General features: G+C 60.6%; 44 protein-coding genes and 3 tRNA genes (1 of these 47 running past the window's edge). 31 read left to right on the forward strand and 16 right to left on the reverse strand.

What is annotated here, in order from left to right:
- Positions 1 to 50: 50 nt before the first annotated feature.
- Together ACOWVD_RS20910 and mutH are read right to left on the reverse strand one after the other, a co-directional pair.
- Positions 51 to 767, reverse strand: coding sequence for a TerC family protein (locus tag ACOWVD_RS20910; protein ID WP_049240056.1), 717 nt, complete (start codon positions 765 to 767; stop codon positions 51 to 53).
- A gap of 100 nt (positions 768 to 867) precedes the next feature.
- Entirely contained in the window at positions 868 to 1,554 is a 687-nt protein-coding gene (mutH, locus tag ACOWVD_RS20915; RefSeq protein ID WP_004931848.1) for a DNA mismatch repair endonuclease MutH, read from the reverse strand.
- Between the two features lie 696 nt (positions 1,555 to 2,250).
- Between mutH and rppH the strand changes: the two genes are divergently transcribed.
- From rppH to recD, 12 genes are all read left to right on the forward strand, one after another.
- Positions 2,251 to 2,778 (forward strand): RNA pyrophosphohydrolase, encoded by a 528-nt coding sequence (gene rppH, locus ACOWVD_RS20920; RefSeq protein ID WP_004931849.1) that lies wholly within the window; start codon positions 2,251 to 2,253, stop codon positions 2,776 to 2,778.
- A gap of 12 nt (positions 2,779 to 2,790) precedes the next feature.
- Positions 2,791 to 5,037 carry a phosphoenolpyruvate--protein phosphotransferase gene (ptsP, locus tag ACOWVD_RS20925; protein WP_421105766.1) on the forward strand — a complete coding sequence of 749 codons (2,247 nt, stop codon included), beginning with the start codon at positions 2,791 to 2,793 and terminating at the stop codon, positions 5,035 to 5,037.
- A gap of 222 nt (positions 5,038 to 5,259) precedes the next feature.
- On the forward strand, positions 5,260 to 6,132 hold the full coding sequence (gene lgt / locus ACOWVD_RS20930; protein WP_019455719.1) for a prolipoprotein diacylglyceryl transferase: 873 nt from the start codon (positions 5,260 to 5,262) through the stop codon (positions 6,130 to 6,132).
- 7 nt (positions 6,133 to 6,139) lie between these two features.
- Positions 6,140 to 6,934: a thymidylate synthase gene (gene thyA / locus ACOWVD_RS20935; protein WP_016929918.1), complete on the forward strand. Its 795-nt coding sequence runs from the start codon at positions 6,140 to 6,142 to the stop codon at positions 6,932 to 6,934.
- Positions 6,935 to 7,108: 174 nt separating this feature from the next.
- Positions 7,109 to 7,612: a prepilin peptidase-dependent protein gene (locus ACOWVD_RS20940; RefSeq protein ID WP_049240054.1), complete on the forward strand. Its 504-nt coding sequence runs from the start codon at positions 7,109 to 7,111 to the stop codon at positions 7,610 to 7,612.
- Positions 7,606 to 8,184 (forward strand): prepilin peptidase-dependent protein, encoded by a 579-nt coding sequence (locus ACOWVD_RS20945; RefSeq protein WP_049240053.1) that lies wholly within the window; start codon positions 7,606 to 7,608, stop codon positions 8,182 to 8,184. The genes ACOWVD_RS20940 and ACOWVD_RS20945 overlap by 7 nt, the downstream gene beginning before the upstream one ends.
- A complete protein-coding gene (locus ACOWVD_RS20950; RefSeq protein ID WP_049240052.1) occupies positions 8,181 to 8,627 on the forward strand; it encodes a YgdB family protein in 447 nt (148 codons plus the stop codon). Before ACOWVD_RS20945 ends, ACOWVD_RS20950 begins: the two co-directional genes overlap by 4 nt.
- Entirely contained in the window at positions 8,617 to 8,973 is a 357-nt protein-coding gene (locus tag ACOWVD_RS20955; protein ID WP_152903395.1) for a prepilin-type N-terminal cleavage/methylation domain-containing protein, read from the forward strand. The genes ACOWVD_RS20950 and ACOWVD_RS20955 overlap by 11 nt, the downstream gene beginning before the upstream one ends.
- 31 nt (positions 8,974 to 9,004) lie before the next feature.
- The gene (gene recC, locus ACOWVD_RS20960) at positions 9,005 to 12,376 is read left to right on the forward strand and encodes an exodeoxyribonuclease V subunit gamma (RefSeq protein ID WP_421105767.1); all 3,372 of its coding nucleotides are present in this window, start codon (positions 9,005 to 9,007) and stop codon (positions 12,374 to 12,376) included.
- Between the two features lie 232 nt (positions 12,377 to 12,608).
- Positions 12,609 to 15,497, forward strand: a complete 2,889-nt coding sequence (ptrA, locus tag ACOWVD_RS20965) for a pitrilysin (protein ID WP_049240101.1) — start codon at positions 12,609 to 12,611, stop codon at positions 15,495 to 15,497.
- On the forward strand, positions 15,494 to 19,045 hold the full coding sequence (recB, locus tag ACOWVD_RS20970; RefSeq protein WP_342135089.1) for an exodeoxyribonuclease V subunit beta: 3,552 nt from the start codon (positions 15,494 to 15,496) through the stop codon (positions 19,043 to 19,045). The genes ptrA and recB overlap by 4 nt, the downstream gene beginning before the upstream one ends.
- The gene (gene recD / locus ACOWVD_RS20975) at positions 19,042 to 20,892 is read left to right on the forward strand and encodes an exodeoxyribonuclease V subunit alpha (RefSeq protein WP_049240049.1); all 1,851 of its coding nucleotides are present in this window, start codon (positions 19,042 to 19,044) and stop codon (positions 20,890 to 20,892) included. Before recB ends, recD begins: the two co-directional genes overlap by 4 nt.
- A 38-nt stretch (positions 20,893 to 20,930) precedes the next feature.
- On the opposite strand, the gene argA is transcribed toward recD, so the two are convergent.
- Complete coding sequence (gene argA / locus ACOWVD_RS20980; protein ID WP_004931881.1) at positions 20,931 to 22,256, reverse strand: amino-acid N-acetyltransferase; 1,326 nt, start codon at positions 22,254 to 22,256, stop codon at positions 20,931 to 20,933.
- A gap of 239 nt (positions 22,257 to 22,495) precedes the next feature.
- Between argA and amiC the strand changes: the two genes are divergently transcribed.
- Positions 22,496 to 23,749, forward strand: coding sequence for an N-acetylmuramoyl-L-alanine amidase AmiC (gene amiC, locus ACOWVD_RS20985; RefSeq protein ID WP_004931882.1), 1,254 nt, complete (start codon positions 22,496 to 22,498; stop codon positions 23,747 to 23,749).
- A gap of 90 nt (positions 23,750 to 23,839) precedes the next feature.
- On the opposite strand, the gene ACOWVD_RS20990 is transcribed toward amiC, so the two are convergent.
- The 3 genes from ACOWVD_RS20990 to ACOWVD_RS21000 form a co-directional block, all read right to left on the reverse strand.
- Positions 23,840 to 23,916: transfer RNA gene (locus ACOWVD_RS20990), tRNA-Met, on the reverse strand.
- A gap of 65 nt (positions 23,917 to 23,981) precedes the next feature.
- Positions 23,982 to 24,058: transfer RNA gene (locus tag ACOWVD_RS20995), tRNA-Met, on the reverse strand.
- 58 nt (positions 24,059 to 24,116) lie between these two features.
- A tRNA-Met gene (locus ACOWVD_RS21000) sits at positions 24,117 to 24,193 on the reverse strand.
- A 216-nt stretch (positions 24,194 to 24,409) separates the two neighbouring features.
- Between ACOWVD_RS21000 and mltA the strand changes: the two genes are divergently transcribed.
- On the forward strand, positions 24,410 to 25,546 hold the full coding sequence (gene mltA / locus ACOWVD_RS21005; protein WP_004931884.1) for a murein transglycosylase A: 1,137 nt from the start codon (positions 24,410 to 24,412) through the stop codon (positions 25,544 to 25,546).
- An 84-nt stretch (positions 25,547 to 25,630) separates the two neighbouring features.
- Positions 25,631 to 26,437, forward strand: coding sequence for a tRNA cyclic N6-threonylcarbamoyladenosine(37) synthase TcdA (tcdA, locus tag ACOWVD_RS21010; protein WP_004931886.1), 807 nt, complete (start codon positions 25,631 to 25,633; stop codon positions 26,435 to 26,437).
- Here tcdA and csdE read toward each other — a convergent pair.
- Both csdE and csdA read right to left on the reverse strand, forming a co-directional pair.
- Positions 26,428 to 26,862 (reverse strand): cysteine desulfurase sulfur acceptor subunit CsdE, encoded by a 435-nt coding sequence (gene csdE / locus ACOWVD_RS21015; protein ID WP_044030600.1) that lies wholly within the window; start codon positions 26,860 to 26,862, stop codon positions 26,428 to 26,430. The genes tcdA and csdE overlap by 10 nt on opposite strands.
- A 19-nt stretch (positions 26,863 to 26,881) precedes the next feature.
- Complete coding sequence (gene csdA, locus ACOWVD_RS21020) at positions 26,882 to 28,087, reverse strand: cysteine desulfurase CsdA (RefSeq protein WP_049241674.1); 1,206 nt, start codon at positions 28,085 to 28,087, stop codon at positions 26,882 to 26,884.
- A 196-nt stretch (positions 28,088 to 28,283) separates the two neighbouring features.
- Between csdA and ACOWVD_RS21025 the strand changes: the two genes are divergently transcribed.
- The 4 genes from ACOWVD_RS21025 (at position 28,284) to rlmM (ending at position 31,354) form a co-directional block, all read left to right on the forward strand.
- Positions 28,284 to 28,508 (forward strand): YgdI/YgdR family lipoprotein, encoded by a 225-nt coding sequence (locus tag ACOWVD_RS21025; protein ID WP_028127531.1) that lies wholly within the window; start codon positions 28,284 to 28,286, stop codon positions 28,506 to 28,508.
- A 385-nt stretch (positions 28,509 to 28,893) separates the two neighbouring features.
- Positions 28,894 to 29,811 (forward strand): transcriptional regulator GcvA, encoded by a 918-nt coding sequence (locus tag ACOWVD_RS21030; protein WP_421105768.1) that lies wholly within the window; start codon positions 28,894 to 28,896, stop codon positions 29,809 to 29,811.
- A gap of 51 nt (positions 29,812 to 29,862) precedes the next feature.
- Positions 29,863 to 30,258, forward strand: coding sequence for a DUF423 domain-containing protein (locus ACOWVD_RS21035; protein WP_004931896.1), 396 nt, complete (start codon positions 29,863 to 29,865; stop codon positions 30,256 to 30,258).
- Positions 30,251 to 31,354 carry a 23S rRNA (cytidine(2498)-2'-O)-methyltransferase RlmM gene (gene rlmM, locus ACOWVD_RS21040; RefSeq protein ID WP_004931897.1) on the forward strand — a complete coding sequence of 368 codons (1,104 nt, stop codon included), beginning with the start codon at positions 30,251 to 30,253 and terminating at the stop codon, positions 31,352 to 31,354. The genes ACOWVD_RS21035 and rlmM overlap by 8 nt, the downstream gene beginning before the upstream one ends.
- A 40-nt stretch (positions 31,355 to 31,394) precedes the next feature.
- Here rlmM and xni read toward each other — a convergent pair whose 3' ends face one another.
- From xni to queF, 3 genes are all read right to left on the reverse strand, one after another.
- Positions 31,395 to 32,153, reverse strand: a complete 759-nt coding sequence (gene xni / locus ACOWVD_RS21045) for a flap endonuclease Xni (protein ID WP_049241677.1) — start codon at positions 32,151 to 32,153, stop codon at positions 31,395 to 31,397.
- Positions 32,154 to 32,207: 54 nt separating this feature from the next.
- Positions 32,208 to 33,572 (reverse strand): nucleotide 5'-monophosphate nucleosidase PpnN, encoded by a 1,365-nt coding sequence (ppnN, locus tag ACOWVD_RS21050; protein WP_021505658.1) that lies wholly within the window; start codon positions 33,570 to 33,572, stop codon positions 32,208 to 32,210.
- Between the two features lie 192 nt (positions 33,573 to 33,764).
- On the reverse strand, positions 33,765 to 34,610 hold the full coding sequence (gene queF / locus ACOWVD_RS21055) for an NADPH-dependent 7-cyano-7-deazaguanine reductase QueF (RefSeq protein WP_004931905.1): 846 nt from the start codon (positions 34,608 to 34,610) through the stop codon (positions 33,765 to 33,767).
- A gap of 63 nt (positions 34,611 to 34,673) precedes the next feature.
- Here queF and syd point away from each other — a divergent pair, with 63 nt between their 5' ends.
- Positions 34,674 to 35,222: a SecY-interacting protein gene (syd, locus tag ACOWVD_RS21060; RefSeq protein WP_004931906.1), complete on the forward strand. Its 549-nt coding sequence runs from the start codon at positions 34,674 to 34,676 to the stop codon at positions 35,220 to 35,222.
- A gap of 609 nt (positions 35,223 to 35,831) precedes the next feature.
- Here syd and ACOWVD_RS21065 read toward each other — a convergent pair.
- Complete coding sequence (locus ACOWVD_RS21065) at positions 35,832 to 37,070, reverse strand: MFS transporter (RefSeq protein WP_015378900.1); 1,239 nt, start codon at positions 37,068 to 37,070, stop codon at positions 35,832 to 35,834.
- A 178-nt stretch (positions 37,071 to 37,248) separates the two neighbouring features.
- Here ACOWVD_RS21065 and ACOWVD_RS21070 point away from each other — a divergent pair, with 178 nt between their 5' ends.
- The 5 genes from ACOWVD_RS21070 to ACOWVD_RS21090 all read left to right on the forward strand — a co-directional run bounded on the left by ACOWVD_RS21070 (position 37,249) and on the right by ACOWVD_RS21090 (position 47,412).
- Positions 37,249 to 37,575, forward strand: coding sequence for a YqcC family protein (locus tag ACOWVD_RS21070; RefSeq protein WP_028127529.1), 327 nt, complete (start codon positions 37,249 to 37,251; stop codon positions 37,573 to 37,575).
- A 146-nt stretch (positions 37,576 to 37,721) separates the two neighbouring features.
- On the forward strand, positions 37,722 to 43,697 hold the full coding sequence (locus ACOWVD_RS21075) for an alpha-2-macroglobulin family protein (RefSeq protein ID WP_049241681.1): 5,976 nt from the start codon (positions 37,722 to 37,724) through the stop codon (positions 43,695 to 43,697).
- A 49-nt stretch (positions 43,698 to 43,746) separates the two neighbouring features.
- Positions 43,747 to 46,095, forward strand: a complete 2,349-nt coding sequence (pbpC, locus tag ACOWVD_RS21080; RefSeq protein ID WP_421105771.1) for a penicillin-binding protein 1C — start codon at positions 43,747 to 43,749, stop codon at positions 46,093 to 46,095.
- Positions 46,096 to 46,155: 60 nt separating this feature from the next.
- The gene (gene truC, locus ACOWVD_RS21085) at positions 46,156 to 46,926 is read left to right on the forward strand and encodes a tRNA pseudouridine(65) synthase TruC (protein WP_015378897.1); all 771 of its coding nucleotides are present in this window, start codon (positions 46,156 to 46,158) and stop codon (positions 46,924 to 46,926) included.
- Positions 46,927 to 46,959: 33 nt separating this feature from the next.
- Positions 46,960 to 47,412: a flavodoxin gene (locus ACOWVD_RS21090; RefSeq protein ID WP_197764040.1), complete on the forward strand. Its 453-nt coding sequence runs from the start codon at positions 46,960 to 46,962 to the stop codon at positions 47,410 to 47,412.
- Between the two features lie 57 nt (positions 47,413 to 47,469).
- On the opposite strand, the gene ACOWVD_RS21095 is transcribed toward ACOWVD_RS21090, so the two are convergent.
- The 4 genes from ACOWVD_RS21095 to map form a co-directional block, all read right to left on the reverse strand.
- Positions 47,470 to 47,859, reverse strand: a complete 390-nt coding sequence (locus ACOWVD_RS21095; RefSeq protein WP_004931929.1) for a DUF3461 family protein — start codon at positions 47,857 to 47,859, stop codon at positions 47,470 to 47,472.
- 129 nt (positions 47,860 to 47,988) lie between these two features.
- Entirely contained in the window at positions 47,989 to 48,813 is an 825-nt protein-coding gene (gene dapD / locus ACOWVD_RS21100) for a 2,3,4,5-tetrahydropyridine-2,6-dicarboxylate N-succinyltransferase (protein WP_004931932.1), read from the reverse strand.
- Positions 48,814 to 48,855: 42 nt separating this feature from the next.
- A complete protein-coding gene (glnD, locus tag ACOWVD_RS21105; RefSeq protein WP_164095969.1) occupies positions 48,856 to 51,510 on the reverse strand; it encodes a bifunctional uridylyltransferase/uridylyl-removing protein GlnD in 2,655 nt (884 codons plus the stop codon).
- Positions 51,511 to 51,583: 73 nt separating this feature from the next.
- A complete protein-coding gene (gene map, locus ACOWVD_RS21110) occupies positions 51,584 to 52,378 on the reverse strand; it encodes a type I methionyl aminopeptidase (protein ID WP_004931936.1) in 795 nt (264 codons plus the stop codon).
- Between the two features lie 345 nt (positions 52,379 to 52,723).
- On the opposite strand from map, the gene rpsB reads away from it, so the two are divergent.
- The 6 genes from rpsB to ispU form a co-directional block, all read left to right on the forward strand.
- Positions 52,724 to 53,449 (forward strand): 30S ribosomal protein S2, encoded by a 726-nt coding sequence (gene rpsB, locus ACOWVD_RS21115; RefSeq protein WP_004931937.1) that lies wholly within the window; start codon positions 52,724 to 52,726, stop codon positions 53,447 to 53,449.
- 129 nt (positions 53,450 to 53,578) lie between these two features.
- Positions 53,579 to 54,430, forward strand: coding sequence for a translation elongation factor Ts (tsf, locus tag ACOWVD_RS21120; protein WP_004931939.1), 852 nt, complete (start codon positions 53,579 to 53,581; stop codon positions 54,428 to 54,430).
- A gap of 148 nt (positions 54,431 to 54,578) precedes the next feature.
- Positions 54,579 to 55,304 carry a UMP kinase gene (gene pyrH, locus ACOWVD_RS21125; protein WP_004931940.1) on the forward strand — a complete coding sequence of 242 codons (726 nt, stop codon included), beginning with the start codon at positions 54,579 to 54,581 and terminating at the stop codon, positions 55,302 to 55,304.
- A 119-nt stretch (positions 55,305 to 55,423) separates the two neighbouring features.
- A complete protein-coding gene (frr, locus tag ACOWVD_RS21130; protein WP_004931943.1) occupies positions 55,424 to 55,981 on the forward strand; it encodes a ribosome recycling factor in 558 nt (185 codons plus the stop codon).
- Between the two features lie 157 nt (positions 55,982 to 56,138).
- Positions 56,139 to 57,335: a 1-deoxy-D-xylulose-5-phosphate reductoisomerase gene (ispC, locus tag ACOWVD_RS21135; RefSeq protein ID WP_049241690.1), complete on the forward strand. Its 1,197-nt coding sequence runs from the start codon at positions 56,139 to 56,141 to the stop codon at positions 57,333 to 57,335.
- A gap of 277 nt (positions 57,336 to 57,612) precedes the next feature.
- Positions 57,613 to 57,671 carry the start of a (2E,6E)-farnesyl-diphosphate-specific ditrans,polycis-undecaprenyl-diphosphate synthase gene (ispU, locus tag ACOWVD_RS21140; RefSeq protein ID WP_049241692.1) on the forward strand. The gene runs 700 nt beyond the window's last position, so the window shows 59 of its 759 coding nt (coding positions 1-59); it begins with the start codon at positions 57,613 to 57,615; the stop codon falls past the right edge of the window.

Consider the following 57,671-nt stretch of genomic DNA (forward strand, 5'->3'; position numbering starts at 1 on the left):
GAGAGGTCAACGAAGCGATGGAAGCCGCCGATGGCGGCTTCCGTATCGCGTTATTCCGGCGCGTGATTTTTTTTGCTGCGCATCAGATTGAGCGCTTCTACCGACATGGAGAAGAACATGGCGAAGTAGATGTAGCCTTTCGGCACGTGCACCTGGAAACTTTCCAGCATCAGCGTGAAGCCCACCAGGATCAGGAACGCCAGCGCCAGCATTTTCACCGACGGATGGCGGTTGACGAATTCGCCGATCGGCCGTGCGGCGAACATCATCACACCGACGGCGATCACCACCGCCGCCATCATGATGAACAGGTGATCGGAAAGGCCCACGGCGGTAATCACCGAATCCAGACTGAAGATGATATCCAACAGCATGATCTGTACGATCGCGCCGAAGAAGCTGTGCACCTTGGTGTGGTGCTCTTCTTCCGACCCTTCGATGGTTTCGTGGATCTCTTTGCTGGCTTTCCAGATCAGGAACAGTCCCCCCAGCAGCAGGATCAGATCGCGGGCGGAAATGGCGTGATCCAGCACGGTGAACAGCGGGTGCGTCAAGCGGATCACCCAGGCGATGGAGGCCAGCAGCGCCAGGCGCATCAGCATGGCGGCGGCCAAGCCCATTCGGCGAGCTTTGTTCTGTTGCGCTTTGGGCAGCTTCGCCACCACCAGCGACAGAAAAATGATGTTATCAATACCCAGTACGATCTCAAGAATGGTTAGCGTACCTAACGCTAACCAGGCATTGGGATCCATAATCCATTCGAACATTGCCCGACACACCTTAATACTTAATAAATGCAAAGCGTGAATTATACGCGTTTATCGTGGCGCTGACAGGTTTAGCTAAACCAGAGTTAAACGAAATCGCTTAGATTGAGAAATGTCTTGCCAGCAGCGCGCCGGTAAAACCCTTTTTCAGATAGAAACCGCGCGGCAGCGTCATGATAGGTTGCCCCTGTTCGCCGATGGCTTCGGTGAGCGCCTTGTTGTTGGCCGCTTTGGGGCGCAGTTGCAGCACTTCGCCGTGGCGTGCGGTGATGCGTTCTACGTGACCGAGCACAATCAGATCCATCAGCTCTTCCCAATCGCGGCGCAGCATCTCTTCTTCAGCAAGGCTTGGGCTCCATAGCAGCGGCGAACCGACGCGGCGCTGCGCCAGCGGGATTTGCCGTTCGCCTTCTACCGGTATCCACAACACGCGCGCCAGCTTGTGGCGAACGTGGCTGCTGGCCCAGGTGACGCCGCTGTTGCCGGTGAGCGGGGCGACGCAGACGAAAGTGGTCTCCAGCGGTTTGCCGGCGGCGTCGACAGGAATGGTTTTCAGCTCAATGCCCAGCTCAGGAAAATCCTGTTCCGGTTTGCTGCCGGCCATGGCGCCGAGATACAGCTCCAGCAGCATGCCCACCCAGCCTTTATCGCGTTTCAGATCCTTGGGGATCGGCAATTGCGCACGGGCGGCCAGTTCGCCAAAGCTGAAGCCGGCCAGCGCCTGAGCGCGCTCGAACAGCTGCCGTTCATTTTCCGGCGGGGGCGGCAAAGGGGATAAAAATGCCATAAATCAAGCCTGTCGAATTTGGTTGAAAAACGTACTGCAATTATACACGGCGAGCGATAACCGCTATCGCCTGGGGAAAAGAATAATAGTAGCATGATTTTACATGACTTTTTTTCTTTCCTTACGCGGGCGACAATGCACTTGCGGGGCTTGTTCACCTGAAGCCACCGACAATAAACAGGATCTTACACCTATTTATCCACAGATTTATGGGATAACCCAAATTTTTACCGATCACTGGTTCAATTTACAGCCTTGACTCAGGCGGATTTTTACGAATTTGTCCGTTTTGTGCGTAACTTGCCCGGATAATCTGTGGATAAAAACGGCGTTGGTGGATCTTTCGCCAGGGTAAGATCCTTACCGTGCATAGATCACATTTTTGCCCTATGCGTCACTGTGAGATATTGGTTAACTATATGTTTTTAAGTTTAATATTTGTTTTTAGGTATGAGGGGGGATTTTAGGGGGCTAGAGTTTTACCGGCTTATCCCTCGAGTTCTGCACACACCTATCCACAGAAAAAGTGAATAAAACTGGTCTGAAAGGCTGGGGTATGTTTATAACTTTGCCTATATCTGTGAGTTATCCCAATGTTATCCGGCCCGCAGCGCCGTAAAGCAGTGGTTTACCGCCTGTAGCTTGTGTGAAACAATCAGGACATCTATGCGAATTTAAGCTTATCGAGGTAGTCCGGTGATCGATGATGATGGCTACCGCCCGAATGTTGGTATCGTAATCTGTAATCGTCAGGGGCAGGTCTTATGGGCCCGCCGTTACGGTCAGCACTCCTGGCAGTTTCCCCAAGGTGGGATTAACCCTGGCGAAACTGCGGAGCAGGCGATGTACCGTGAGCTGTTCGAAGAAGTGGGGCTGAGTAAAAAGGATGTGCGCATCCTGGCTTCGACCCGCAACTGGTTGCGCTATAAATTGCCGAAACGTTTGGTGCGTTGGGACACAAAGCCGGTTTGTATCGGCCAAAAGCAAAAATGGTTTTTGTTGCAGCTACTGTGCAATGACGCTGATATCAATATGCAGCGCAGCAGCACGCCGGAGTTCGACGGTTGGCGCTGGGTGAGCTTCTGGTATCCGGTGCGCCAGGTGGTGTCGTTCAAACGCGACGTCTACCGCCGGGTGATGAAAGAATTCGCCGTGACCGTGATGCCGATGCAAGAGCAGGCGGCGCCGCGGCAGGCCCCCGCTTATCGCCGAAAGAGAGGTTAAGTTAAGCCGACTATGCTCACGCGCTTGCGAGAAATTGTAGAGAAGGTGGCCGCGGCGGCCAGTCTGACGGATGCGCTGGATCTGCTGGTCAATGAAACCTGTCTGGCGATGGACACCGAAGTGTGTTCCATCTACCTGGCGGACAACGATCGCCGCTGTTACTACCTGATGGCCACGCGCGGGCTGAAAAAGCCGCGTGGGCGCACTATCGCATTGGCGTTTGACGAGGGCGTCGTCGGGTTGGTCGGCCGCCGAGCCGAGCCTATCAACCTGGCCGATGCCCAAAGCCACCCCAGTTTTAAATACGTTCCGCAGGTGAAAGAGGATCGTTTCCGATCCTTCCTCGGGGTGCCGATCATTCATCGGCGCCAGCTGCTGGGGGTGCTGGTGGTGCAGCAGCGCGAGCTGCGCCAGTTCGATGAAAGCGAAGAGTCTTTCATGGTCACCCTGGCCACGCAGATGGCCGGGATCCTGTCACAGTCGCAGCTCAACGCCATTTTCGGCCAGTATCGCCAAACGCGCGTGCGCGCGCTGGCGGCCTCGCCCGGCGTGGCGGTGGCGGAAGGGTGGCTGGACAGTAGCCAACCTTCGCTCGATCAGGTTTACCGCGCGTCGACGCTGGACACCGCCAGCGAGCGCGAGCGCCTGACGCTGGCGCTGGAAGAGGCCGGCGCGGAGTTTCGCCGCTTCAGCAAGCGTTTTGCCGCCAGCTCGCAAAAAGAGAGCGCGGCGATCTTCGATCTTTATTCTCACCTGTTAAACGACGCCCGCCTCAAGCGCGAACTGTTCGCCGAAATCGACAACGGCTCGGTGGCGGAGTGGGCGGTGAAACAGGTGATAGAAGCCTTTGCCGAACAGTTCGCCAAACTGCAGGACACCTATATGCGCGAGCGCGGCAGCGACCTGCGCGCGCTGGGCCAACGCCTGCTGTTCCACCTCGACGACACCACCCAGGGCGCCACCCAGTGGCCGGCGCGTTTTGTGCTGGTGGCGGATGAGCTGACCGCGACATTGCTGGCTGAAGTGCCGCAGGATCGCCTGGTCGGCGTGGTGGTGCGCGACGGCGCCGCCAACTCGCATGCGGCGATTTTGGTGCGTGCGATGGGCGTGCCGACGGTGATGGGCGCCGACATCCAACCTTCTCTGCTCAGCCAGCGGTTGCTGATCGTCGACGGTTATCGCGGTGAACTGTTGGTCGATCCTGAGCCGGTGTTGGTGCAGGAATATCAACGGCTGATCAGCGAAGAGCTGGAGCTGAGCAAGCTGGCGGAAGACGACGTCGAGCAGCCGGCGCAGTTGAAAAGCGGCGAGCGTATCCAGGTGATGCTGAACGCCGGCCTCAGCCCGGAACATGAACAGCTGTTGGGCGGCCGAGTGGATGGCGTGGGGTTGTACCGCACCGAAATCCCGTTCATGTTGCAAAGCGGTTTCCCGTCCGAAGAAGAACAGGTCGCGCAGTATCAAGGCATGCTGCAGCTTTATCCGAGCAAGCCGGTGACGCTGCGCACCCTGGATATCGGCGCCGACAAGCAACTGCCCTATATGCCGATCAGCGAAGAGAACCCTTGCCTGGGGTGGCGCGGCATCCGCATCACTCTGGATCAGCCGGAGATCTTTTTGATTCAGGTGCGCGCCATGCTGCGCGCCAATGCCGGCACCGGCAACCTGGGTATTTTGCTGCCGATGATCACCAGCCTTGAAGAGGTCGACGAAGCTAAACGCCTGATTGACCGAGCCGGGCGCGAGGTGGAAGAGGTGCTCGGCTACGCGATCCCGAAACCTAAAATCGGCGTGATGCTGGAAGTGCCATCGATGATTTTCCTGATCCCGCATTTGGCAGGGCGCGTTGATTTCATCTCGGTCGGCACCAACGACTTGACCCAGTACCTGCTGGCGGTGGATCGCAACAACACTCGGGTTGCCGCGCTGTATGACAGTTTGCATCCCGCGATGTTGCAGGTGCTGCACTTGATCGCCGAGCAGGGGAACGCGGCCGGGCTGCAGCTTAGCCTCTGCGGTGAGTTGGCCGGCGATCCCATGGGCGCGCTGTTGTTGGTAGGAATGGGCTATCGCAATCTGAGCATGAATGGCCGCAGCGTGGCGCGCATCAAATACCTGCTGCGACATATCGACCTGGCCGACGCCGAAATGCTGGCTCACCGGGTGTTGAACACCCAGATGACCACCGAAGTGCGCCATTTGGTGGCGGCGTTTATGGAGCGGCGCGGCATGGGGGGGCTGATCCGCGGGGGCCGCTAACCGCCGCGCGGTGTGATTTTTTTACAGAACTTTTCCCACCCTGCCGGACCGGACCGCGCTAAGCCTATGTTATGATGCGCAACCTCAGCGCGGCGCATGCTCGTCGCCTTGCAGACCGCAGCGGCCAATGCTGTCGCTTGCAAGGCGCGGGATAATCTCCGTCGCCGCTTGGCACCTGCCGCCCCCGCATGGGGAAAAATAACAGACATGTTGTGGTGATAGATGAGCAATAGCTATCTGGCGTTTCCTAAATTTGATCCGGTCATTTTCTCCATTGGCCCGGTTTCTCTGCATTGGTACGGCCTGATGTACCTGGTCGGCTTCGTTTTTGCCATGTGGCTGGCGGTGCGTCGCGCCAACAAGCCGGGCAGCGGCTGGACCAAAGACGAAGTGGAAAACCTGCTCTACGCCGGCTTCCTGGGCGTATTCGTCGGCGGCCGCGTAGGCTATGTGCTGTTCTACAACCTGCCGCTGTTCCTGGATAACCCGCTCTATCTGTTCAAGGTCTGGGATGGCGGCATGTCGTTCCACGGCGGCTTGATGGGGGTGATTCTGGTGATGTTCTGGTTCGCTCGCCGCACCAAACGCACCTTCTTCCAGGTTTCCGATTTTATCGCGCCATTGATCCCATTCGGCCTGGGCGCCGGCCGCCTCGGCAACTTTATCAACGGCGAACTGTGGGGCCGCGTCACCACCGATACCCCTTGGGCGATGTTGTTCCCAAGTTCGCGCAGCGAAGACGTGGCCCTCGCCGCCGCCGATCCCTCTCTGTTGCCGCTGCTGAATCAGTACGGCGTGCTGCCGCGCCACCCGTCGCAGCTGTATGAACTGCTGCTGGAAGGCGTGGTGCTGTTTATCATTCTGAACCTGTTTATTCGCAAGCCGCGGCCGATGGGCGCCGTATCCGGCCTGTTCCTGATCGGGTATGGCGCATTCCGCATCATCGTTGAAGCGTTCCGCCAGCCGGATGCTCAGCTCGGCCTGTTCGACGGCGTGATCAGCATGGGGCAGATCCTGTCCATCCCAATGGTGGTGGCCGGTGTTATTATGATGATTTGGGCGTACCGTCGTCGCCCGCAGCAACAAGTGTCGTGAGGGACAAATGAAACAGTATCTGGATTTGATGAACAAGGTGCTCGCCGAGGGCACCCCTAAAGCCGACCGTACCGGCACTGGCACATTGTCGATTTTCGGCCACCAGATGCGTTTCAACTTGCAGGAAGGTTTCCCGTTGGTGACCACCAAGAAATGTCATCTGCGTTCGATCATTCATGAGCTGTTATGGTTCCTGAACGGCGATACCAACATCGCCTACCTGCGTGACAACAAGGTCACCATTTGGGACGAGTGGGCCGATGAAAACGGCGATCTCGGCCCGGTGTACGGCAAACAGTGGCGCGCCTGGGGCGCGGCGGACGGCCGTCAGATCGATCAGCTGAGCAACGTGCTCCAACAGCTGAAGCAAGATCCGGATTCGCGTCGCATCATTGTTTCCGCCTGGAACGTCGGCGAGCTGGATCAGATGGCGTTGGCGCCGTGCCACGCGTTCTTCCAGTTCTACGTGGCGGATGGCAAGCTCTCTTGCCAGCTGTACCAGCGTTCCTGCGACGTCTTCCTCGGCCTGCCGTTCAACATCGCCAGCTACGCGCTGTTGGTGCACATGATGGCGCAGCAGTGCGATCTGGAAGTGGGCGATTTCGTCTGGACCGGCGGCGATACCCACCTGTACAGCAATCACATGGAACAGACTCAGCTGCAGCTGACGCGTGAACCGCGTCCGTTGCCGAAACTGGTGATCAAACGCAAACCGGCTTCACTGTTCGATTACCGTTTCGAAGACTTCGAGATCGAAGGTTACGATCCGCATCCGGCCATCAAGGCGCCGGTCGCGATCTAACCTTAACCGCATCACACCAGGGGCGCAGCGATTGCGCCCCTTTTTTTATCCGCATTGCGTACCGCGCCGCATTTTTTTGTCGCGGTCTGCCGTCGTAGAGAAAACATTGCGCAGCTTGCCGCAGCGCTTGCGCATGTGGCTTTACCGCGTTGTTACGGCCCTTACACTGGCGGCATGAACGACAATACTCTCTCGAACATCGATGATCGCCAACGGGGCATGACGCTAATTGAGCTATTGGCGGCGATCCTGATAGCCGGCATGCTCTCCGGCTGGGGCGTCGGCCAATGGCGCTATCATCAGCAAGCGCTGCGGCTGGAACACACGGCCCAACAGCTGCTGGCGTTTTTGCTGCGACTGCAGGCGGACGCCAACTGGCGTAACCGCACGACGCTGCTGTGGTTCAAGAATGGCACGCCCTGGTGTCTGGGCGGCGGTGTGCCACCGACGGATTGCGCTTCCGCCGAAGGCTCCGTTTTCTTGCCGCCTTATCGTGACGTTGCGCTGAGCGGCTACTCCGGCAAAGAGATTGGGTTTTATGGTTTGCGCAATACTGCGCAGGCGGGGCACATCCTTCTCAGCAACGACGCAGGCAGCCTGCGGCTGGTGCTGTCCGGCCGTGGGCGGCTGCGTTTGTGCAGCGAAGGGCAGTGGGTCAGGGGCATTGCGCTATGTTGAATTTAGCACGCGGTTTTACCTTGCCGGAAGTGATGTTGGCGTTGCTCTTCGGCAGCGTGATCGCGCTCGGCGCGGCAAAAACTTACCCGCTGTTACGTCAACAGAACGTGGCCGTCGGTCAGCACTTTCGGCTGGAGTCAACGCTGCGACAGCTGGCGTTCGGCATTGAGAAAGATCTGCGCCGCGCCGGTTTTTGCGCCGGACAGTGCGCTGGCCGGCCGCTGCTGATAGGCCAGGCATCGGGAGAGGCGGCGGGCAGCTGCGTTATCGTTGCCTACGACATTGCTCGCAGCGGGCAATGGCTCACTTCGGGTGAGGATGCGGGCTATTTCGGTTATCGGCTACGCAATGGCGGCCTGGAAGGGCAGCGCGGCGTGAGCCAATGCGATGGCGGCGGCTGGGAGCGGCTGCTCGATCAGGACGAAGTGCGCATTGAGCGGTTTCATGTGGCGATAGAGCGGGGCGATCACGGCGCGGCGTTGGCTCGCCTGACGCTGACGGGGCGCTCCGCCAGCGATACGCGTATCAGGCGTAGTCTGAGCGGGAGCGTCGAAATGGCGGCGCTGCCATGAACCGGCGAACTCAGCGAGGCGGTAGCACCCTGGCGGCGGTGATGTTGCTGTTGGCGCTGGGGCTGATGTTGCTCAATGCTCAGCATCGGCAATTGGATAACGCGCTGTTACTGGCCGCCGATCAGCAGCGTTACCTCCAGGCTTACAATCAGGCCGCTTCGGCGCTGAGTTGGGGCATGAGCCAGCGTTGGCCGCGCGCCGAGCTGAGTGCAGCGGCCTGGTTATGCAGGCAGCGCGTGGAACTGACGGCTTGCGCTCGGCTGTCAGCCAGAGCGGGCGTGGTGACGGTACGCGGCCTTGGTGAGATGCGCGGCGGTGAACCGGTATGGCTGTATCAATGGGGCACCTTTGACGGCGCGGAGGCTGCTGGTAAGTTGCAAGCACAGCCGGGCGGTCGGCTGGATTTTTGCCCCGAGAAAAGGTTGGCCGACTGTGACGGCTAACGCTCGGGCAGCGCGGATATCCCGCAACGGCTTCAGCCTGCCGGAAGTGTTGGTGGCGGCCTTGCTGTTCTCGGTGTCGCTGCTTGGCTTGTTACAGTATCATCAGGTGCTGTTGCAGTCGTTCCAGCGCCAGTGGCACTACCGGCAAGCCTGGGGGCTGGCGCACCAGCAGTTGGAGGCGTTCGCCGTCACCGGCCGGCTCGAGGCTGAACCGCTGCCGGAAGGGTGGCGGCGCGAGACGGCACTTGACGATGCGGGGAGTGATTGCCGCCGATTGGTGGTCAGGATCCAAACGCCGCAGCGGCAGTGGGCAACGCTGAGCCGCTGGTATTGCGCCCGTTTTTGAGCCGTATGTCTTTTGTTTTAAAGGAGTCATCATGTTCACGGTTTATCATTCCAATCAGCTGGATTTGTTGAAAACGCTGACCAGCGCGCTGATAGCCAGAGATCCGTTGACCGATCCTTTTCAACAGGAGGTGGTGCTGGTGCAAAGCCCCGGCATGGCGCAATGGCTGCAGATGCAGCTGGCGGAACAGTTCGGTATCGCAGCCAATGTCGCGTTTCCGCTGCCGGCGACCTTCATTTGGGACATGTTCACCCGGGTGTTGCCGGATATTCCGAAAGAGAGCGCCTTCAGCAAAGATGCCATGACCTGGAAGCTGATGTGGTTGTTGCCGGAGATGCTGACTCAGCCGGCGTTTGCGCCACTGCAGCACTATCTGACCGATGATGGCGACAAGCGCAAAATCCACCAGTTGGCCGGCCGGGTCGCCGACCTGTTCGACCAATATTTGGTTTATCGCCCGCAGTGGCTGGAGAGCTGGCAGCGCGGCGAGCGCATCGACGGTCTGGCGGAGGCTCAGCAATGGCAGGCGCCGCTCTGGGCGCGACTGGTGGAATACACGCGCGAACTGGGGCAGCCGGAATGGCACCGCGCCAATCTGTACAGCCGCTTTATCCACGCGCTGGAGCAGGCAAAAACATGCCCGCCCGGTTTGCCGCCGCGGGTGTTTATCTGCGGTATCTCGGCATTGCCGCCGATCTACCTGGAAGCACTGCAGGCGCTGGGGCGGCATATCGACATCCACCTGATGTTCACCAACCCCTGTCGCTACTATTGGGGTGATATTCAGGATTACGCCTTTCTGGCCCGCTTGCAGAGCCGCAAGCGTCGTCACTACCACCAGGCTCGCGAGCAAGGGCTGTTCCGCGAGCCGGATGACGCGGCGCGCCTGTTTGACGCCGAAGGGCAGCAGCAACTCAGCAACCCGCTGCTGGCCTCCTGGGGCAAGCTGGGGCGCGATCACCTTTACCTGCTGTCGCAGATGGAAGGGGCGCAAGAGGTCGACGCCTTTGTCGATATCCCGGCCGATACCATGCTGCACGCCGTTCAGCGCGATATGCTGGAACTGGAAGACCATGCGGTAATCGGTATTACCGCGGAAACGCTGGAAAGCAGCTTCAGCAAACGTCCGCTTGATGAGAACGACCGCTCCCTCAGCCTGCACGCCTGTCACAGCCCGCAGCGGGAAGTGGAGGTTTTGCACGATCGGTTGCTGAGCATGCTGGCGCAGGATCCGTCGTTGACGCCGCGCGACATCATCGTGATGGTGGCGGATATCGACAGCTACACGCCTTACATTCAGGCGGTGTTCGGCAATGCCCCCGCCGAGCGCTACCTGCCGTTTGCCATTTCCGACCGTAAAGCGCGCCAGGCGCATCCGGCGCTGCAGGCGTTCATTTCACTGCTCGATCTGCCGCAAAGCCGCTTTACCTCGGAACAGGTACTGGCGCTGCTGGAGGTGCCGGCCCTGGCCGCCCGTTTCGCCATTGGCGAAGAGGGGCTGCGCCTGCTGCGTCATTGGGTCGGTGAATCCGGCGTGCGCTGGGGCCTGGACGATGATAACGTGCGCGAACTGGATCTGCCCGCCACCGGCCAACATACCTGGCGCTTCGGCATTACGCGCATGCTGCTTGGCTATGCGATGGACAGCAATGCCGGCGATTGGCAGGGCATTTTGCCTTACGACGAATCGAGCGGGTTGGTCGCCGAACTGGCGGGGCAACTGGCAGACCTGCTGGCGCAGCTCAACCACTGGCGGCAAATCTTGAGCGAAGCGCGCCCGCTCGAGGCGTGGTTGCCGCTGTGTCGGCAACTGCTGGATGCCTTCTTCGCAGCGGACAGCGACACCGAAGTGGTGCTGGCGCTGATCGAACAGCAGTGGCAGCAGGCCATCAATTTTGGCCTGGCGGCGCGCTATCCCAATGAGGTGCCGTTGACCATTCTGCGCGACGATCTGGCGGCGCGCCTCGATCAGGAGCGCATCAGCCAGCGCTTCCTCGCCGGGCAAATCAACTTCTGCACGCTGATGCCGATGCGTTCCATTCCGTTCAAGGTGGTGTGTCTGCTGGGCATGAACGACGGCGTGTATCCGCGCACGCTGCCGCCGCTGGGCTTTGATCTGATGGCGCAGCAGGTCAAACGCGGCGACCGCAGCCGCCGCGATGACGACCGCTATCTGTTCCTGGAAGCGATTCTGTCCGCTCAGCAGCGGCTATATATCAGCTTCATCGGCCGTTCCATTCAGGACAACAGCCCGCGCTACCCTTCGGTGCTGGTCACTGAGCTGCTTGAGTACCTGGAGCAAAGCTATTGCCTGCCGGGAGATGAGGAACTCAGCGCAGACGACAGCGCCCGGCGGGTTGGTGAGCACTTGCTGAAGTGGCATGCGCGCATGCCGTTCGCCGCCGAGAATTTCTTGCCGGGCTCGGAGGCGCAAAGCTATGCCGCCGAGTGGCTGCCCGCCGCCGATGGTCGCGGTGCGGCGCATCCGGCGTTCAACCAGCCGCTGCCTGCCGAAGCGCTGCAGCAAATATCGTTGGATGAGCTGCTGCGGTTTTACCGCCATCCGATTCGCGCGTTTTTCCAATTGCGTTTGGGCGTCAGTTTTATTCTGGAAGAGACTGAGCTGCCGGACGAAGAGCCCTTCACGCTGGATAACCTCAGCCGCTACCAGTTTAACAGCCAACTGCTGAATACCCTGATCGACGGCGACGATCCCGAACGGTTGTTCCAGCGGGTGCGTGCCGCCGGCGGCTTGCCCTATGGCGCCTTCGGCGAGATCTATTGGCAAAAGCAGCAGGAAGAGATGAGCGAACTGGCCGAGCAGGTGCGTGCGGAACGCGCAGAGAGCCATAGCCTGGAGCTGGATATCGATATCGCCGGCGTACGTCTCAGCGGCTGGCTGCATCAGGTGCAGGATGACGGGCTGTTGCGCTGGCGGCCCGCTACGCTGTCGGCGGTGGACGGCATATTGCTGTGGCTGGAGCACCTGGTGTACTGCCGCGCCGGCGGCACCGGCGAGAGCCGCATCTACGGCCGCAAAAACTCCGTCTGGCGCTTTGCCGCGCTGGCGCCTGAAGAGGCGCAGGCGCAGTTGGCGGAGCTGCTGGCGGGCTATCAGCGCGGTCTGTGTCAGCCGCTGCTGTTGCTGAACAAAAGCGGCTGGGCGTGGCTGAGTCAGTGCTATCAGCCGGAAACGCAGCAAATCGACTGGGAGGAAGAAGCGCAAATTAAGGCACGCGCCAAATTGCTGCTGGCCTGGCAGGGCGATCAGCGCATTCCCGGCGAAGGGGAAGATCCCTACGTGCAGCGAGTGTTCCGCCAATTGGATAATGAATACTTAGCGCAAATACTGGCCGAAACAGAGCGTTATCTGCTGCCGGTAGCGCGACATAACCTGGGGTAACAATCCCCCGGTGGTGCTGTACGGCGGGAGGTGGTAAAAATAACGAAGGTTATATTCAACCATTGGGGTGATTCCCGGTCTTACATAACGTACAGGCATATACACGCCGTGTTTCGGGCCGCCACATTGGCGAAGAACCCGGCGAGTACAGATTTGGTTATGTGGTTTTGATGCACGTCGCCAACGTCAGGGAGTGGGCGTAGCGACGTCAGAATAGGGGTTTATTTTGGATATGCGCAGACAGTTGGCCCGTATCACCGGGCTGGTACTATTGGCTATGTGTTGGGCGCCGTTGAGTTGGGCCGCGCAAGGATGGCAACCGCTGGCGGAGAAGATCAACAAGAGCGAGCACGATCCGCGTCAGTACGAGGCGATCAAGTTGGCTAACGGCATGACGGTGTTGCTGGTGTCCGATGCCCAGGCGCCGAAATCGCTGGCGGCGCTGGCATTGCCGGTTGGGTCGCTCGAAGATCCGAACAGCCAACTGGGATTGGCGCACTATCTGGAACATATGGTGCTGATGGGCTCCAAACGCTATCCAGAGCCGGAAAACCTGTCCGAATTCCTGAAAAAGCACGGCGGCAGCCACAACGCCAGCACGGCCTCTTATCGCACCGCCTTCTATCTGGAAGTGGAAAATGACGCGCTGGAGCCGGCGGTCGACCGCATGGCCGACGCCATTGCCGAGCCGCTGCTGGATCCGGGCAATGCCGATCGCGAGCGCAACGCGGTGAACGCCGAGTTGACGATGGCGCGTTCGCGCGACGGCATGCGCATGGCGCAGGTCGGCGCGGAAACCCTGAACCCGGCGCACCCGAGCGCGCGCTTCTCCGGCGGCAATCTCGATACGTTGAAAGACAAGCCGGACAGCAAGTTGCACGATGAACTGACCGGCTTCTATAAGCGTTACTATTCCGCCAATCTGATGATGGGCGTTTTGTACGGTAATCAGTCGCTGCCGCAGTTGGCTGGCATTGCGGCGAAAACCTTTGGCCGCGTGCCGAATCATGACGCCAGCGTGCCGCCGATCACCGTGCCGGCCGTCACGCCGGAACAGCAGGGCATCATCATTCACTATGTGCCGGCGCAGCCGCGCAAGCAGCTGAAGGTCGAGTTCCGCATCGATAACAACAGCGCCGCGTTTCGCAGCAAAACCGATATCTACATCAGCTACCTGATCGGCAACCGCAGCAAAAACACCCTGTCTGACTGGCTGCAGAAGCAGGGGTTGGCGGACGCCATCAATGCCGGCGCCGATCCGATGGTGGATCGCAACGGCGGCGTCTTCGCCATCAGCGTTTCACTCACTGACAAAGGCCTGGCCCAGCGCGATGAGGTCGTCGCCGCCATTTTCAACTACCTGAAAATGCTGCGCAGCGAGGGCATCAAGCAGAGCTACTTCGATGAAATCTCGCATGTTCTGAACCTGGACTTCCGTTATCCCTCGATCACGCGCGACATGGACTATATCGAATGGCTGGTGGACACCATGCTGCGCGTGCCGGTTGAGCATGCGCTGGACGCGCCTTATCTGGCCGACCGTTATGATCCAAAGGCGATCGCCGAACGCCTGGACGCCATGACGCCGCAAAACGCGCGCATCTGGTTCGTCAGCCCGGATGAACCGCACAACAAGACGGCCTATTTCGTCAACGCGCCTTACCAGGTCGACAAAATCACGCCGCAGCGCTTTACGCAGTGGCAGCAGTTGGAGAGCGGCATTTCCCTGTCGCTGCCGGCGCTCAACCCGTATATCCCGGATGACTTTACCCTGACCAAGCCATCGCACGAGTTCAAAAAACCGGAAATGGTGGTGGATAAACCCGGCCTGCGCGTGTTGTACATGCCGAGTCGTTACTTCGCCGACGAGCCGAAGGCCGACGTCACCGTCGCTTTCCGCAACGCCAAAACCATGGATTCCGCGCGCAATCAGGTGCTGTTCTCGCTGACGGATTATCTGGCCGGCCTCGCGTTGGATCAGTTGAGCTATCAGGCATCGGTCGGTGGGCTGAGCTTCTCGACCTCGCCGAACAACGGTCTGATGTTTAACGCCAACGGTTTCACCCAGCGTTTGCCGCAGTTGCTGACGGCGCTGATCGAGGGGTATTCCAGCTTCACGCCGACGGAAGATCAGTTGGCGCAAGCCAAATCCTGGTATCTGGAGCAGCTGGACGCCGCCGAGAAGGGCAAGGCGTTTGAGCTGGCCATTCAGCCGGTGCAGATGGTTTCCCGCGTGCCATATTCCGAACGCAGCGAGCGCCGCGAAGTGCTGAAGACGTTAACGCTGAAAGACGTGCTGGCCTATCGCGACAGCCTGCTGGCCGAGGCCACGCCGGAGCTGCTGGTAGTGGGCAACATGAGCAAGCAGCAGGTCGACACGTTGGCGTCGACGCTGAAACATCGTCTGGGCTGTACCGGGAGTGAATGGTGGCACGGCGAAGACGTGGTGGTGGACAAGGATCATCTGGCCAACCTGCAACAGGTGGGCAGCAGCACTGACTCGGCGCTGGCGGCGGTTTATGTGCCGATCGGCTACGACGAAGTGACCGGCATGGCCTACAGTTCGCTGCTGGGGCAGATTATTCAGCCGTGGTTTTACAGCCAGCTGCGCACGCAGGAGCAATTGGGGTACGCGGTCTTCGCCTTCCCGATGTCGGTGGGGCGCCAGTGGGGCGTGGGCTTCCTGTTGCAGAGCAACAGCAAACAGCCGGCCTACCTGTACCAGCGCTATCAGGATTTCTACCCGAAAACCGAGAAACGCCTGCGCGACATGAGCGAGGCGGACTTTGAACAGTACAAACAGGCGCTCATCAATGAGCTGAAACAGCGGCCGCAAACCCTGAGCGAAGAGGCCAGCCGGTTCGCCAACGATTTCGATCGCGGCAACTTCGCCTTCGATACTCGTCAGAAACTGATCGCGCAGGTGCAACAGCTGACGCCGGCCAAACTGGCGGATTATTTCCACCAGGCGGTGATCCAGCCACAGGGGCTGGCGGTGCTGTCGCAGGTTAGCGGCAGCGGGCAAGACAAGGCGGATTACGCGGCGCCTAAGGATTGGGTCACCTATCCGAACGCGTCGGCATTGCAGCAGATTTTGCCGCGTAAAGTGGCAACACCATGACGGAAATTGCCCCGCAGAGGCTGGAGCCGCTGTCGTTGCCGCTGTTCGGCGAACGCCTGATAGAAGCGTCGGCGGGCACCGGCAAAACTTTTACCATTGGCGCGCTGTATCTGCGCTTGCTGCTGGGGTTGGGCGGTGACGCGGCGTTTCCCCGCCCGCTGACGGTCGAAGAAATCCTGGTGGTGACCTTTACCGAGGCCGCCACCGAGGAGCTGCGCGGGCGCATCCGCGACAATATCCACGGGCTGCGCATCGCCTGCGTGCGCGGTGTCAGCGCCAACCCGTTGTTTTCGGCGCTGATGGAAGAAATTGACGATTTGAGCGACGCCGCCTCACAGTTGCTGGCAGCGGAGCGGCAAATGGACGAAGCGGCGATCTACACCATTCACGGCTTTTGCCAACGGATGCTGACGCACAACGCCTTCGAGTCCGGCATGTTGTTTGAACAAACGCTGGTGCAGGACGAGCTGCCGCTGCGGCGGCAGGCCTGTGCCGATTTCTGGCGTCGCCACTGCTATCCGTTGCCGCTGGGCGTGGCGCGTGCGGTCAGCCAGGAGTGGAGCGGCCCGGAAGCGTTGCTGGCCGATCTCTCCGGCTATCTGCACGGCGAAGCGCCGGCGCTGCGTCGGCCGCCGAAGGACGAAGAAACCGTCCTGATGCGCCACGAGCAGATCGTCGCGCGCATCGACGCCATCAAGGCGCAATGGCGGGCGGCGGCGGGCGATCTGGAGGCGTTGATCGCCCAGTCCGGCGTCGATAAGCGCAGCTACAGCAGTAAACACCTGCCGAACTGGCTGAACAAGGTCGGCGAATGGAGCGGGCAGGAGACTCAGGACTACCAGCTGCCGAAGGAACTGGATAAATTTCGCCAGTCGGTGCTGCTGGAGAAGACCAAGAAGGGCGAGCCGCCGCGTCATGCGCTGTTCACGGCGATAGATGAGCTGTTCGATGAACCCTTGACGCTGCGCGACCTGATCATGGCGCGTGCGCTCAGCGAGATCCGCACCTCCATTCAGCAGGAAAAACGCCAGCGCGCCGAGCTGGGGTTTGACGACCTGCTCAGCCGGCTGGACGGCGCCCTGCAAAGCGGCGGCGGCGAACAGCTGGCGCAGGCGATCCGCCAGCGATACCCGGTGGCGATGATCGATGAATTCCAGGATACCGATCCGCAGCAATACCGTATTTTCCAAAAACTTTACGTCGGCCGGCCCGATTGCGGCCTGCTGCTGATCGGCGATCCCAAGCAGGCGATTTACGCCTTTCGCGGCGCCGACATCTTTACCTACATGCGTGCGCGTTCAGAGGTGAGCGCCCACTATACGCTGGAGACCAACTGGCGCTCGTCGCCGTCGATGGTCGCCAGCGTCAATCACCTGTTTTCTCAGGTAGAAAAACCTTTCCTGTTCGGCCAAATCCCCTTTATTGAGGTTAACGCGGCGGAAAAGAACCAAGGGCTGGCGTTTGAATTGCACGGCACGCCGCAGCCGGCGATGCAGTTCTGGCTGCAGCAGGGAGAAGGCGTGGGTGTAAGTGATTACCAACAGCTGATGGCGCGCCTGTGCGCCACGCAAATTCGCGACTGGCTCAGCGCCGGGCAGCAGGGGCTGGCGCGGCTGCAGAGCGGCAAGGCGTCACGGCCGGTACAAGCCTCCGATATCACGGTGCTGGTGCGCAGCCGCAATGAGGCGGCGTTGGTGCGCGATGCGCTGAGCGCGCTGTCTATCCCGTCGGTCTACCTGTCCAACCGCGACAGCGTGTTTGACACCCCGGAGGCCAAAGACCTGCTGTGGTTGCTGCAGGCGGTGTTGGCGCCGGAGCAGGAGCGCACGCTGCGCAGCGCCATGGCCACCGGGCTGATGGGGCTGGACGCGCCGACGCTTGACGGCCTGAGCCGCGATGAGCGCGCCTGGGACGCGCTGGTTAATGAATTCGACAATTACCGCACGCTCTGGCTGCGCCGCGGCGTGTTGCCGATGCTGAGCGAGGTGATGAAAGCGCGCCAACTGGCGGAGAACCTGCTGGCCAGCGCCGGCGGCGAGCGTCGCTTGACCGACGTGCTGCATCTGGGGGAGCTGTTGCAAGAAGCGGCGGCGCAGCTCGACAGCGAGCATGCGCTGGTGCGCTGGCTGGCGCAGCAGATCGCCCAGCCTAATCGCCAGTCCGACAATCAGCAGCTGCGGCTGGAGAGCGACCGGCATCTGGTGCAGGTGATCACGATCCACAAGTCCAAGGGGCTGGAGTTCGATCTGGTGTGGCTGCCGTTCGTCGGCAACTTCCGCCAGCAGCAGCAGGCGCTGTATCACGATCGCCACAGTTTCCAGGCGTTGCTGGACCTCGACGCCAATGAAGAGAGCCAGGCCTGGGCGGAGGAGGAGCGGTTAGCGGAAGACCTGCGTCTGCTGTACGTGGCGCTGACCCGCTCGGTGTACCACTGCAGCATCGGCATCGCGCCGTTGTTCCAGGGCACGCGCAAGAAGCAGGGCGATACCGATCTGCACCGCAGCGCATTGGGCTATCTGGTGCAGGGCGGGCAGCCCGGCGACGCAGTGTATCTGCAGGAGCGGCTGCAGCAATTGGCGGGTGGCGGCATTGCGCTGTCGCTGGTTGAATCGCCGGACGAGGCGCCTTGGCAGCCCCAGACGGCGTTGGCCGAAGCGCTGGCGGCGAAAAGCTTTACCCGGCGGATCCAGGATTTTTGGCGGGTGACCAGCTATACCGGTTTGCAGCAGCACGGCGCGAGCCTGATGCAGGATCTGCTGCCGCGTCTGGATATCGACGCTGCGGGGGAGCGGAGTGAGGAGAGTGAGCCAGCGCTTACACCGCATACCTTCCCGCGCGGCGCGACGCCCGGCACCTTCCTGCACAGCCTGTTCGAAACGTTGGACTTCACCCAGCCGCTCGACGAACAGTGGTTGCTGGAACAGCTGCAACAGCAAGGGTTCGCTGAACACTGGCAACCGATACTGCTGGCGTGGATGCAGGTGCTACTCAACACGCCGCTCGATGGCAGCGGCGTGACGCTGGCGGCGTTAACGCCGCAGCACAAGCAGGCCGAGCTGCAGTTCTATTTGCCGATCAACCGGCTGTTGCAGGCGAAGGAGCTCGATGCTCTGGTGAAGCGTTACGATCCGCTTTCCGCCCGCTGTCCGGCGCTGGATTTCCATCAGGTGCAGGGCATGCTGAAAGGCTTTATCGACCTGGTGTTCTGTTGGCAGGGCAAATACTACCTGCTGGACTACAAGTCCAACTGGTTGGGGGAAGACAGCAGCGCCTATACCCGGCCGGCGATGGAGCAGGCGATGGCGGAGCATCGTTACGATCTGCAATATCAGCTGTATACGCTGGCGCTGCACCGTTATCTGCGTCATCGGCTGCCGGATTACGATTACCGGCACCATTTCGGCGGGGTGATTTATCTGTTCCTGCGCGGCGTGGATGCGGCGCACCCGGGCAACGGCATTTTCACCTGTCTTCCCGAGTTTGAGCTGGTGGCGGGGATGGATCGCTTGTTCAGCGGCGAGGCTGCGGCGACGGAGGAAGGATCATGATCGCACTGCTGGAGCAGGCGGTGGCGCTTGGCGTGCTGCGCCCGCTGGACGTGCAGTTCGCCCGCGTGGTGGCGAACGAAGACGAGCCCGATATTTTGCTGGCCGCCGCCTGCCTGAGCGCAGAGGCGGGGGCCGGTCACGTCTGCCTGATGCTGGAACAGCTGCAGGCGGACACGCTGTTTGAAGGGCGCCAGCCGGCGCTGGCGCTGGCGCTGTGGGTGGCGGCCGGGCGACCGGATAGCGCGCGTTGGCAGCAGCGCCTGGCGGCCAGTGCGGCGGTCGGAGACGGCAGCGGCGCTACGCCGTTGGTGCTGCGCGGGCCGCGTTTATATCTGCAGCGCATGTGGCAAAACGAAGGCGAAGTGGCGGCGTTTATCGGCGGTGAAGGCGAATCGCTGGCGGTGCCGGAGGCGGAGCTGCGTGCCATTCTCGATCGCTTGTTCGGCGCGGCGAGCGACGAGCCCGACTGGCAGAAAATCGCCGCAGCGGTGGCTGCAACGCGGCGCATTGCTGTCATTTCCGGCGGGCCGGGCACCGGTAAAACCACCACCGTCGCCAAGCTGTTGGCGGCGCTGGTGCAGCTCGATGAAAGCGCGCGCTTGCGCATTCAGCTGGCGGCGCCGACTGGCAAGGCGGCGGCGCGTCTGACGGAGTCGCTTGGCAGCGCCAGCCGTCAGCTGGCGTTGACCCCGGCGCAGCAGGCGCTGTTCCCGACGGAGGCGGCGACGTTACACCGCCTGTTGGGGGCGCAGCCGAACAGTCAACGCATGCGCTATCACCGCGGCAACCGGCTGCATTTGGATGTGCTGGTGGTGGATGAGGCCTCGATGGTCGATCTGCCGATGATGGCGCGCCTGATTGCCGCGCTGCCTGATCGGGCGCGGGTGATTTTCCTCGGCGATCGCGATCAGCTGGCCTCGGTGGAGGCCGGCGCGGTGCTGGGGGACATTTGCCGTTTTGCCGAGCAGGGATACAGCGATGCGCGCGCGGCGGAGCTGAGCCGCCTGACCGGTTGTGCGATCAAAGGGCAGCAGGCTGACGCGGAAGCGGCGGTGCGTGACAGCCTATGCCTGCTGCGCAAGAGCTATCGCTTCGATGCCCGCTCCGGCATCGGTCAGCTGGCGTTGGCGGTTAACGCCGGTGCCGGGGAGCGCGCGCTGGCAGCCTTAAGCGGCAGTTTCGGCGATGTCGCGGGCTATGCGCTGGCAACGAGCGAAGAGTATCAGGCGCTGCTGGACGCGTGCGTGGCGGGCTACCGCGACTATTTGCGGTTGGCCGCCGAGGGCGCGGATGCGGCGGCGGTGCTGGCGGCCTTTGGCCGCTTCCAGGTGCTGTGCGCGCTGCGTGAAGGGCCGTTTGGCGTTGCCGGCCTGAATGAACGTATTGAGATAGGGTTGCAGCGCGCCGGCCTGATCGACCGCAAACCGGGCGTGCTCGGCCGCTGGTATCGGGGGCGGCCGGTGATGATCGGCCGCAACGACAGCGCGCTGGGGTTATTCAATGGGGATATCGGCATTACGCTGCCGGATGAGCGCGGCGAGCTGCGCGTGCATTTCCAGCTGCCTGATGGAAGCATCAAGTCGGTGCAGCCGAGCCGTTTGCCGGCGCATGAAACCGCCTATGCCATGACGGTGCACAAATCTCAGGGATCGGAGTTTGACCATACGGTGCTGGTGTTGCCGAATCACTTCCTGCCGGTGCTGACGCGTGAATTGGTCTATACCGCGATCACCCGCGCGCGTAAGCAGCTCTCGCTGTATACCACGGAGGCGGTGCTGCTGCGGGCCATTCGTATGCCGACCCAGCGCCGCAGCGGATTGGCTGAACGGCTGCAGGCAACGGAATAAGCATTGAAGGGGCGCGGTAGCGGCCGCGCCCACAGTGATTACAGATCCGCCAGCAGAATTTTGGAGCGGCGTTGGTAGTTGTACAGCGCCTGTTTCTGCATCGGCAGCACGTCGACCTCCGCCGGAGTGAATCCGCGCTCCTGGAACCAGTGGATGCTGCGGGTGGTCAGTACGAACAGCTTCTTTAATCCCATCTGCCGCGCCTGGTTTTCCACCCGCTGCAGCAGCATTTCGCCGCGCGAAGAGCTGCGGTAGTCGGGATGCACCGCCACGCAGGCCATTTCACCGATTTTTTCCTCCAGGAACGGGTACAGCGCCGCGCAGGCGATGGTCAGGTTGTCGCGTTCGATAATGGTGAATTTGTCGATCTCCATCTCCAGCTGTTCACGCGAACGGCGCACCAGAATACCCTGCTGCTCGAGCGGCCGGATCAGCTCCAGGATGCCGCCGATGTCGTTGATCGTCGCCCGGCGCACCTGTTCGGCGCTCTCCATCACGATTTGGGTGCCGATGCCGTCGCGTGAGAACAGTTCTTGCACCAGCGCGCCGTCCTCCTGATAGCTGATCAGGTGGCTGCGGCGTACGCCGCTGCGGCAGCCTTTCACCGCGCCGCGCAGGAAGCGCACGGTGCCGGAATGGTAATCGCCGCCTTCCTCCAGCTCTTCAAGGCGCTTTTGCGCGTCGTTGGGGAACAGCTCGGAAAGGATGTTGCCTTCCGCGTCGGTCACGCCCTGCGAGGAGCAGAAACCGATCATTTTTTCCGCTTTCAGTTTGATCGCCAGCTGAGTCGCGACTTCCTCCGAAGTCAGGTTGAAGCTCTCGCCGGTGACCGAAACCGCGACCGGGCCGATCAGCACGATGGCGTTGCTGTCGAGCTGACGGTGGATCGCTTCTTCATCGATGCGGCGAATGCGGCCGCTGTGGCAGTAGTCGATGCCGTCATCGACGCCCAGCGGCTGCGCGATGATGAAGTTGCCGCTGACCACGTTGATATGTGCGCCTTGCAGCGGCGTGTTGTTGAGGCTCATCGACAGCCGGGCGGTGATGTCGAGCTGCAGCAGGCCGGCGGCCTGCTTGACCAGCTCGAGCGTATGGGCGTCGGTCACGCGGGTGTGTTTGTGGTAGATCGGCTCATAGTTATGCTGAGCCAGATTGGCGTCGATCTGCGGCCGTGCGCCGTAAACCACCACCAGGCGAATGCCCAGGCTATGCAGCAACCCGATATCGTTGACGATGTTGGAGAAATTCTCGTGTTCGATGGCTTCCCCGCCGAGCATGATGACAAACGTCTTGCCGCGGTGGGCGTTGATATAGGGGACTGAGTGACGGAATCCTTGCACCAGCTCTGTACTACGTTCCTTCACGGCCAAACCTCTTTGCATATTTATACGATATTTTTGTATTTTTATTCTTTTATTGCGCCGATGGCAAGTGGGAAATCGTCATGAAGCGTGCGCTAAGGGCGCTAAATCGTTAATAAATTGAAAAACCATAAAAAGATTTTCTGATGACAGGGCTGGAATGATTGGTTAAAGTTTTCGGCATCCCCATTTCATTGGTGTTTTTTTCATCTGTTGTAAACAGCTATTACTGCCGGAGCCGCATGCCAAACGCTAATCACAATCTGGGCCGCCGTCGTTTATTACAGGGCGTTGCCGCCAGCTGGTTGCTGAGTGTGAGTCGTACGGGCTTCGCCGCATCATCGCACGTGATCGCCGTGCGCGTCTGGCCATCCTCCACCTATACCCGCGTCACGCTGGAATCCAACGTCGAGCTGAAATACAAGCAGTTCGCCCTGACCAATCCCGATCGCGTGGTGGTGGATATCGAAGGCGTGCATCTCAACAGCGTGCTGAAAGGCATCGCCGGGCAGGTGCGCGCCGACGATCCTTATCTCAAGCAGGCGCGCGTCGGCCAGTTCGATCAGAATACCGTGCGGCTGGTGCTGGAGCTCAAACAAAGCGTCAGCCCGCATATTTTCACGTTGGCGCCGGTGCCGGAGTATCGCAACCGTCTGGTGATGGATCTCTATCCGACCAAGGGCGGCAGCGGCGGCGAGGAATATGATCCGCTACTGGCGTTACTGGAAGATTACAACAAGGGCGATCTGGAGCGCACGCTCCCGCCGGAAGCGCCGCAGGCCGGCAAAGCGGGGCGCGATCGGCCGATCGTCATCATGCTGGATCCCGGCCACGGCGGCGAAGATCCCGGCGCGATCGGCAAGTACAAGACGCGTGAGAAAGACATCGTACTGCAGATTGCCCGCAAGCTGAGCGCCATGATCAAGCGCGAGCCGAACATGAAAGTGTTCATGACGCGCAACGAAGACGTGTTTATTCCGCTCAAGGTGCGCGTCGCCAAGGCGCGCAAGCAGCGCGCCGATCTGTTCGTTTCGATTCACGCCGACGCCTTCACCAGCCGCGCCGCGCGCGGGTCATCGGTGTTCGCATTGTCCACCAAAGGCGCCACCAGCTCGGCGGCCAAGTTCCTGGCGCAGACGCAGAACGCCTCGGACCAAATCGGCGGCGTCAGCAAGAGCGGCGACCGCTATCTCGACCACACCATGTTCGATCTGATCCAGACCGCGACCATCAACGACAGCCTGAAATTCGGCAAGGAAGTGTTGAACCGGATGGGCAAAATCAACCGGTTGCACAAGAATCGCGTCGATCAGGCCGGTTTTGCGGTGTTGAAGGCGCCGGATATCCCGTCGATCCTGGTGGAAACGGCGTTTATCAGCAACATCGAAGAGGAGCGCAAGCTGCGCACCAGCCATTTCCAGCAGCAGGTGGCGGAGTCGATTCTGGCGGGCATCAAGGCTTATTTCGCCAACGGCGGCGCGCTGGCGAGTCGATAACGGCAGGGCCGGGCGCGAGTCCGGCTATTTTCGCGGATTGCAGATACAAAAAAACACCCGTCAGGGTGCTTATCTGTTGTCATCAAGAGTTGGTTGCGGGGGCCGGATTTGAACCGACGACCTTCGGGTTATGAGCCCGACGAGCTACCAGGCTGCTCCACCCCGCGTCCGTCTTGATGCGGTATTACGACGAAACCACCGTTCATGTTATGCCGCTGGTACGACATTCGGTTGGTTGCGGGGGCCGGATTTGAACCGACGACCTTCGGGTTATGAGCCCGACGAGCTACCAGGCTGCTCCACCCCGCGTCCGTGTAATACTTTGTTATCGAAACCAAACGAAAAATACCGCCAATGCGGCATCGGTTGGTTGCGGGGGCCGGATTTGAACCGACGACCTTCGGGTTATGAGCCCGACGAGCTACCAGGCTGCTCCACCCCGCGTCCGATGGATGCGCACTATACTCTCCATGCGTTTTGTTGCAAACCCTTTTTGCATTTTATTGCCCTAAACCCGTTTTTCTGCTGAATTTGCCCGCAATTTGCCTTCTTTTTCATCACCATCCTCCGTGCGGCTTTTTTTATTTGCAGCGATTCCTTTATCAATGAGCGTTTGTTATCGTTCAGCCGGTAGATCATATCAGTTTGAGAGTGTGCGCGATGAAAGGACGTTGGGGCAAATACCTGCTGGGCGGGTTGATGGTGGCGGTGTTGGCGGGCTGTTCGTCCAAGCCGACCGATCGGGGTCAGCAATATAAGGACGGCCGTCTGGATCAATCGCTGGAGCTGGTCAATCAGCCCAACGCCAAAGGTTCGCCGGTCAACGCCAAGGATTACTCGGATCAGCTGATGGAGATCAAGTACGCGTCGCCTTCGCTGTTTAACCGCAACAACAGCACCTATCAGGCGGTGCAAAGCTGGATGGCGTCCGGCGCCGACACGCGCATGCTGAGCCAGTACGGCCTCAGCGCTTACCAGATGGAAGGCGTCGACAATTACGGCAACGTGCAGTTTACCGGCTACTATACGCCGGTGGTGCAGGCGCGCTATACCCAACAGGGCGAGTTCCGCTATCCGCTGTACCGCATGCCGCCGAAGGGCAGAGGCCGCTTGCCGGATCGCGCGGGCATCTACTCCGGCGCGCTCGACGATCGCTATATCATCGCTTACACCAACTCGCTGATGGACAACTTCATGATGGAAGTCCAGGGCAGCGGTTATGTCGACTACGGCAACGGCCAGCCGCTGGTGTTCTTCGGCTACGGCGGCAAGAACGGCCACGCCTATCGCAGCATCGGCAAGGTGCTGATCGATCGCGGCGAAGTGGCCAAGGCGGACATGTCGATGCAGGCGATCCGTCAGTGGGCGGATACCCACAGCGCCGCAGAGGTGCGTGAGCTGCTGGAGCAGAACCCGTCGTTCGTGTTCTTCCGCCCGGAAGCTTTTGCGCCGGTGAAAGGCGCCAGTGCGGTGCCGCTGATCGCCAAAGCCTCGGTGGCTTCCGACCGTTCGCTGATCCCGGCGGGCACCACGCTGCTGGCCGAAGTGCCGCTGCTGGACAACAAGGGTAAATTCACGGGAAAATACGAGATGCGTCTGATGGTCGCGCTCGACGTGGGCGGCGCCATCAAGGGCCAGCATTTTGACATGTATCAGGGCATCGGGCCGGAAGCCGGCCACTCGGCGGGGTACTACAACCACTACGGCCGCGTCTGGGTGCTGAAGAACAACGGCGGTGGCCAGCTGTTCAGCGCCAATCAGTCAAACGGCGGCGGTTCGTTGTTGGCCACCCGGTAAACGCGCGCGGTGTGAAAAGATTGACCCGCAAGGGCCGGATTTTCCGGCCCTTATCATTTGCATTACGAAGGTAATTAAAGCGTTATGAGCACAGCTTATTCGGAAGCCTATCTGCAGCGTTTCGGCGGCACGGCGCGGTTGTACGGCCAGCAGGCGCTGGCGGTGTTCGCGCAGGCACACGTCTGCGTGATCGGCATCGGCGGCGTGGGTTCCTGGGCGGCTGAGGCGCTGGCGCGCACCGGCATCGGCGCCATCACCCTGATCGACATGGATGATGTCTGCGTCACCAATACCAATCGTCAAATCCACGCATTGCGTCAGCATGTCGGGCAATCCAAAACCGAGGTGATGGCGGAGCGCATCCTGGCGATTAACCCGGAATGCCGGGTGACCTGCATCGATGATTTCATTACCCCGGACAACGTCGCCGAGCTGCTGGACCATAACTTCAGCTATGTCATCGACGCCATCGACAGCGTGCGGCCGAAGGCGGCGCTGCTGTCCTACTGCCGCCGTTTCAAGATCCCTGTGGTGACTACCGGCGGCGCCGGCGGGCAAATAGACCCGACTAAAATCGAAGTGGCCGATCTGGCGAAGACCATTCAGGATCCGCTGGCCGCCAAACTGCGCGAGCGGCTGAAGCACGATTTCAACGTGGTGAAAAACGGCAAGGGCAAGCTGGGCATCGACTGTGTCTTCTCCAGCGAGCCGCTGGTTTATCCGCAGCCGGACGGCTCGGTATGCGCTTCGCGCAGCACGGCGGAAGGGCCGAAAAGAATGGATTGCAGCGCAGGTTTCGGCGCGGCGACCATGGTCACCGCCACCTTCGGCTTCGTCGCCGTGTCGCACGCGCTGAAAAAGATGGTGGCGAAGGCGGCGCGTCAGGCGTAACGGGCGGCGATCGCCTTTACGGCGGCGGCCAACGCCGCCAGGCCGCTGGCGCGGGTGGCGCTCAGCTGCGCGCGCAATGCCAGGCGGTCGAACAGCGCCAGCGGATCCATTGCGGCGATCTGCGGCGGCGTTTTCCCTTCCACTTCGGTCAGCAGCACCGCCAGCAGGCCGCGCACGATGCGGCCTTCGCTGTCGCCATAGAAGTGCAGCGTGCCGTCTTCCAGCAACTGGTGCCCCAGCCAGACGCGGTTTTCACAACCGCTCAATGCCATTTCTTCACTGCGCAAGGCTTCCGGCAGCGGCGGCAGCCGTTTTGCGAGCATAATCAGCTGGCGGTAGCGGTCTTCCCACTGTTTCAGCGCGCTGAAGGTGGCGATCAACGCGTCGGCGGTGACCTCTCGGCCAAAAGGATGGGGGGCGAGCATAGCGTCTCCGGGAGTCAAGTCAGTCGGCCAGCAGATCGAGGGCGTGAGTTAACGCGCTGACCAGCGTATCGACGTCCTGTTGAGTATTGTAGGGAGCGAACGACGCGCGCAGCGTGCCGCTGACGCCTAACGCCGCCATCAACGGCTGCGCACAGTGCTGGCCGGCGCGCAGCGCAATGCCTTGCTCCGCCAGCAGCGTGATGATGTCGCTGTGGTGTACGCCGGCGATATCGAACGCCAGCAGGCTGGAACCGGAACTGCGGAAGCTGCGAAAGCCCGGCAGCTGCGCCAACCTCTGTTCCGCCCGGTCCGCCAGCTCGCGGCTGTAGCGCTCCGCCGCCGCCATATCCTGTTCGCTGAGCCAGGTGAGCGCAGCGGCCAATCCCAGCACGCCGGCGATGTTTGGCGTGCCGGCCTCGAAGCAGTGCGGCGGCTTTTGCGGGGTAAAGCCGTCGAACGACGCCTGGGTCAGCATCTTTCCCCCTCCTTGCCACGGCGCCATCTGCGCCAGCAGCTCGGCTTTGCCGTACAGCGCGCCGATGCCGGTCGGGCCATACAGCTTGTGGCCGGAGAAGGCGTAGAAATCGATGTCGAGCCGCTGTACGTCGGCCGGGCTGTGCACCACGCCCTGGGCGCCGTCGATCATTACACGCGCGCCGGCGGCATGGGCCAGCGCGATAGCCGGCGCCAGATCCGGGCAGCCGCCGGTGACGTTGGACATTTGTCCCAGCGCCAACAGGCGGGTTTTGTCATTGAGCAGGGCGGGCAGCTGCGTCAGGTCCGGCAGCCGGTCGGCGCCGATCGGCAGTTTCACCACCCGCGCGCCGGTTTGCTCCGCCACCATCAGCCAGGGGATCAGGTTGGCGTGGTGTTCCGCTTCGCTCACCAGAATTTCATCCCCCGGCTGCAGACGCGGGCGCAGGTAGCTCTGCGCTACCAGGTTGATCGCCTCGGTGGTGCCGCGCGTCCAGACGATGTCGTCGGCCGACGGCGCATGGATCAGTTGCGCGACCTGGCCGCGCGCCAGCTCGAAGCGGGCGGTCAGATCCTGCGCTGCCCGATGCTGGCTGCGGTGCACGGTGGCGGCGTCATCGCGATAAAATTGCTGTGTGGCGTCGATCACCGCCTGCGGTTTCAACGCGGTGGCGGCGCTGTCCAGATAGATACCGTCCTGCGCGAGCGCGGGAAACTGTTGGCGAAAAAGGCTGGGGTTAAAAGGCGTCATACCCTGATTGTCACTGGCTTGAGTCGATGGGTGATCCTGTCCTATTTTGCCGCCGGAGACAAGCGATCCTGCCTATTAGGACTTATCGCCTGGCAAAACTGAGAAAGTTTGTTATGCTATTAAATGTGCGCTTATTAATCGCATTTATACACATAAAAGGTATTTATCAGCATTTAAAACTACAAAGGAGTCCTCAATGAAGAAAACAGCCGCAGTTCTCTCTGCCCTGATGCTTACGTTCACCCTGGCCGCCTGTTCCAGCAACTACGTGATGCATACCAATGACGGACGCACCATTGTTGCTGACGGCAAGCCTAAAGTGGATAACGATACCGGCATGATCAGCTATAAAGACGCCAACGGCGTCGAGCAACAGATCAACCGCGCCGATGTGAAAGAAATGGTTGAAAGCGACCAATAAGCGTCAGGCAAAAAAAAGCACCGCAAGTTTTGCGGTGCTGCATAAAATCACTATGGACAGACAGGGTAAATGTACAGGAAGTGAAAAAACAGTAGCCTAGCTACCATGTCCGGAATCGCCGGACAATTTGCAAACACAACATCACAACCACAAGCCAAAAGTTCATCGGCGTCCTCGACACCCACTCCCTTTTCGTTCCGGCCCGGGAAGTGCCGCCACTATAGGTATTTGCTGGCGCATCCTCAACGGACAAATTATAATGGCTCGGATAAAAAAAACTAATGGCAATACGCCGTTAGCGTTTACCGATGGCTTGCCACGCAAAGCCGCCCGATTTTCGGCGCCGAATCATTCGGATTAATGTTACACAAAAGTAGCTAATTTAATGTCTAAACGCTTACCTCCCCTCAATGCGCTGCGCGTGTTCGATGCGGCCGCTCGCCACCTGAGTTTCACCAAGGCGGCGGAAGAGCTGTTCGTGACCCAGGCCGCGGTGAGCCACCAGATCAAGTCGCTGGAGGACTTCCTCGGGCTGAAGCTGTTTCGTCGGCGCAACCGCTCGCTGCTGCTGACCGAAGAGGGGCAAAGTTACTACCTCGATATCAAGGAGATCTTCTCTTCGATCAACGAGGCGACGCGCAAGCTGCAGGCGCGCAGCGCCAAGGGGGCATTGACCGTCAGTCTGCCGCCGAGCTTCGCCATTCAGTGGCTGGTGCCGCGCCTTTCCGGCTTTAACTCAGCTTATCCGGGGATCGATGTGCGCATCCAGGCGGTGGACCGCGAAGAAGACAAGCTGGCGGACGACGTCGATGTGGCGATTTTCTACGGCCGCGGCAATTGGCCGGGGCTGCGCGCCGAGCGCCTGTATGCGGAATATCTGCTGCCGGTTTGTTCGCCGAGCCTGCTGACCGGCGATCATCAGCTGAAAACCGCAGACGATCTGGCTTATCATACGTTGCTGCATGACGTTTCACGCCGCGACTGGCTGGCCTATACGCGCCAGCTGGGGTTGCAACACATCAACGTGCAGCAGGGGCCGATCTTCAGCCACAGCGCCATGGTGGTGCAGGCGGCGGTGCACGGCCAGGGTGTGGCGCTGGTGAATAACGTGATGGCGCAAACCGAGATCGAAGCCGGTCGCCTGGTGTGCCCGTTCAACGATGTGTTGGTCAGTAAAAACGCTTTTTATCTGGTATGTCATGACAGCCAGGCAGAACTGGGTAAAATAGCCGCCTTCCGGCAGTGGATCCTGGCGCGCGCCGCCAGCGAACAAGAGAAGTTCCGCTTCCGCTACGAACAATAAGGCCGGCCGCCGCCTTGCCGCGGCCGGTGATTTTTAATGGGATAGATCACGATGAGCAGCCGTTCCATGCTGGTTTTCGCCGCTATCAGCGGCTTTGTGTTTGTCGCGTTGGGCGCATTCGGCGCGCATGTGTTAAGCGGCACGCTGGGCGCCAACGAAATGGCCTGGATCCGCACCGGGCTGGAATATCAGGGGTTCCACACCCTGGCCATCCTGGCGCTGGCGGTCGCAATGCAGCGCCGCGTGAGCCTGTGGTTTTACTGGAGCGGAGCGCTGTTGGCGTTCGGCACCGTGTTGTTCAGCGGCAGCCTCTATTGCCTGGCGCTGTCGCACCTGAAGGTCTGGGTATATATCACGCCGGTTGGCGGCGTGTGCTTCTTGATCGGCTGGATATTGATGTTGATTGGCGCTTTGCGTCTGAGGAAAAAGGCCGAGCGCCATGAATAAGATTGCGTTGTACTGCCGCCCCGGCTTCGAAAAAGAGTGTGCGGCGGAGATCACCGATAAAGCCGCCCAGCTGGAGATTTACGGCTTTGCGCGGGTAAAAGAGCACAGCGGTTACGTGTTGTTCGAATGCTATCAGCCGGACGATGCCGACCGTTTGGCGCGGGAAATTCCGTTCCGCGAACTGATTTTCGCCCGCCAGATGATCGTGGTGGGGGAGTTGCTGCGCGATCTGCCGCCGGAAGATCGGGTATCGCCGATCGTCGGCATGTTGATCGGCGTGGTCGATCGCGGCGGCGAGCTGCGGGTGGAAGTGCCGGACACCAACGAAAGCAAAGAGCTGATGAAGTTCTGCCGCAAGCTGACGGTGCCGCTGCGCGCCGCGATGCGCGAGCAGAAGGTGCTGATGGCGCGCGAGAACCCGACTCGCCCGGTGGTGCATGTATTTTTCATCGCGCCGGGCTGCTGCTACGTCGGTTATTCCTACAGCAACAACAACTCACCGTTCTATATGGGCATTCCGCGTCTGCGTTTCCCGGCCGATGCGCCGAGCCGCTCGACGCTGAAGCTGGAAGAAGCGTTCCACGTGTTCATCCCCGCCGACGAGTGGGACGAGCGCCTGGCCAGCGGCATGCACGCAGTCGATCTGGGGGCCTGCCCGGGCGGCTGGACCTATCAGCTGGTGAAACGCAGCATGATGGTGCATTCGGTGGATAACGGCCCGATGGCGCCGAGCCTGATGGAAACCGGCCAGGTGACGCACCACCGCGCAGACGGCTTCAAGTTTGAGCCGAACAGCAGCAAGATCTACTGGCTGGTGTGCGACATGGTGGAGAAACCGGCGAAGGTGACCAGCCTGATGATTCAGTGGCTGGTGAAAGGCTGGTGCCGTGAAGCGATCTTTAACCTCAAGCTGCCGATGAAAAAGCGCTACGAGGAAGTGTCGCAAAACCTGATGAGCATCCGCGAAGCGTTGGGCGCCGCAGGCATCAGCGCTGAAGTGCACGCCAAGCAGCTGTATCACGATCGCGAAGAGATCACCGTACACGTGCGCCGCATGTGGTCGGCGGTGCCGGGCCGCCGCGACGAGCGCGATTAACCGCGTGAAGCCTTGATGAAGGGCGCTGCTTGCAGCGCCCTTATTGTATCGGCAGACGCAGCTGCTGCAGGTTGCCGTCCAGCGACAGATCGGTGCGCAGCGTGGCGACTTGTTTGCTGACGTAGGCCAGCTCGCGGTGCTGCTCCAGCTTACCGCGCCATTTTTCCGGCACCTGCCCCAGGTGCTGATAAAGCCCGTCCAGACTGCCCGACTGCTGCAGCAGCAGCACGGCGGTTTTCGGTCCGATGCCGGCCACGCCGGGGATCTTGCTGCTGCCGATCCCCGCCAACCCCCAGTAGTCCGGCAGCTGCTGCGGCTGCACGCCAAACTCCTGTTGCACGAAAGGCATATCCAGCCAGCGTTTCTGGAAGTAATCGCGAATTTGTACGTTCGGCGCCAGCAGTTGGCAATAGCCTTTGTCGGTGGAGACGATGGTCACCTGGTGGCCGCCGCCGGCGACCTTCGCCGCCAGCGTGGCCGCCAGATCGTCCGCCTCATTGCCGGGCGAATGCCAGCTGGCGACGCCCAACTCGGCGAAGGCCTCGCGCAGCTGCGGCATCTCCTGCTGCAGGTTTTCCGGCATCGGCGAGCGCCCGGCCTTGTAGTCCGGCAGAATTTGGTGGCGCCAGCTGTCGCTGCGGTCGTCCTCGTCGAATACCGCCACCGCGTGGGTCGGGCGGCTGTGCTGGAGCAACTGCTGCAGCGCGTGGCGGCAGGCGTTGACGCAAGGGGAGCCCTGCACGGCGTGAATGCGGCGGATGAGGTTCAGGGCGTCGACAATCAGTAGGTGTATCATCATGGGCGGTAAGGTCAGAAAAAACAGGGCGGCCGTTACGCCGCCCGGGATTGAGGGTCAGGCGACGATTTCGTAGCAGGGCACATAGGCGCTGCCCGGCAGCTTCATGCGGTGCTGGGCGACAAAGCCCTGCAGCAGGCTGTCCATCTGCTTCATCATTTGCGGTTCGCCGTGCAGCTTGTACGGGCCGAACTGCTCAATGGCGTGGATGCCGTTTTCCTTCACGTTGCCAGCCACGATGCCGGAGAAGGCGCGGCGCAGCGCGGCGGCCAATTGCTCCGGCGGCTGGTTCGGATACAGGTTGAGGTTCGCCATGTTCTCGTGGGTCGGCTCGAACGGCAGCTGCAGATCCGGCGCGATGCGGATCGACCAGTTAAAGCTGTAGGCATCGCCGGTGTTGCGGCGGTTTTCCTTCACCAGCGGCATGGCTTTTTTCATCTGCCGCGCCACTTCCGCCGGATCGTCGATGATGATGGTGTAATGGCGGCGCGCTTCGTCGCCCAGCGTGTTCATGATGAACTCGTCCAGCACGCGGAAGTAGTCGGCGCTCTCTTTCGGCCCGGTCAGGATCAGCGGCAGCACCTGTTCACTGTTCTCCGGGTTCATCAGGATACCCAACAGGTACAGCAGCTCTTCGGCGGTGCCGACGCCGCCCGGGAAGATAATGATGCCATGCGCGATGCGCACGAAGGCTTCCAGGCGTTTTTCGATGTCCGGCATGATCACCAGCTCGTTCACCAGCGGGTTAGGCGGCTCGGCGGCGATGATCGAAGGCTCGGTCATGCCGATAAAGCGGCTGTTGCGGTAACGCTGCTGCGCGTGACCGACCGCCGCGCCTTTCATCGGCGCTTCCATGGCGCCCGGCCCGCAGCCGGTGCAGATGTTGAGCTCGCGCAGGCCCAGCTGGCTGCCGACCTTGCGCGCGTACAGATATTCGTTCTCGTTGATCGAGTGCCCGCCCCAGCACACCACCATGTTGGGATCTTCATCCAGATGCAGCGTGCGCGCATTGCGCAGGATCGAAAATACCAGGTTGGTGATGTGGGCCGAGTTTTCCAGGTTCAGGTGCTGGAAACGGCCGGCGCTGGCGATTTGGCCGTGCACGAACAGGATGTCGCGCAGCACGGCGAACAGGTTGGCCTGCAGCGAACGGATGATGCGGCCGTCGACGAACGCCTCTTCCGGCGGGTTGACCAGCTCCAGCTTCACCCCGCGCTCGCGGCGCAGCACGTTGATGTCGAAGGTTTCATAGCGCGACAGCAGCTGTTTGCTGTTGTCGGTTTGGCTGCCGGAGTTCAACACGGCCAACGAACAGTTGCGGAACAGGCGGTACAGGTCGCTGCTGGCGGTGCGCTTCAGCATATCTACTTCCAGCTGCGACAATAAATCCATAGAGCCAAGCGGGCTGATGTGTGTAATCAAGGTAACTCCTTTGCACCCGGTGCGGGGCGGTAGTAATCCATACGCAGCAAAACAGCATCTCGTTATGGTTGGCGTGCTGCGGCGCAGCGGGCGCTCTGCCCGGCCGCAGCCTCGTTTTAACCTTACCGCCGTCCCTGGGCTTTTACCAACATAAACCGCTCGTTAGCTCAGTTGTTGAGCAATGTTTCGCACTTATTGGCGCGCCAGGCGGCCGTGCGCGGGAGCGAATACGACGTTGCTGCGCCACGGGTTGATGTCCAGCCCGCCGCGGCGGGTGTAGCGGGCGTAAACCGTCAGGCTTTGCGGCCGGCAGTAGCGCATCAGATCGTTGAAGATGCGCTCGACACACTGCTCGTGGAATTCGTTGTGGTGGCGGAAGGAGACCAGGTAGCGCAGCAGCGCTTCGCGATCGATCTTGCCGCCGCGGTAGCTTATCTGCACCGAGCCCCAGTCCGGTTGATGGGTGATCAGGCAGTTGGACTTCAGCAGGTGGCTGACCAATTGCTCTTCCACCACCTCTTCACCGGCGGCGTTCAGCAGGTAGTCGGCGTTGAACTCATAATTGTCGATGCGGATATCCTGCTGGTCGATGCAGTCGCCGGCCAGACGGGCGATCGGTGTGCCTTCCAGCTGCTCGACGCTGAACAGGGTGACGCTTACCTCGCCCTGGGCACAGGCAGACAGATCGCGCTGCAGGGTGCTGCGCACCGTTTCCCAATCGGCGAACGGGGTTTGGTTGAAGCTGTTGAGATACAGTTTGAAGCTTTTCGATTCGATCAGGTTCAGGCTGTCGGCGTTGAGGCTGATCTCGCCGACCGCCACCTGCGGCAGCCCGTTGGCGTTCAGCCAGGAGAGTTCGTACAGCGTCCAGATATCCGCGCCGTGAAAGGGCAGGTTGTCGGGATACAGCCCCAGCGGCTCGCGGTTCATGCTGCGCGGCACCGCCTGCAGCAACGTGGCGTCGTAGCGATCGCGGTAGGCGGTGGGTTTGCCCAGCGTCAGCCCTGACAGGGCCTGGTGGTCTTGATAGGAGGACATCTGCTGTCACCTCGCTCAGAGATAGGTACAATGGCCATCAGTTTAACGTATGCGAGAAAGAATATGGACCATGATGTATCGCACGCTCTGCGTGAATTCACTCAACGCTATGTCGAGTTGTGGCAGCAAGCGCGCGGCCACGCGCCGGCCAGCCAGGCGTTGTACGGCGTGCCGTCGCCCTGCATCGTGGAGAATCGCGAGGACGAGGTGTTGTGGTTGCCGCAGCCTTTCGAGCCGGCGGCGACGCTGGAGAAGGTAGAAGCCGCGCTGGAGCTGCGTTTGCAGCCGGATGCGCACCGTTTTTACACGCAGCAATACGCGGGCGACATGAGCGCGCAATTTGGGGAGCATCGCCTGAGCCTGCTGCAGGTCTGGAGCGAGGAGGATTTTATCCGCCTGCAGGAGAACCTGATCGGTCATCTGGTGACGCAAAAACGTCTCAAACTGTCGCCAACGCTGTTCCTGGCGACCACCGAATCTGAGATGACGATGGTGTCGCTGTGCAACGTTAGCGGCAACGTGGTGCTGGAACAATTCGGCAGCGATAAGCGCACCTTGTTGGCGGCGACGCTGGGGAATTTCCTCGATGCGCTGCGCCCGGTGCTGGACTGAAGCGCGGCGGATTCGCCGTCGCCCGTGTAAGAGATCTCTCACACGGGGTGTGAGAGATCGCTCTTAATTTTTCCCACCTTTTTCCAGACTATGAGATTATTGTTATCCAGATCAATTGGTTAGAATTTCTTTAGGATAACTCTTAGGCTTAATTTAGTGTGAGACGCCTCCCAAACCCTTGTGATTCCGGGGAATTTAAGCGATCTTATCGTTACCGGAACGGAACCGGCGGAGCAGGAAAGCATCAGGATGATGCAGCTTCAGGACGAAGAAAGGGATGCGCTCAGGCAAGAGCGAAGGATGGCGTCAGGAGATGCCCAGGATGTTTCAGGATAGAAACCAGGGACACCTCCAGGACGGAGATTGAGAGCCGGCACAGGACTGTCGGCGGGTCAGGAAGGCTGAGGAACCGCGTCAGGACGATGCTGCAGGATGATGCAAGGACCACTTGGTCAGGATGGCCGCAGGAAAAGTTTTCAAGGATTGAGCAGGGAGCACGCTGTGTAGCGGGATGGCTATAAAACGAACCGGGGGCACTGTTAACGCAGTGCCCCCAACTTTTTGTTCTATCCCGCCGTGCGTGCTTCTCTGCTTAATCCATCGCCAGCGTTAACCAATCGCGCCCAGCGTATCGCCTGCGCCCTGTTTTTTCGGCAGCAGGAACAGCGTGGCGTAGATATCCAGCAGGTAAATCGCCGCCAGCAGGCTGATAGCGGCGGTGAACGACACCTGCGTCACCAGCGCGCCGATCACCAATGGCCCCAGGCCGCCGACGCCGCGCCCGAGATTGAACAAGATGTTTTGCGCGGTGGCGCGCGCCTGTACCGGGTAAGTATCGGAAATCAACGCGCCGTAGCCGCCTATCATGCCGTTAACGAACATGCCCATCACGGCGCCGGCGAACAACATCAGCATCGGGTCGCTCAACTGGGCGTAGCCGATCACCATCACCACCGCGCCGACCTGATACAGCACGAAAATCTTCCAGCGGGCGAAGCGGTCGGCCAGCACGCCAAACAGCCAGATGCCGAACGTCATGCCCACGACCGTCACCGCCGTCCACAGGCCGGACTTGGTGAGCGAGAAACCAAAGTTTTTCGCCAGGTAAGTCGGCATCCAGATCATCAGCCCGTAGTAACCGAAGTTCTGCACCGAACAGAGAATGAAGATGCCGATGCTGGCCTTGCCGGTGGCGCGATCCTTAAACAGCAGGCGCAAACGCTGCAGGAAGGAAAGCGGCTGCCCGGCGTCTTTCTGCCGCACGAATTCCTCCGGTTCGCCCAGCGTGCGGCGGATCAGAAATGACGCCAGCGCCGGCAGCAGGCCGACCAGGAACATGCCGCGCCAGCCGATGTGTTCCAGCAGCAGCGGCGTCAGGAAAGCGGCCGCCAGCACCCCCAACTGCCAGCCCATGCCGACGTAAGCCGAAGCGCGGTTGCGCTTCTCCGCCGGCCAGGCTTCGGCGATCAGCGCCATGCCGATGCCGAACTCGCCACCCAGCCCGATGCCCGCCAGGGTGCGATAGGCCAGCAGATCCCAATAGCCTTGCGCCACGGCGCACAGGCCGGTGAACAGGGAAAACATCAGGATGGTGATCGTGAGTACCCGGATACGGCCGAAACGATCGCTGAGGTGGCCGAAGATCACGCCGCCCAGCACCGCGCCGATCAGCGTCCAGGTGACCAGCGAACCGGCGGCCGATGAGGATAATCCCAATTCGATGCTGATGGCCGGCAGCATAAAGCCGAGGATCAGCAGGTCAAACCCGTCCATGGCATAACCGGTGACCGAGGCCAACATGGCCTTACCGGGCGTCGCGTGGTTTTTTTTCTCTGTTATTACGGACATGAATCTTTATCTGTGTGGTGAATTCGGTGGGCCTATTGTGCCGCGCGACGGCGAACGTCACCAGATAAAAACGGCGAGCTGTCTCAGGCGCGCCGAATTTGGACTATAAAAATGCTATGCTTTGCCGCCTTTCAGCCAGAGCGCTGAATACCATGATGAAAAGAGATCGGGAATGCAGATGAGTATACATAACCAGGTGCGCCGCAGTTTGCAGGCGATTGAACAATCCATGCGCGATCTGGCGCTGTGGCAGGCCGCGCCCCCTGAGCATGAGGCTTTCTCCAGCACCGAGCCGTTCTGCATCGACAGCATGTCGGCCGAAGCCTGGCTGCAGTGGGTGTTCTTGCCGCGCATGTATGCGTTGTTGGACGCCGAAGCGCCGTTGCCGACGCGCTTCGCCATCACGCCTTATTTCGAAGAGGCGTTGAAAGATCGTGAACCGAGCAGTCTGCCGCTGCTGGTGCTGCTGCAACAGCTGGATTTGATGTTGAATAAAGAGCCGTAATGCGCTGGCGGCGCGCAGATTTTTGCCGCCCGGCAGTGTAGAGTACTCGCGCGGATGCCGGGCAGGAGAGCCGACGGCGTCTTTCGGCTCGGTTTAACCGCGGCGGTTGACCGGGAGCTGCATTAGGATGATGAGGTGCTGCAATAATGGATTTATTAAGGTTTATCCTGCGTTTGCCTTTTACCCTGGTTAAGGGCGTTTGTCGCCTGCTGGGCGGGGCGTTGTCGCTGTTGGGGCGGTTGCTGAGACCGCTGGTCGGCAACCTCAGCTGGCGTGCGCCGGCCTGGTGGGCTGTGCTGCCGCGCGGTTTTTTGCGGCTGGAAAGCGGCGTGGATAAACACCCGAAAGCGGTCGGTCTGAGCCTGCTGCTGCTGGCAGGCGTTGCGGGCGGCGCATTTTACGGTTGGCACTGGTGGCAAAACCGGCCCCAACCGATTGAACCGGCGCCGATGGTGGTTCAGGAGATCAACGCCGAGTTGTCCAACCCCGAGCCGATAGACTACGCCGCCGCCCGGCAGGCGCCGCAAACGGTGAGCCTGACCTTCAGCGGCTCGGCTGCGCCGATAACCGCGGCGGGCAAAACCGTGAGCGCCGGCATCACTCTGAAACCGTCGGCGGAAGGGCAGTGGGCATGGAGCAATGAGTCGACACTGGTGTTCACGGCGAAAAAGCCGCTGCCGATGGGCGCGAAATATGAGGTGACCCTTGAACCCGCCACGTTGCTGGCGCCGCAGGTCAAGCTAGTCAAAACCCGTTATGCCTTCACCGTGCCCGCGTTCGATTACCGCCTGGGGCAGGCCGAGTATTACCGCGATCCGCAAAATGCGCAAAAACGCAGCGCGATCTTCAATTTGCAGTTCAACGCGCCGGTTGACGTCGGCAGCTTTGAAAAACAGATTTCGCTGGGATTGAAAGAAGGCAGCGCCACCTCCGAGAAAAAGCTGAATTTCTCTCTGGTCTATGACGAGAAAAAACTGAACGCCTGGGTGCATTCCGAGCCGCTGCAGGCGCTGGATCAGGGCGGGGCAGTGCATCTGACCGTCGGCAAGGGCGTTAAATCGACGGCGGCCGGCAATACGGTCGAAGAGGCGAAAAGCAACTGGGTCAAAGTACCGACGCTGTACAGCCTGGCGCTGAGCGACGCCAGCGCCCAGGTGGTGGATACCGACGGCGGCCAAGGGCAGCGTGCCCTGGTGGTCGGTTTCAGCGATGCGGTGAAGGATAAAGAGCTGGCGCGGGCCGCGAAAGCCTGGCTGCTGCCGCAGCACGATCCGAGCGATGCCGAGGCCGCCAGCGATGCCGACGATTTCTATCAATGGACGATCGACAGCGTCGGTAAAAACGTGCTGGCGCAGGCGACGTCGCTGCCGTTGACGCTTAACGAGGCGGAAGAGGCCTACCAACCGCAGTTCAGCTTCCGTTTCGACGCCCCGGCGCACCGCTTTGTGCTGCTCGAGATCGATAACCAGCTGGTTTCCGCCGGCGGTTACAAAATGCCGAAGAAGGTTTACCGCGTGGTCGAAGTGCCGGAGTTCCCGAAATCGCTGCAGTTCATGTCGCAGGGCTCGCTGCTGTCGGTCAACGGCGACAAGCAGATCAGCGTGGCGGCGCGCAACGTGGCGGGCCTGCGGCTGGACATCAAGCGGGTGATCCCGAGCCAGCTGCAGCACATCGTCTCCTTCAAAAGCCGGGAATACTCCTCCACGGAATTCAACCGGCTCAACGACGAATATTTCACCGAGCATTTCAAATACCAGACGGCGCTCAACAACGAGCGGCCGGGGGACGTGAACTATCAGGGCATCGATCTTTCCCGCTATCTCTCCACCAACGCCAGTTCCCATCGCGGGGTGTTCCTGCTGACGCTGTCTGAATGGCAGCCGAACCGAAAACCGGCGGCGGAAGAGGCGGGCACCGAGCAGGATCAGGAACAGGACGAGAGCGAAGGAGAAGAGCAGCCCGACGTCGGCGATTCGCGCTTTGTGGTGGTGACCGATCTGGGCATCGTCGCCAAGAGCTCGCAGGACAAAACGCGCGACGTCTTTGTGCAGTCGATCCAAAGCGGCGCGCCGGTCAGCGGCGCCACCGTGTCGGTGGTGGCCAAAAACGGCGTGACGCTGCTCAGCCAAACCACCGGCGCCGATGGGCACGTGCGTTTCCCGGCGCTGGATGTGTACACCAACGAGCGCCAGCCGGTGATGTTCCTGGTGGAGAAAGAAGGGGATGTCTCCTTCCTGCCGACCGGCAGCTATAACGATCGCGGGCTGGATTTCTCGCGCTTCGACGTTGCCGGTGAACAAACGCCGACCGATCCGCGCACGCTCAGCAGCTACCTGTTCTCCGATCGCGGCGTTTATCGGCCGGGGGATACCTTTAACATAGGCCTGATCACCCGCGCCGCCGACTGGGGCGTTGGCCTGGCCGGCGTGCCGGTGCGCGCCGAAATCCGCGATCCGCGCGATAAGCTGATGTCCACCGTGCCGCTGACGCTGGGCGCCAGCGGTTTCAACGAACTGAGCTATACCACCGATGAAAATTCGCCTACCGGCGAGTGGAACGTCTATCTGTATCTGATCGGCAAAAATAACGACACCTCCACGCTGCTCGGCCATACCGCAGTCAATGTGAAGGAGTTCGAACCGGATCAGCTGAAAGTGAAGCTGGCGTTGACGCCTGACCGCCAGCAAGGCTGGGTAAAACCGTCCGAGCTGAAGGCCAGCATCGATGTGCAGAACCTGTTCGGCACCCCGGCGCAGGATCGCCGCGTGACCACCAGGCTGACGCTGCGGCCGATGTATCCGAGCTTCGATCGCTTCCCGGATTATGCGTTCTATGAAAACCGACAAAACAGCGACGGGTTCGAGACCGAGCTGGAAGATCGCACCACCGATGAGCACGGCGCGGCCGATATTCCGCTCGATCTGAAATCCTACGCCGACGCCACCTATCAGCTGCAATTGCTGTCGGAGGCGTTCGTTGCCGGCGGCGGGCGCTCGGTGGCGGCTACCGCCCGTACGCTGGTTTCGCCTTACGATTACCTGATTGGGGTGAAGGCCGACGGCGATCTGGGCTACATCAACCGTGACGCGGAGCGGCATCTGAACGTGATCGCCATCGATCCGGCCCTGAAACAGATCGCCATGCCGAACCTGAAGCAGGTGTTGATCGAGCAGAAATACATTTCGGTGCTGACCAAACAGGATTCGGGCGTTTACAAATACCAGTCGAAGATGAAGGAAGTGCAGCTGTCGGAACAGCCGCTGGCGCTGAGCGAGCAGGGCGCGGATCTGCGGCTGGCGACCGATAAGCCGGGCGACTTCGTGCTGGTGATTGAAGATGCGCAGGGCAAGACGCTCAATCGCGTCGCCTACAGCGTGGCCGGCAACGCCAACCTGAGCCGTTCGCTGGATCGCAATGCCGAACTGAAGCTGAAACTCAACCAGGCGGAATACCAGCCGGGCGAGGAGATCGAGGTGGCGATCAACGCGCCTTATACCGGCAGCGGCTTGATCACCATTGAAAAGGACAAGGTTTACGCCTGGCAGTGGTTCCACACCGACACCACCAGCTCGGTGCAGACGATCCGCGTGCCGGCCGGCATGGAGGGCAACGGCTACATCAACGTGCAGTTCGTGCGCGACATCAACTCCAGCGAGATCTTCATGAGCCCGCTGAGCTACGGCGTGATGCCGTTCAAGATCAGCACCAAGGCGCGCCAAAACAGCCTCGAGGTGACGGCGCCGGAGGTCATCAAGCCGGGTGAAAACCTGACGATGACGGTCAAGACCGATGCGCCGCAGCAGGTGGCGCTGTTCGCCGTCGATGAGGGCATTCTGCAGGTGGCGCGTTACCGCCTGAAGGATCCGCTGGAGTTCTTCTTCAGCAAGCGCGAACTCAACGTGAGCAGCTCGCAGATCCTCGATCTGATCCTGCCGGAATTCAGCAAGCTGATGGCGCTGACCGCGGCGCCGGGCGGCGATGCGGGCGAAGGGCTGGATCTCAACCTCAACCCGTTCAAGCGCAAGCGCGATAAGCCGGTGGCCTATTGGTCCGGCATTACCGAGGTCAGCGGCGAGAAACAGTTCGTCTATCCGGTGCCGGATTACTTCAACGGCAAGATCCGCGTCATGGCGATTTCGGTGACGCCGGAGAAAATCGGCAAGGCGCAAACCGCCGCCACGGTGCGCGACAGCTTCATCATGACGCCGAATGTGCCGGCGATGGTGGCGCCGGGCGACGAGTTCGACGTCAGCGTGGGCGTCAGCAACAACCTCGAAGGGCTGAACGGCCAGTCGGTGGCCATCAACGTCCTGCTGACGCCGCCGCCGCAGTTGGAGGTGGTGGGCAACGCGACGCAAAGCCTGACGCTGGCGGAAAAACGTGAAGGCGTTATCACCTTCCGCCTGCGCGCCAAAGCCGTGCTGGGTGATGCGCCGCTGGTGTTCGACGCCCGTTACGGCGACCAGGCCAGCCGCCGCACCGTCAGCACCTCGGTACGGCCGGCGGCGCCGTACCGCACCCAGTCGGTGATGGGGCGCATGAGCGGCGGCAGCCAGAACGTCGACGGCCTGCGCCAGATGTTCGACGCCTTCGCGCAACGCCGGGCGGCGGTGTCGAATTCGCCGCTGGTGCTGACCAGCGGGCTGGCGCAATACCTGGCGGATTACCCGTATTACTGTTCCGAGCAGATCGTCAGCCGCTCCATTCCGCTGATGCTGCAGAGCCGTCATCCGGAGATGAAAAGCAGCCTGAGCCAGGCGGAAGTCAGCAAGCAGCTGCGCAATCTGCTGGGCGTGCTGCGCGCCCGTCAGAACGACAGCGGGGCGATCGGCGCCTGGCGTTCGTCGCCGGATGCCGATCCTTTCGTCACGCCTTATGTGGTGCAGTATCTGCTCGAAGCCAAAGCGGCGGGCTACGCCCTGCCGGAAGGCATGCTGGATGAAGCCAACGGCGCGTTGCGCGAGCTGGCGGCCAGCGGATTCGACGATCTGTATCTGCTGCGCCTGCGCAGCTGGGCGGTTTACCTGCTGACGCTGCAGGGCGAAGTGACCACCAACTCGCTGGCGGCGGTGCAGGATACGCTGCAAAAACGCTATGGCGAGGGCTGGAAAACCGATCTGAGCGCGCTGTATCTGGCCTCTTCCTATCGCCTGTTGAAGATGGACGACGAAGCCGCCGCGCTGCTGCAACCGAGCTGGCAGCAACTGAGCAAAGCCTATGACAGCGCCTGGTGGACGCAGAACTATTTCGATCCGCTGGTGCAGGATGCGACGCGGCTGTATCTGATTACCCGTCACTTCCCTGAGAAGGTGACGTCGATTCCGCCGCAGGTGCTGGAGAATATGGTCAAGGCACTGAAAGAAGAGCGTTACACCACCTATTCCTCTGCAATGAGCATCCTGGCGCTGGAAAGCTATTCGGCCCAGGTGGCGGCGCAATCCGCCAATGCGGACGCGTTAGGCATCGTGCAGGTGGGCAAAAGCGGCGGCGACCCGCAGCGCATCAGTGAGCTGCAGGGGCTGTTCGTTCAGGGGCAGTTCAATGCCGATGCCACCGCCGTGCGCTTCACCAACGGCGGCAGCGCGCCGGCCTGGTATGTGGTGACGCAGGCCGGTTACGATCTGAATGCGCCGCAAAAAGCGCTGTCGCGCGGGATTGAGATCGTCCGCGATTACACCGACGAACAGGGCAAGCCGGTGACGCAGGTGACGCTGGGGCAGAAGATCAACGTCCATCTGAAGGTGCGCGCCAACTCGAAAGAGGGGCAGAGCAACCTGGCGATCGTCGATCTGCTGCCGGGCGGGTTCGAAGTGGTGCAGCAGACGCCGCCGGAGCCGGCCGACGCCGGCGAGGAGAGCGACGAGCATGGCGGCTGGCAGTCGCCGCTGGCCGCATCTGGCTCCACCTGGGCGCCGGACTACAGCGATATCCGTGAAGATCGGGTGATCATCTACGGCAGCGCCGGCACTGAGGTGCAGGAGTTCGTTTATCAAATCAAAGCCACCAATACCGGCAGCTTTATTGTTCCACCGGCCTACGGCGAAGCCATGTACGACCGTGAAGTGCAGGCCATGTCGGCCGGCGGCGGCAAGCTGGCGGTGGTGCCGGCGGGCAACGACTAGGCCGTATCCGGCGTCAGGCCAGCGTCTGGCGCCGGAATGTTGAGAACGTATGAAGATCCTGACCGGGCGCGTGCTGCAAAACGGCTTGATGGCGGTGTTTTTACTGGCGCTGCTGTTGACCGCAATTCGGCTGTGGCCGCATCCGCCCCTGTGGCAGGGGTTGCCGCAGTCTTCCGTTTATTACGACAGGCACGGCGCGCTGCTGCGCATTACGCTGGCCAACGACGATCGCTACCGGCTGTGGACCCCGCTGGAGCAAGTGTCGCCGCTGGCGGTGCGCGGATTGCTGCTGCACGAAGATCGCTGGTTCTACTATAACCCCGGCTTTAACCCCGTCAGCCTGATGCGCGGTTTCTGGCGCAGCTATGTCGCCGGCGGCAAAATGCAGGGCGGTTCGACCATCAGCATGCAGCTGGCGCGGATGCGCTGGCATCTCAATACCCGTACGCCGGGCGGCAAGCTGCTGCAGGTGCTGCGTGCGGTGCAGCTGGAACTGAGCTACTCCAAGCGCGATATCCTGGAAGCCTATCTGAATTACGCGCCCTACGGCCGCAACATTGAAAGCATCGGCGCCGCAAGCCTGATCTATTTCGCCAAGTCGCCGCGGGAGTTGACTCTGCCGGAGGCGCTGACGCTGGCGGTGTTGCCGCAGTCACCCAGCTACCGTCTGGAGCCGAAAACCGGCGTGCTCGGCGCCGCATTGACGCAGGCGCGCAACCGTCTGTTCCTGCGCTGGCAACAGGTTTACCCTACCGACGCCAGCCAGCAAACGCTGTTCCGCCTGCCGTTGGCGCTGCGGCAGCCTGAACAAGTGCCCTATATTGCGCCGCACTTTATCGAACAGCTGCGCCTGCAGACGCAGCAACTGGTGCAGCGCGATACCCGCGTCGACACCACGCTGGACGCCGGGCTGCAGCGGCTGGTCGAACGACAGGTCAACGCCTTTATCGCTCGCAACCGCAGCCGCGGTATCCAAAACGCCGCAGTGCTGCTGGTGGACAGCCGCGATATGGGGGTGCGCGCGCTGGTGGGTTCGGCGGACTATTACAATCGTCCGATTCAGGGGCAGGTGAACGGCACCAACGCCAAGCGTTCGCCGGGATCGACGCTGAAGCCGTTCATCTACGCGCTGGGCATGGAGCAGGGCGTGCTGCATCCGATGACCATTCTTAAAGACGTGCCTTCGTCGTTCGGCGCCTATGCGCCGGAAAACTTCGACCGGCGCTTTCTCGGCCCGGTGACCGCCACCGACGCGCTGAACTTCAGCCGCAATATTCCGGCGGTCTATATCGCCTCGCAGCTGCGTCAGCCAACCTTTTATCAGTTCTTGCGCCTGACCGGCGTCGCCAATATGGCCAACGAGAGCCACTACGGGCTGTCGCTGGTGTTGGGCGGCGGCGAGGTAACGGCGCAGGAATTGGCGAAGCTGTATGCGCTGCTGGCGAACCGCGGTGAGCTGCGGCCGCTGCGCATGCAGCTGAACCAGGCCGAATCGACGCCGGTGCGGCTGTTGAGCGAGGAGGCCAGTTTCATCACGCTGGATATGCTGCGCCAGCACCGGCGGCCGGGCGATACGCTGGCGCAGCGTTCTTCGTCGCTGCCGGTGTACTGGAAGACCGGCACCTCCTGGGGCTTTCGCGACGCCTGGAGCGTCGGGATTTTCGGCTCTTATGTGCTGGTGGTGTGGGAAGGCAACTTCGATGGGCGAGGCAACAATGCGTTGGTCGGCGCCGAAGCCGCCGCGCCGCTGTTTTTCAACATCATCGACAGCGTCAACGCCAGCTATCCCGGCCTGCGGGAACCGAAGCACCCGTTCCCCCAACGGCTGCGGCGGGTGGACATCTGTCTCGCCAGCGGCGATCTGCCGACGCCGTGGTGCCAGCAAAAGGGCAAGACCTGGTTCATTCCCGGCAAGTCGCCGATCAAGGTCGACAGCGTTTACCGGCCGGTGGTGCTGGATATTCACAGCGGTGAGGTCGTTTGCCCGCCGTATGATGCGGCGCAGACCCGCACCGAAATCTTTGAGTTCTGGCCTTCCGATCTGGCCAATGTGTTCGCTCAGGCCGGGTTGCCGAAGCGGGCGCCGCCGGTCAATCGCTGCAAGGACAACGGCATCGCCGTCGGCGGCAGCGCGCCGCGCATCACCTCACCGCTGAAGAACACCACCTATACCCTGCGTCAGTCGCAGCAGGGGCGGGATAAAATCGCCTTCAGCGCGGTGACGGACGCCGACAGCAAGACGGTGTACTGGTTCGTCGACGATATCTATCTCGGCAGCAGCGCCAGCAAAAAGCCGATCGACTGGCGGCCGATCAACAACGGGCGCTACCGCATTCGGGCGGTGGACGATCGTGGCCGCGCTGATACGCGCCTGGTGACCATCGAATGGGTGAACTAGCGTTGCGTGTCATGCCTGTTATACTCGCGCCCGAAACGGCTATTGACCTGGGAACGTGATGTGATTGAGATTTTGTATCAGGATGAACACCTGGTGGCGGTGAACAAACCGTCTGGCTGGTTGGTGCACCGCAGTTGGCTGGACCGTCATGAAACCCGTTTTATGATGCAGACGGTGCGCGATCAGCTCGGGAAGCACGTTTTTACCGTACACCGTCTCGATCGTCCGACCTCCGGCGTGCTGCTGATGGCGCTCTCCAGCGAGGTGGCGCGCCTGCTGTCGCAGCAGTTCGAACAACATCAGGTGCAGAAAACCTACCATGCGGTGGTGCGGGGTTACGTGCAGGAGGGGGCGACCCTCGACTACCCGCTGACGGCGGAACTGGACAAAATCGCCGATAAACATGCCGATGCCGACAAGGGGCCGCAGCCGGCGGTGACGCACTACCGGCCGTTGGCGCAGGTGGAGATGCCGGTGGCCGTCGGCCGCTACGACAGCGCGCGTTACAGCCTGGTGGAACTGCAGCCGGAAACCGGCCGCAAACATCAGCTGCGGCGCCATATGGCGCATCTTCGCCATCCGATCATCGGCGACAGCAAGCATGGCGATCTGCGGCAGAACCGCGGGATGGCGCAGCATTTCGGCTGCCCGCGCCTGATGCTGCACGCCAGCCATCTGCAGCTGACGCACCCGGTGACCGGCGAACCGCTGCAGGTGACGGCGCGCTGGGACGAAGACTGGCAAGGGGTGATGGCGCAGTTCGGCTGGGCGGGGCTATTCCCTGAACTTGCCGGGGTTGAGTTTAGCGCGGCTAACGGTCAGGATAGCTGACAATTTTTAAAGGTAATGAAGGGAGTAGGAGCCATGGCTCAGGTTGGTATCTTCGTGGGAACGGTCTACGGCAATTCGCTGCTGGTGGCGGAAGAGGCGCAAAACATCCTCAGCGAGCAGGGCCATGAGGTCAAACTGTTCGAAGAGGGCACGCTGGAGGCCTGGCAGTATTATCGTCAGCACTACGCGCTGGTGATCACCTCCACCACCGGGCAGGGCGATCTGCCGGACAGCATCGCGCCGCTGTTCCACGCTATCCGCGATCGGGTTGGCTATCAGCCGGAGCTGCGCTATGGGCTGATCGCCCTCGGCGACAGCAGCTATGACCACTTCTGCGGTGCCGGGCGCGCGTTCGACGCGCTGCTGCAGGAGCAGGGCGCCACCCGCGTTGGCGAAGTGCTGGAGATCGATGCGATGGAACAGCCGGAGCCGGAAGTGGCCGCCTGCCCGTGGGTCGAGCAGTGGGGCACGCTGCTGCAATCGTAAAGTAAAAAGGCGCCGCAAAAGGGCGCCTTGGCGATGATGCGGGTCAACCGATCCGCATTATTTGCCGCGGGTGAGTTTTTCCAGATCGGCTTCGATCTCGGCAATCTTGTGCGACACCACGCCTTCGAGATGGCGCAGGTCGTCGAGGATTTTACGCTTCAGATCCACTTCCACCTGATCGCGCTGGCACAGCTGATCCAGCTCGTCGATTACATAACGCAGGTTCGGGTTGATCTCGTGAATTTCCTTGTAGCCCTGGCCGGCGTTGTCCGCCACCACGGTTTTACGCTGGCGCGGGTACTTGAATTTCACGCTCTTGGCGAAGAACTCGCCCTTGTCCTTGCGGAAATAGATCTTGAGGATGTCGTTGTTGGCCTCTTGACGCAGGCTATAGCGATCGACGTCTTCCGGTTGATTGATGCCCAAACTCTTCAAGTTATCGTACATACTGCGCCCTCTTTAGATGTGATCGTTATATTCCACGACTGCGATTATGGCGGAAAGCGAGATCTGCGACTGTGACTGCCAGCGAAACGCAGACAAAAAAATAGCGGGTGAATCACCCGCTATTTCAATTTAGTCGATAGTGCGCAATAACTCATTAATGCCGACTTTACCGCGCGTTTTGGCGTCGACCTTCTTGACGATCACCGCGCAGTACAGGCTGTAAGAACCGTCTTTCGACGGCAGGTTGCCGGAAACCACCACCGAACCCGCCGGCACGCGGCCGTAATGGATTTCGCCGGTTTCGCGATCATAGATGCGGGTGCTCTGGCCGAGGTATACGCCCATCGAAATCACCGAGCCTTCTTCCACGATCACGCCTTCCACCACTTCGGAACGCGCGCCGATGAAGCAGTTGTCTTCGATGATGGTCGGGTTGGCCTGCAGCGGCTCCAGCACGCCGCCGATGCCGACGCCGCCGGACAGGTGAACGTTTTTGCCGATCTGTGCGCAAGAACCGACGGTAGCCCAGGTGTCGACCATGGTGCCTTCGTCGACGTAGGCGCCGATGTTAACGTAAGACGGCATCAGCACGGTGTTGCGAGCGATGAACGCGCCCTGGCGCACGGTGGCCGGCGGCACGACGCGGAAGCCTTCCTTCTGGAAGCGCGCTTCGTCGTAGTCGGCGAATTTCATCGGCACTTTGTCGTAGTAGCGGGTTTCCGCGCCGTCCATCACCTTGTTGTCGTTGATGCGGAAAGAGAGCAGCACGGCTTTCTTCAGCCACTGATGGGTGACCCATTGACCGTCGATCTTCTCGGCGACGCGCAGGGCGCCGCTGTCCAGCAGGCCGATCACCTGGTTTACCGCTTCGCGCGTTACGGTGTCTACGTTCGCCGGAGTGATGTCCGCACGGCGTTCGAAGGCGCTTTCAATAACGTTCTGTAATTGCTGCATGCTGTTCTCTTTCCTGATGTTGTCGGTAAAAAGTTACTTGTATCACATTTTATCGTTTGGGGTGAGGGCCTCTGTCAACCGTTGCTCCAACTTTCTGCGCGTTTCTTGGTCGAGCGCGCGCCGCTCGCCGTCGGCCAGGATAAACAAATCCTCGACCCGCTCGCCGATGGTGGAAATGCGCGCGCCGTGCAGCGACAGCCCCAGATCGGCGAACACTTCGCCCACCCGCGCCAGCAGGCCGGGTTGGTCGAGCGCGGTCAGCTCCAGGTAGCTGCGGCGATCGGTGTGGGTCGGCAGGAAGGTGACCTCGGTCGGCACGCTGAAGTGGCGCAGCTTGGATGACGGCCGGCGTACGCGCGGCGGCTGGTATTCCCGCTGGGTGATGGCCTGCAACAGCGCCTGGCGGATCGCCGCGTGGCGATCCTGCGCCAGCGGGCTGCCGTCCGGCTCCAGCACGATAAAGGTGTCCATCGCCATACCGTCGCGGTTGGTGAAGATCTGCGCGTCGTGCACGCTCAGGTTGCGGCGATCCATCTCTCCGGCGACGGCGGCGAACAGGTAAGGGCGATCCGGGCTCCAGATGAAGATCTCGGTGCCGCCGCGCGTCGCCTGGCGGCTGACCAGCACCAGCGGCTGGGTGGAGTCGTGGGCCAGCAGGTGGCGGGCGTGCCAGGCCAGCTGATTCGGCGAGTGGCGCAGGAAGTAATCGGCGCGGCAGCGGCTCCAGATGCGGTGCAGCGCCTCTTCGTCGATGTTGTCCATGCGCAGCAGCGCCAGCGCCTGCAGGCGATGGTGGCGCACGCGTTCGCGCAGGTCAGGGCTGTTTTGCATGCCGCGGCGCAGCTGTTTTTCGGTGGCGAAATACAGCTCGCGCAACAGGCTCTGTTTCCAGCTGTTCCACAGGGTTTCGTTGGTGGCGCAGATATCCGCCACCGTCAGACACACCAGATAGCGCAGGCGGGTTTCGCTCTGTACTTCGCTGCTGAACTGCTGGATCACCGTCGGATCCTGAATATCGCGGCGCTGCGCGGTGACCGACATCAGCAGGTGGCAGCGCACCAGCCAGGCCACCAGCTGGGTTTCTCGCGAGTTGAGGCCGTGCAGTTCGGCGAACTCCACCACGTCTTCCGCGCCGAGGATCGAGTGATCGCCGCCGCGCCCTTTGGCGATATCGTGGAACAAGGCCGCCAGCAGCAGCAGTTCCGGGTGCGGCAGGCGCGGGTACAGCTCCACGCACAGCGGATGGCGCGGCCGGGTTTCAGGCTCGGCGAAGCTCTCCAGCTTCTGCAGCACGCGGATGGTGTGTTCGTCAACGGTATAGGCATGGAACAGGTCGAACTGCATCTGCCCGACGATCTTGCCCCACTGCGGCATATAGGCCCACAGCACGCTGTGACGGTGCATCGGCACCAGCGCGCGCGACACCGCGCCGGGGTGGCGCAGGATGGCCATAAACAGATCGCGCGCTTCCGGGATGGTGCACAGCGGCTGTTTCAGGTGGCGGCGCGCGTGGCGCAGCTGGCGCACGGTGGTGGAGTAAATGCCTTTGATCTCGCGGTTGCGCACCATCAGGTAGAACATGCGCATGATGGCTTGCGGCTCGCGGATGAACAGCGTTTCGTCGCGCAGATCGATCAGATCGCCGCGCAGCTGGAAATCGTCGTTCAGCGGGCGCGGCTTTTCGGTGGCGTCCAGCGCCAGGATGGCTTCGTCGAACAGCTGCAGCAGCATGTGGTTCAGCTCGCTGACGCGGCGCGTCATGCGGTAGAAGTCTTTCATCATGCGCTCGACCGGCTCGTTGCCTTCGCCTTCATAGCGCAGCAGCTGCGCCACGCTGAGCTGACGATCGAACAGCAGACGGTTGTCGTAACGCGGCAGCACCAGATGCAGCGCGAAACGGATGCGCCACAGGAAGCTCTGGCATTCGTTCAGCTCGTTGCGTTCGGCCTGGGTGAGGAAACCGAAGCCGACCATTTCGTCCAGCGAGGTGGCGCCGAAGTGGCGACGCGCCACCCACAGCAGCGTGTGGATGTCACGCAGGCCACCGGGGCTGCTTTTGATATCCGGTTCCAGGTTATAGCTGGTGCCGTGGTAGCGCTGATGACGCTCCTGCTGCTCGCTGATCTTGGCGTGGAAGAACTGCGGCGAGGGCCAAAAGCCGTCGCTGAAGATATGCTTTTGCATCTGCAGGAACAGCGCAACGTCGCCGCAGATCATGCGCGATTCGATCAGGTTGGTGGCCACGGTCAGATCCGCCAGCCCTTCCAGCAGGCACTCTTCCAGGGTGCGCACGCTGTGGCCCACTTCCAGCTTGAGATCCCACAGCAGGGTGATGAATTCGCCGACCCGCTGCGACTGTTGCTCCGTCAGCCGGCGCTGGCTGAGCACCAGCACATCGATATCCGACAGCGGATGCAGCTCGCCACGGCCGTAGCCGCCGACCGCCACCAGCGCGGTTTCCGGGATATCTGCGAAGCCGTAGAACGTCCACAGCCGGCGCAGCAGGCGATCGATGAAGTCGCTGCGCGCCGCCACCAGGCTTTCGGCGCTGGATCCGGCGTTGAACGCCGCCGCCAGCCACAGCTGGAACTGCTCCAGCCGCTGTTTCAGCAGCGGGCAGGTGAGCTCGTCGTCGCCGTAGACGCTGGGAGAGGCGGGCGGCATCGGCACGGCCGGTTGAAGGAGATTGTCAGACATAGTGCGCAGCCCATAAAAAAGGCCGGCATAAGCCGGCCTGGTGACATTCTGCACGCGGCGTGCGCCGCAGTGCTTACATCTCGTGCGTAATGATGTTGGGGATGGTGTCATCCTTGCGCAACGTCATTATCTCGCAGCCGTTATCAGTGACCACAATAGTATGCTCATACTGCGCCGACAAGCTGCGATCTTTGGTTTTTACCGTCCAGCCGTCTTTCATGGTGCGGATGCGGTAGTCGCCGGCGTTGACCATCGGTTCGATGGTGAAGGCCATGCCCGCCTGCAGCACCACGCCGCCGTCGTCCGCGTCATAGTGCAGTACCTGCGGCTCTTCATGGAACACTTCGCCGATGCCGTGGCCGCAGTACTCGCGCACCACGGAGAATTTCTCGGCCTCGACGAATTGCTGGATGGCCTTGCCCAGGGTGCGCAGACGGATGCCCGGTTTGACCATCTTCAGCGCCAGATACAGGCTTTCCTGAGTGACGCGGCACAGGCGCTCGCCCAGAATGGTCGGTTTGCCGACGATGAACATCTTCGAGGTGTCGCCGTGGAAACCGTCTTTAATCACGGTTACGTCGATGTTGACGATGTCGCCGTCTTTCAGCGTTTTGTCGTCGCTCGGGATGCCGTGGCACACCACTTCGTTCACCGAGATGCACACGGATTTCGGGAAGCCGTGGTAGCCGAGGCAGGCGGAGATGGCCTGCTGCTCGTTGGTGATGTACTCGTGACAGATACGGTCCAGTTCGCCGGTGGTCACGCCAGGTTTGACGTGCGGCTCGATGATCTCCAGCACTTCGGCGGCCAGGCGGCCGGCCACGCGCATTTTTTGGATGTCATCAGGTGTTTTAATTGAGATTGCCATGAAATTCGTCCGCAGGTGTCGTTATCGTCGACAATAAGAAGCAGTGACTTATGGTATCAGCCCGGCCGGGGGCTGCCAAATTTCATTTCCTGACGCCCGGCGAAACGCAACAAAAGTTGGTGTCGGCAGCGGGTTTATGGTATAAAGCGCGCCGGCGATCCGCGACTTGGTTCTTGTGACCAGGCAGGAATTGGCCGAAAATACTTTAACTGCACTCATTTTGTGTAAATAACACACACGTATCGGCACATCCGCCGGGGTGCCCTGAGGTGACTTGTCGCCGCCAGGGTCGGCGTTATGGGATACGTGGAGGCATAACCCCAATTAATCTATAGAGGTTTAATCATGGCAACTGTTTCCATGCGCGACATGCTCAAGGCTGGTGTTCACTTTGGTCACCAGACCCGTTACTGGAACCCGAAAATGAAGCCTTTCATCTTCGGCGCTCGTAACAAGGTTCACATCATCAACCTGGAGCAGACCGTACCAATGTTCAACGCCGCTCTGGCTGAACTGACCAAGATCTCTTCCCGTAAAGGCAAGATCCTGTTCGTTGGTACCAAGCGCGCAGCAAGCGAAGCGGTAAAAGACGCTGCGAACAGCTGTGACCAGTTCTTCGTGAACCACCGCTGGTTGGGCGGTATGCTGACTAACTGGAAAACCGTTCGTCAGTCCATCAAGCGTTTGAAAGATCTGGAAATCCAGTCTCAAGACGGCACCCTGGACAAGCTGACCAAGAAAGAAGCGCTGATGCGCACTCGTGAACTGGCCAAGCTGGAAAACTCCCTGGGCGGTATCAAAGATATGGGCGGTCTGCCAGACGCACTGTTCGTTATCGATGCCGATCACGAGCACATCGCGATCAAAGAAGCCAACAACCTGGGTATCCCGGTATTCTCTATCGTTGATACCAACTCCAACCCAGACGGCGTTGACTTCATCATCCCTGGTAACGACGACGCAATCCGTGCAGTAAACCTGTACCTGACTGCTGTTGCTGCCGCTGTGCGTGAAGGTCGTTCTCAAGATCTGGCCGTTCAGGCGGAAGAAGGCTTCGTAGAAGCTGAATAATAAGGCAAGCTCGTCACTGAGCCCTTATTAACCAGGTATTGACATATGTTGGTTAGGGGGGCCTGTAAAGGCCCCCTTTGCTTATCTGAATGAGAACTGTCTCCACGCGAGATAACCGAGGAAAAATAAATGGCTGATATTACCGCTGCCCTGGTAAAAGAACTGCGCGAGCGTACCGGCGCTGGCATGATGGATTGCAAGAAGGCGCTGGTTGAATCCAACGGCGACATCGAGCTGGCAATCGAAAACATGCGTAAGTCCGGTGCGATCAAAGCCGCTAAAAAAGCAGGCAACGTGGCTGCTGACGGCGTGATCAAAACCAAGATCGAAGGCAACTACGGCATCATTCTGGAAGTTAACTGCCAGACTGACTTCGTAGCAAAAGACGCCGGTTTCCAGGCGTTCGCCGACAAAGTGCTGGATGCCGCTATGGCTGGCAAAATCACTGACGTTGACGTGCTGAAAGCACAGTTCGAAGAAGAGCGCGTAGCGCTGGTGGCAAAAATCGGCGAAAACATCAACATTCGTCGCGTTGCTTCCCTGGAAGGCGAAGTGCTGGGCAGCTACCTGCACGGCGCGCGTATCGGCGTTCTGGTTGCGGCTAAAGGCGCTGACGAAGAGCTGGTTAAGCAAATCGCAATGCACGTTGCGGCGAGCAAGCCAGAGTTCGTGAAGCCAGAAGACGTGTCTGCTGAAGTGGTAGAAAAAGAGTACCAGGTTCAGCTGGACATCGCCATGCAGTCCGGCAAGCCGAAAGAAATCGCAGAGAAAATGGTTGAAGGCCGCATGAAGAAATTCACCGGCGAAGTTTCTCTGACCGGTCAGCCTTTCGTTATGGATCCGAGCAAGTCTGTTGCTCAGGTGCTGAAAGAGCACAACGCTGACGTGACCAACTTCATTCGCTTCGAAGTGGGCGAAGGCATCGAGAAAGTCGAAACCGACTTCGCTGCTGAAGTTGCCGCGATGAGCAAACAGTCTTAATGACTGTCGATGGAACCGCCGTCTGGCGGTTCCATACTATCCAGCCAGAATTACACCGGTGGCAGGCCCTGCGGCGTGATATTCACCCCAGGCGCGTTTCATCGGCTGAAATCCCCAATACTAATACTGCTTCTTAGGACAGAACACCATGGCAACCAATGCAAAACCCGTATATCAGCGTATTCTGCTTAAACTGAGTGGCGAAGCCCTGCAAGGTGCAGAAGGTTTTGGTATCGACGCCAGCGTTTTGGATCGCATGGCTCAGGAAGTGAAAGAGCTGGTCGAACTGGGAATTCAGGTCGGTGTAGTTATTGGCGGCGGGAACCTGTTCCGCGGCGCGGGCCTGGCGCAAGCCGGCATGAACCGCGTAGTGGGCGACCACATGGGAATGCTGGCTACCGTGATGAACGGCCTGGCTATGCGTGATGCACTGCACCGTGCCTATGTGAACGCCCGCCTGATGTCGGCGATCCCGCTGAACGGCGTGTGTGACAATTACAGCTGGGCAGAGGCGATCAGTCTGCTGCGCAACAACCGCGTGGTGATCTTCTCCGCCGGTACCGGCAACCCGTTCTTCACCACCGATTCCGCCGCTTGCCTGCGCGGCATCGAGATCGAAGCGGACGTGGTGCTGAAAGCCACCAAAGTGGATGGCGTCTACTCCGCCGATCCGGTGAAAAATCCGGATGCGACGCTGTATGAACAATTAACCTATCAGGACGTGCTGGAGCGCGAGCTGAAAGTGATGGATCTGGCGGCGTTTACGCTGGCTCGCGATCACGGTCTGCCGATCCGCGTGTTCAACATGAACAAGCCTGGCGCGCTGCGCCGCGTGGTGATGGGTGAGAACGAAGGTACGTTGATCAGCAAATAAGGCTGTTCACACCCCTTTTTCGGAGCGCGTGACGCCAGGCGCCGCGCGCTCTCCGAGTACGATTACGGGCTATACTTGAGTATCGCCTGCCAAGTAACCAGCTTCCAAGGGTTTGCAACGTGACTAATGAAATCAGAAAAGATGCTGATTCACGCATGGAAAAAAGCGTAGAAGCATTCAAAAACCAAATCAGCAAGATCCGCACCGGCCGCGCTTCGCCAAGCATTCTGGACGGCATCATGGTGGAATACTACGGCGCCGCTACGCCGCTGCGTCAACTGGCCAACGTGACCGTGGAAGACTCCCGCACGCTGAAAATCAACGTGTTCGACCGCAGCCTGAGCCAGGCCGTTGAGAAAGCGATCATGAGTTCCGATCTGGGCCTTAACCCGTCTTCCGCCGGTTCTGACATTCGCGTTCCGCTGCCTCCGCTGACCGAAGAACGCCGTAAGGATCTGATCAAGATCGTACGCGGTGAAGCCGAGCAGGGCCGCGTAGCGGTGCGTAACGTGCGTCGCGACGCCAACGACAAGGTCAAGGCGCTGCTGAAAGACAAAGAGATCAGCGAAGACGAAGAGCGTCGTTCGCAAGACGAGATTCAGAAAATGACCGACGCTTACATCAAGCTGGTCGACGCCGCGCTGGCGGAGAAAGAAAAAGAGTTGATGGATTTCTAATCAGCATCGCGCAGAAAAAAAGCGTCGCCTGGGCGGCGCTTTGTTTTTTGTGGCGCAGATCCCGTTTCATCGTACTGAAAGATCATGGACAAGCGGTGTCCAAGGTTCCACACTGGGACACCTCCGATCTCATCAGACAGTTATTCAGAGTGAACTCATGAAGCAACTGACCATTCTTGGCTCGACCGGCTCGGTAGGGACCAGCACCCTGGCCGTGGTCAGGGCGAATCCCGACCGTTTTGCGATCAAAGCGCTGGTGGCCGGCCGCAACGTCGCGGTCATGGCGCAGCAATGCATGGAATTCCGGCCCGCCTTTGCTGCTATGGCGGATGAAAACGCCGCCCGCGAGCTGCGCGCTATCCTGGCGGAAAACGGCGTCGCTACCGAAGTCTTGGCCGGAGAGCAAGCGGCCTGCGAGCTGGCCGCGTTGGATGACGTCGATCAGGTGACGGCAGCGATCGTCGGCGCTGCGGGGCTGTTGCCGACGCTGGCGGCGATCCGCGCGGGCAAGCAGGTACTGCTGGCCAACAAGGAGTCGCTGGTCACCTGCGGCCGTCTGTTTATGGACGCGGTGCGGCAAAGCCAGGCGCAACTGCTGCCGCTCGACAGCGAGCACAACGCGATTTTTCAGAGTTTGCCTGAGAGCATTCAGCGTCAGTTGGGATACTCTTCACTGGACAGTCATGGTGTCTCGCGCATCGTGCTTACCGGTTCCGGCGGCCCGTTCCGCACCACGCCGCTGGAACAGTTCGCCACGATGACGCCGGATCAAGCCTGCGCCCACCCGAACTGGTCGATGGGCCGCAAGATCTCGGTGGATTCCGCCACCATGATGAACAAAGGTCTGGAATACATTGAGGCCCGCTGGCTGTTTAACGCGTCGGCCGAACAAATGGAAGTGATCCTGCACCCGCAGTCGGTGATTCACTCGATGGTGCGCTATACCGACGGCAGCGTGCTGGCGCAGCTGGGTACGCCGGATATGCGTACGCCGATCGCCCACGCGATGGCGTATCCGCAGCGCGTGAACTCCGGCGTGGAAGCGCTGGACTTCTGCCGCATCGGTTCGCTGACCTTCGCCGAGCCGGAGCGTGAGCGTTATCCTTGCCTGTATTTGGCGATCGAAGCGTTCGATGCCGGCCAGGCGGCGACCACTGCGCTGAACGCGGCCAACGAAATCGCCGTGGCGGCTTTTTTGCAGCAGCAGATTCGCTTTACCGACATCGCGGCGGTCAACCGCCAGGTGGTGGAGCGTCTCGCACTGCAGGAACCGACCTGCATCGAAGCGGTCTTAGACATTGACCGCCAGGCGCGCGCCGCCGCTGAGGAGCGCGTTCGCGCGTTGTGCGGCTGATCACGGCGATTATCCGATTTTGCTCGTAATTCGCGCGTGCCGCAGCGGGGCCGTTTGTTCATGCCCCGCTGAGGTGGTATAGTCTGCGCCACCTGTCAGCGGTTATACCGTTGAATTATGGCTCGATTGGCGCTCTGTTCGCCAATGGCGACCCGGTTGCGCCGGGTATCGCAAGGGCAGGTTGAAAGCCGTGTCGGGCACACGGCTTTTTTTGCGTGTAAGGGTCTGATGTTCCGGAAAGGCAGTTATATTTCTACTGAGGAAATAAGTACGAGTTATGTCGTCCGCAAACCAACAAGAGGTTAATCCATCTTCCCCGGGGCCGCGCCATGTTGC

Origin of the sequence: Serratia sp. SA088 (assembly GCF_049065515.1) — a bacterium.
Taxonomy (GTDB): domain Bacteria; phylum Pseudomonadota; class Gammaproteobacteria; order Enterobacterales; family Enterobacteriaceae; genus Serratia; species Serratia nematodiphila.

Bases quoted from the DNA above. Each gene is read 5' to 3' on its own strand.
- ACOWVD_RS21095 (WP_004931929.1), bottom strand. From the start codon at position 47,859: ATGTACGATAACTTGAAGAGTTTGGGCATCAATCAACCGGAAGACGTC.
- syd (WP_004931906.1), top strand. From the start codon at position 34,674: ATGGACCATGATGTATCGCACGCTCTGCGTGAATTCACTCAACGCTAT.
- pyrH (WP_004931940.1), top strand. From the start codon at position 54,579: ATGGCAACCAATGCAAAACCCGTATATCAGCGTATTCTGCTTAAACTG.
- rlmM (WP_004931897.1), top strand. From the start codon at position 30,251: ATGAATAAGATTGCGTTGTACTGCCGCCCCGGCTTCGAAAAAGAGTGT.
- map (WP_004931936.1), bottom strand. From the start codon at position 52,378: ATGGCAATCTCAATTAAAACACCTGATGACATCCAAAAAATGCGCGTG.
- ACOWVD_RS21070 (WP_028127529.1), top strand. From the start codon at position 37,249: ATGAGTATACATAACCAGGTGCGCCGCAGTTTGCAGGCGATTGAACAA.
- ACOWVD_RS21035 (WP_004931896.1), top strand. From the start codon at position 29,863: ATGAGCAGCCGTTCCATGCTGGTTTTCGCCGCTATCAGCGGCTTTGTG.
- tsf (WP_004931939.1), top strand. From the start codon at position 53,579: ATGGCTGATATTACCGCTGCCCTGGTAAAAGAACTGCGCGAGCGTACC.
- ACOWVD_RS21065 (WP_015378900.1), bottom strand. From the start codon at position 37,070: ATGTCCGTAATAACAGAGAAAAAAAACCACGCGACGCCCGGTAAGGCC.
- ACOWVD_RS21030 (WP_421105768.1), top strand. From the start codon at position 28,894: ATGTCTAAACGCTTACCTCCCCTCAATGCGCTGCGCGTGTTCGATGCG.
- ACOWVD_RS21075 (WP_049241681.1), top strand. From the start codon at position 37,722: ATGGATTTATTAAGGTTTATCCTGCGTTTGCCTTTTACCCTGGTTAAG.
- lgt (WP_019455719.1), top strand. From the start codon at position 5,260: ATGAGCAATAGCTATCTGGCGTTTCCTAAATTTGATCCGGTCATTTTC.
- ptsP (WP_421105766.1), top strand. From the start codon at position 2,791: ATGCTCACGCGCTTGCGAGAAATTGTAGAGAAGGTGGCCGCGGCGGCC.
- tcdA (WP_004931886.1), top strand. From the start codon at position 25,631: ATGAGCACAGCTTATTCGGAAGCCTATCTGCAGCGTTTCGGCGGCACG.
- csdE (WP_044030600.1), bottom strand. From the start codon at position 26,862: ATGCTCGCCCCCCATCCTTTTGGCCGAGAGGTCACCGCCGACGCGTTG.
- mltA (WP_004931884.1), top strand. From the start codon at position 24,410: ATGAAAGGACGTTGGGGCAAATACCTGCTGGGCGGGTTGATGGTGGCG.
- xni (WP_049241677.1), bottom strand. From the start codon at position 32,153: ATGATGATACACCTACTGATTGTCGACGCCCTGAACCTCATCCGCCGC.
- thyA (WP_016929918.1), top strand. From the start codon at position 6,140: ATGAAACAGTATCTGGATTTGATGAACAAGGTGCTCGCCGAGGGCACC.
- ispC (WP_049241690.1), top strand. From the start codon at position 56,139: ATGAAGCAACTGACCATTCTTGGCTCGACCGGCTCGGTAGGGACCAGC.
- ACOWVD_RS20945 (WP_049240053.1), top strand. From the start codon at position 7,606: ATGTTGAATTTAGCACGCGGTTTTACCTTGCCGGAAGTGATGTTGGCG.
- dapD (WP_004931932.1), bottom strand. From the start codon at position 48,813: ATGCAGCAATTACAGAACGTTATTGAAAGCGCCTTCGAACGCCGTGCG.
- ACOWVD_RS21025 (WP_028127531.1), top strand. From the start codon at position 28,284: ATGAAGAAAACAGCCGCAGTTCTCTCTGCCCTGATGCTTACGTTCACC.
- csdA (WP_049241674.1), bottom strand. From the start codon at position 28,087: ATGACGCCTTTTAACCCCAGCCTTTTTCGCCAACAGTTTCCCGCGCTC.
- ptrA (WP_049240101.1), top strand. From the start codon at position 12,609: ATGCGCAGACAGTTGGCCCGTATCACCGGGCTGGTACTATTGGCTATG.
- recD (WP_049240049.1), top strand. From the start codon at position 19,042: ATGATCGCACTGCTGGAGCAGGCGGTGGCGCTTGGCGTGCTGCGCCCG.
- ACOWVD_RS21090 (WP_197764040.1), top strand. From the start codon at position 46,960: ATGGCTCAGGTTGGTATCTTCGTGGGAACGGTCTACGGCAATTCGCTG.
- queF (WP_004931905.1), bottom strand. From the start codon at position 34,610: ATGTCCTCCTATCAAGACCACCAGGCCCTGTCAGGGCTGACGCTGGGC.
- ACOWVD_RS20950 (WP_049240052.1), top strand. From the start codon at position 8,181: ATGAACCGGCGAACTCAGCGAGGCGGTAGCACCCTGGCGGCGGTGATG.
- pbpC (WP_421105771.1), top strand. From the start codon at position 43,747: ATGAAGATCCTGACCGGGCGCGTGCTGCAAAACGGCTTGATGGCGGTG.
- mutH (WP_004931848.1), bottom strand. From the start codon at position 1,554: ATGGCATTTTTATCCCCTTTGCCGCCCCCGCCGGAAAATGAACGGCAG.
- glnD (WP_164095969.1), bottom strand. From the start codon at position 51,510: ATGTCTGACAATCTCCTTCAACCGGCCGTGCCGATGCCGCCCGCCTCT.
- recC (WP_421105767.1), top strand. From the start codon at position 9,005: ATGTTCACGGTTTATCATTCCAATCAGCTGGATTTGTTGAAAACGCTG.
- rpsB (WP_004931937.1), top strand. From the start codon at position 52,724: ATGGCAACTGTTTCCATGCGCGACATGCTCAAGGCTGGTGTTCACTTT.
- ACOWVD_RS20910 (WP_049240056.1), bottom strand. From the start codon at position 767: ATGTTCGAATGGATTATGGATCCCAATGCCTGGTTAGCGTTAGGTACG.
- amiC (WP_004931882.1), top strand. From the start codon at position 22,496: ATGCCAAACGCTAATCACAATCTGGGCCGCCGTCGTTTATTACAGGGC.
- recB (WP_342135089.1), top strand. From the start codon at position 15,494: ATGACGGAAATTGCCCCGCAGAGGCTGGAGCCGCTGTCGTTGCCGCTG.
- ACOWVD_RS20940 (WP_049240054.1), top strand. From the start codon at position 7,109: ATGAACGACAATACTCTCTCGAACATCGATGATCGCCAACGGGGCATG.